This window comes from Snodgrassella sp. B3882, assembly GCF_026535915.1.
In the GTDB taxonomy this organism is placed as follows: domain Bacteria; phylum Pseudomonadota; class Gammaproteobacteria; order Burkholderiales; family Neisseriaceae; genus Snodgrassella.
Genome location: NZ_JAFNPF010000001.1, coordinates 1,004,656 through 1,062,326, shown reverse-complemented (window position 1 = coordinate 1,062,326; position 57,671 = coordinate 1,004,656). Strand labels below are relative to the sequence as shown.

Sequence of the window (57,671 nt, the reverse complement as noted above, 5' to 3'; positions counted from 1 at the left end):
TATGCAAATGGGAACGAACAACAGGCTCTGCTTCCAAATTAAACAAATTAATGACGGGTACACAAAATAACCTAAGGTAATCCCGATTGAAAATTAATTCTAAAGGAAAGTCACGCTTTAAATGAAAATTCACTAAACAACTCTGCTGTTCATTGTCGAATTGATCATGACTCAAACCAGTTAATTCAAAAAACAAAAATTTTTCTTTAAATAGGAAATACTCCATCATCAAATCATGTTCATTTGCCTGCCTTTGCTGTAACCAGGTAACTGATTCGTGATCATAATGCGATCGCTTTAAAGTTAATTTTTCATTTATACTGAAAAAATTTTCATCAGTAGTAATGTGAGCTAGATAATTAGTTAAATAATGATAAATACTTAATTTGGTCTCCATCTCACCAACTAGATGAAATTTAAGTGAAAATTTATTTGGTAAACGAATATTTTGACCAGCCTCAGATTGTCGCAATTGTAAACGCAATTGCATGATAGATTGTCCTAGATCATTATGAACCAAGCAAAATTCCGCTATTTCAATAGGGTAAATATCAACAGATTGCGTCGTCCTATATTCGCAAGAAATTCCTGTCTCTGGGTCGCTAGCTGTCTGCAAAATCAACCCCGCTGGAATATGCTGGTCGTTAGTATAAATTTGCTTATTCAGCATCAGTTGCACAATAGACATAGAGGCAATAGGCTGAAGATGATGCGGCCATAATAATGCTAATGCGCTTTCCGTCAACTCAGGAAGATCATCATCAATTTTTTGATATAATTTTGCAGTTAAGAAGGCAAAACCTTCAAATAACCGCTCTACCATTGGATCCCTTTCAAGAGATTCCTGCATTTGTAGATATTTTGCGGACTCAGGGTGAACTTCAGCAAAATCTTGTCCCGCCTCTTTTAAATATCGCATTTCCGCTTCATAATAACGCAAAATATTGTCATTTTTTTCCATATTACTCTTTACCTGTAAAATAACTGATGAGCCTGAAACGGATTAAGCAATATCAATTCTTTTCTTAATTCTTCAATTTGAGCTGCAATATTCTCTTTATTAATTTTGCTCACCATATATTTCTGCTGTAAAAGCCTCAACAACTCCTGCTTAATCTGAAAAGTTAACTTTTTATTCCACTCAAATAACGGATGTTGTGAAAATGGCAAATTGAGCTTTTCCAATATGGGTAAAGCAAAATCAGCTTTTCCACCTTTAATCGCCAAACGAGCAAGTAAAAATTGTTTGTAATATTGTTGCTCAAGACATTCATCAAACGGAATTTGAGAAAGCCAATCCAGCGTTTTATCAAAGCCCTGCTCCGCCAATATTAAAAATGCCTGTTCGTCTATATCTTCTGCTGAAGTCAACACATCACTGGAAGAGAACTGGATTTCTTCTACATTCTGCTGCTGAAAGCGAGCATGAACAGAGATCCAATCTAATGTTTCACTTGATGCAAAAGGTAGATTGTTATTAAACGTCAATGTTTCTAGACCAGATAAACGAGACAACATATAGGCCAAATCACTACACAGCATATCAGCCCATACATGAACTTGTGGCATCATTTGCCGCATGGCTGTCCAACTTAGATATTGTAGATCCAGATAAAAATGATTCGATGCTTCCATAAATCCGGCATGACATTGTGCCAACAATCCATTCCAATCTTTTCGCTGATATAAACCCTGCAAACGATTAACCATCTCTGGTCTGGGTGGTGCAATTTTAGTGACTCCATCCTGATTTAAGGGCAATTGCTCAAGTAAATCCCAGCGGAACTGGCGCAATAAACGATAAGCAGCAAATATTTTCTGTTCCTTATCGACAATAAACTGCCCTACTGATTTCATCGTCTGCATCAAATCTTGTGTAGAACGTAAAATTACTTCATCATTTTCAGCAGCAACTTTTAGATCGGCATTATTTTCTGCCACCAAAGAAGATAATTGACTTGCTGTCGGTGAACTATTTTCACCTATCGATGTCGACAATAACCCCAATAAACCTGACAGCTCATCAATAGGAACATGATATTGTTCAGATAAATTATCTTGGATTAAAGAACATAATATAGAAATCAAATCGAATTGTTTAGAAGATAAAGAATGCTGACATAATAAAAAAGCATCTTCCATCTTCGTGCTACCCAGCCAGCGCAGCATCGTTTTTATTTGTGCAATACGCTGTGGTTGCAAACTATCTGCATAGATTGCTTGCACCCCATAGAGTAATAACAATCCTTTAATCAGCCCTTGATACGCTTCTCGCCTAAATAATACATAAGTCAGATAGACGATTACACGAACATCTTTCCCCACATTCTGACAAAGATAATAAGCAGCATCTTCAATTTTGCTAAGTTGAATGTCACTGACTTTTTCAAGCTCTTGGCGGATATCGAGAAAAGAATCATGATGAGTAACATCGTCAGATTCTCCCTCGATCGGCGCCAATAAGAATTCAATTTCATCCCATAATGACTTAACATCATCATAAATTTTCCGCTTTTGAAGAACTTTCAATGCTGCACTAATTTGCATTTTGCTCAACCTTTAATACTCGTTGTGGTAACTGAGCTCCTTTTAATTTCAGCAAAGTAATCAGGTCATTAGTTTGTAAATTTTTAATATTCATTTCCACCACTCTGTTTTTTATTGTCCAAGCAAAATGATATGTGCCATCATTATTTCTACGTGCCTGTGCTTTATCTAATAATCGCAGAATACTTAAATCACCAACCACTTCTAACTGACCAGTTTGGTCCATCGTATCAACCCATACAATAGAGGCCTTTTTATCCAATTGATCGCTAACCGACCAATTGACTTTGCGCCAGAAAGATTGCTCATTAAAATAGTGAATATTATTTTTATTGAAATTTAAAGTAATTTGCTTCACTTCTGGTGATGGTAATAACATAATTTCAAACGAAGCCGTATTTGATCCATCCACCACAAACTCCAGCATTTGATTTAAATTATTTAAACCATTTAAAAACTCTTCATCAACTTGCACCAGTTCAATAACAGCTGGATTAACCACCCATTGATTACCCACCAAATTAATCATTTTACTTAAATATTGCTGATTAAACTGCGCTACCACCCCTTTTTGTGGATCAATAAACTTTTGTAATTCAGTTAAAGAGACATCTACTTTTCCCGCTGGATTTAAGGGGTAACGGTTTGCAAAGCGATTATTCCATTGCGATACCACCATCTGTTGCCATAATGAATTAATGTTTTTTAAAGCAGGGATCATCACCGCTTTTTTAGCATCATTAAAGGGATAATTAAGCAAAATATGTCCAATATCCTGCCATTGCTCGCCTAGATTGGCCACTTGCAAATTAATCATTTCCTCTGCTCTTGCCAGACCAGTATTAGGATCATCATTCAAGATAAGATTAAATGAAAGCTGAGAGGAAGCAGCTTGATTACTGGCTCCTTGTACCTTTTGAATTTCCAAATACATCGTCAGTAAATATTCTTGATAAAGATCTAATTGACGACTGGCTTGCTTATTATTGTTTTCAACTGTCTTGATTAAATCAACAATCGGCTCAAAGCTATGCAATACACCCTTGCCATCATCAGTGCGATCTTCAGGGTAACCAATACTGGCATTAACTTGTATTGCCTTGAGCAATTTTACCAATACCGAATTTTTCTTATCAGCGTATTTTTTCAAACGATCCATTTGTTGGTTTAAACTTGAAACCGGTACCCATTGAATGCCTGATAAAAAATCTTTCCAGGCATTGAAATAATCCTGCTTATATAAATTCATGATCTGTTTGCGAATATCGGAATGTTCACTATTTTTATCAGATTCATTCAAAACCCAGGAACCATTTTTAAAATGTTCTGGATTTAACTTGTCAATTTCAGGTTTAAACCATTCATTCCATGCTTTTGCCGTAAAAGCACCGGATAATTTCTGTTTATTTGTCCAAAATTGAGCACTGTCCTTGTCCGTCAATTGCACCAAATCTATATTAGGATATTTTGCTCGTGCACCCTCAAGCAAATTTTGATAAATGACCGAATCTTCCTGTTGTTGGATAACAATATTGTTTAATATGCCACGACTTTGCTTGATCAATTCAGCATCTTCAGACAACAGCCACTCAGGATGCTGGCTCATGTGGCGCGTATAAAATTTAAAAATTTGTTGTGCAGCATCTGCACTTTGCAAACCCTGCGCCCGATATAAGCGTGATAAATAATCACTAAGAAAAATTTGATCTATCCGCTTAGGTCGCCTAAGCATTAAATAGGCTTTAAGCGCATCAAATCCTTCATCCAGTGCTAGAGTATTAATGGAAGGCTCCAACCTTTCTTCACCTGTGATCATTTTATTGGTTGATGCAACCGAAGACGGCAAATACTGTAAAGAGTTTAATACCACAACTATTTGCTGATCAGATGGAATAATCAACCATTTTTTCGCAGCTAAACCGTAAGCCAAATAAGCTTTTTGCAATAGTGATTTATCATGATGAAAACCCAAGCGGCGATAAAAAGGCTTCGGAACTTTACTCACTACAGCGATATGTTTTTGCAAGGCAAGAAGAGCCTTAATTTGATTATCAGAATTAGATAATTTGCCTAATTGCGCGATTTGATTACGAAAAGATAAAGCTTCACGATAATTATCTGCGAATGCATTTAAAATCATAATCAAAACAATTGTGCAGAAAATTAAACCAGCCTTAGCCACCTTAAATTCAGCAGGCTGAACGGAAAATTTGCCTGAACGTTCAGCCAAATGCTCGGCGACCATCGACCAACTTTCCCACCAATTGCTATGTTTCGCTTGGATTGCCACGCCTGCAAACCATTGCAGCTGTTGTTCAGAATAAAGCTCTGCCGGATTAAGTTTATTGATTACTACTGCATCAATCAAAGATAAAAACTGACTGTCTCGGCTTTTCAAAAAAGCGCGAATAAATAAATCCTCAGATTCATTTTTAAGTTCAAACTCTATATTTTCAGCTTTTGAAGACCAGACAAATGCTTGATTTAAAGGATATTGCTTAAGCTCAATTTCACTTTGAAAAACGTGTATAAAAGGAATTTTCCAGTTTAGCAACTGATAAAATTTTTCCAGCCAGGCTTCGGATGAATCATGCGTAACTGGACTTTTATTTCTTTTTAAATCTCGTAGCATGATTAATCCATCAAACGGACTATGATAATGACCACGAAAAGAAGGAATAAATTCAATTTCATCAAGCGCATTAATCAACACCAGATAAACATTGTCTACCTGTACCCAACCACTACGTTGTAACTGTTCACCTATATCACTGAAAGCATCAGGTTCGCCGTGTATAGCCACAATATAACAGCGATTTAAAACTGAAAATGGATATTTTTGCTTTAAATATTGATCAAACGCGATTAAATTTTGCTGAGCAGAACTTTCACGGGTATATTTTGAACGTTCGATAAACCGAATTGTCCGTTCTTGACCATCAATAACCACAAATATACGCCAAAATATTGGCAAAACAATACAAAGTACTAAACCGGCCAAAGCCAATAAAATTAAGTATAACCGATGATTTACCAACCAATTTTTATCATAATACCAATACAAAAATGCAGTTATCCCACACACCAACACTAGCCAAAGACAGCTGCATAGTAACCATAATTTCAGAATTTTAGGTTTCTGGGAAACAGTTTGATTTGCTTGCGCGAGCCCAGACAATTTACTGTTCACCCGAGAACGAAATTGCCGCAATGGATTCCACCTAAACATAAACCCGCCTGTAAAGTTTATTTAACCTGCGAAACAGGTATGATTTTGTCGTGATACTGAAAAAGTACCATATAAGAATGTTTATTGACCTGATAAATCGCCAGCAATAATTGCATCCAATCACCTGTATGTTGCAATTTATGCAAAAATTCAGGTTGTTCTAATTGATAAGATTGGATTTCATAATCTCGATTAAATAGCATGTCAGTCATCTCCTTCAATTCAGTTACTGACTGCAGCTTATTATTTTCAACCTGAAAACCAGAAACCTGTTCACTTATGGCAGCAAAAAAATAATCCTCATCCATGCGCCACTTATGCATATCAAAAGCACGTTGAATTTTGGCCATTTTTCCTTTATTAGCAAAAATCATACCCAGATATAACTCGAATTCTGGCTGACATTCAAATCCAAGCAAAAGAATTTTATGATAAATTTCTTCCTGACAACGATCGATCACCCAGTTCAAATCTTCAAATTTCACATAATAATCCGGTACAACTGGACAATTTCCCCCCTCTGCGATGACCAGTTCGCGGAAAATCAACCAACTTTCTTTATCAGCACTCCATAGCCAAAGATAATGACTATATTGTTCGGTGAAAAATTTTCGGGAGGATAAAGTTTGTACCAACTGGGAGAGCACAAAATGCAAACGATCAGTATAGACAGAAGCATTAGTCAACGTAGTTAATTCCATACTCATGGATTCAAAAACAGATTTTTTTCTGTCTTCCACTACCTGATCCAAATAATCATAAAAATCTGACACATGATTCAACTGTCCGCAGCGAAATATCACCTCTTCCAGAAACATATATTCTGACCAATATTTCTGATTATTTAATACCTTTTCATGATAAACATACTCATTATTTCGTTGATAAATCAGCCACAATTGATACCAAATACAGCGAATTAAAAGCAGTATTGTGACCACAACCACAGCGGGTAAAATTGAGATCAGCCAATGTTGCCAGTGGGTACTTACCTCTAAACCAAGCCAGATAATAATAAAATCAGCATATTTTCTATTCAGTGTTATGGCCAAGGTATACACAGCCAGCCAGGTAAACCAACGAACAGGCCGAGGCGCTAGCCAAGTTGTCTGGCGTTGCATATTATTTGCTATCATGCCAGCCTAAATAGTCCAACATAATATCCATACGTGGCTTTTTCGAGTTGGCCTGATACATTGCTTTATAAACCACTTTACCTTGAGCAAACTCAGCTTTTGTCATGGTTGATTGCACCAACGCCAGATTACGTGGTGCATCTTTGTCCTTATATTTCGCGGCACCAGCAAATAAGGCCCAAGCAACCGATATATTCTGAGGTAAAATTTCTCCGTTCAGCACCATCACCCCCAGATTATTCATGCACTTACCATCACCTTTATTCAGACCTATGAAGTAATAGCCCATCGCTTTACCCCAGTCCTGCTTCACCCCCAGCCCGCGTTCATATAAAACAGCCAAATTACCATTGGCCTTTACATTGCCTCTGTCAGCTGCCTGTTGATAATACTTGACCGCAGTAACATAATTCTGTTTAACCCCCAATCCCAACTCATACAACGTACCCAGACTGTTATAGGCTCTGGCATCATCATTCTCATCAATAGATTTTAAAAACAGCGTTTTAGCTTTACCATACTGTCTACTTTGCGCGGCAGCAGCTGCTTCATCATAAGTACCAGACCAAGCCAGCTGCACCAAGCCTATACATAAACACAATACAAACAAAATACGCCGTATCATCACTTAGCCTTTCCTATATCAATTTCTGCAAATTGTCCTTAAAAAACTGAATTCGTTGTTCCTGACTTAGAATCAATTGAGCATCTGCTTGTGATGCCAGCACATACAGCTGGTTAATCAACATTCGTTCACCACCATACTCATCAGCATCTAGCGCAACACCATAGTGACGCCTAAAGTTATAGGCATCGGCCCACAATAATAATGTCTCGTACTGTTCTTCAGTAAAAACAAAACCATTTACATCCAATTCAGTTTGCTCATACGACGGATAATTCGCCTGATAAATACCCCAATTTCCAGCATCATCTACATAAAACCAGCGTTGCATATATTGATGCAACCAGTTTTTTTGTACGTTAGTCAAAACCATATTCACTGGATCAAACATATCTGGGGTATAAAATCGCAATATTCCTTCCTTTTTTCCCCATCTGACCTGCATAGCACGACGTAAATGAACTTCCAATGTCCCATATGGATAGCGACTGTTAAATGCCAACAGGCGGTTATTCATAAAATTAACTTCGCAGATTTTTTCCAATATTTCCAGATGATTTGCATTCTTAATATCAATGGCGAGTAAAAGAGGTCCTTCTTCCTTAATATATTCCTCAGGGGTCTTTTCAAAAAGCAGCGTATAAGTCAATGCCGGCTGCCAGTTTTGGATTGCTGCCAACAACGGATATTCACTTTGGCACAAATCAATTATTAAAAAGAGCATTTTTTCATTGGTTTCATGACTGAAACGGACAAACTGCGTCAGCACATCGCGATAACTAATCATCTTTTATCTTTCCACGATGCCAACACCTTGCGCACGAGCCTTGCGCAAACACTCCAGACAAACCGAAGCGGGCAATGGCGGTAAAGGGAAATTTCCGCCCTGAGGACCCTGAAATTGATGATTGCCTTTATATTCTATTGGTCCTGGGCTATACAGGCTTATTTTGCCTCCCTTGATTTCAATATAGGCTCCTCCACTGGCCAGTTTAATACCACTTTTGGCATTGATCAGTATTTCATCACCCACTGATTGCACCGCTATTTTTTTCGCAGCGGTAATCTCCACCACATCTCCGTGTGAAGCCAGTCGTGCAGCTTTTTTACCAGCAATCAAATTTAGATCTTCAGTTTGTGCTACTACCTGAACTGACTTCACCGCGGTTTGCGTTATACTTTCTCCCGCTCCGGTAAAAATATCCTTTCCTGCTTGCTGGTGAATATCTTCACCCACACTATTTAAAATCGATTTAGGCGAAACTTGTGCCAAACCCGCCACCGCACTGGTCAATATCACTGGTTGTTCCAGATCCACACAACGTTCACCTAAATCAGTGAGCGTATCCAGATTGGGTTTTAAAGTGGTATGCTTTGCAGTCACATCAGCCAAATGAGCAGCCTGATCTACGGCGCCGTTTATTTCTTTAATCGCTACGTTACGATCCAATTGCATGCCACCGGCTGCCATTTGATCCTCCGTAGTCAGATACAGAGCACGTGCTGAGCGTAAAGCTCCCCAACCATCAGTTCGCAGTTCAAACCCTTCACCGCGCATGTCCCGCCCACTGTCAACCAAATGTCCCAAATTCAACTGAGTTTTGTGATACTCCGTAGCCATCTTAATATGCTCTTGGCCACTCAAGTCTTCCATCCGTATTTTATTATTGGCCCAAGTTCGAATAACATTTCGCGTACGCCATGTATTTGGAATGTGATCCGGAGCCGTGCTACTATGTAAAACCCCAACAATATAGGGTCTATCAGGGTCTCCATTTTGAAACGCCAGTTGCACCTCTGTGCCAACATGCAAAGGAAAATGCTGACCATACTGACCACCTGCATAGGGCTTAGCCAAACGGATCGGCCGACTTTCTCCCCCAGGCTGCCAACTATCCATATCCAGATTGAATTTAACAATATAGCGTCCCATTTCATCCACCCATGCATAGGGACCCTGCCCAGCATCACAGATGGTGCCGGGTAAAGTTCCATCAATGATCGGGTGTTTAATCGGTTCTGGCCGCCACTGACTGTTAGCAGGGATCGCGCTAAAATTATTCATGTAATCTTTATCGCGCCCGCCGGAATGCACAACACTTACTAGCAACCATTGGCGAATATTGCCAATTCTGGCCTCAGAACTAAAACCCAAAGTACAGCCAGGTGAAAAACCATGAACATTGCTTTTTCCCGTCGCTAAAATATGACGAGAGGACGAATGTTCATGCAAAATTCGGGCATATTCCTGTGCTTGAATAGCATCCTTATGATGAAAAAAACCATAAATATAGGGTTGACCAAATGTTGCCGGTTCTTGCTCATTAAATCCTGATTTGCCGACCAAACTATTATTGGCATCGCGGTAGTTATAATCTTTAACCCGTACGCTTTCATACTGAGATTGATAACGTACATGAAATTCAGAAACCGAAAACTTGCTAGACAGCCCTTGCCATAACTGTTCCTGAAGATCTTGTTTTTTCCCTAGTGCGGTCGCGTTAATATCATAAGCCAGTTGCGCTTCCAGATTGCTTTGCACATCCTCCTGCCCACTTTCCAATCCACCATGAGGTTTAAATGGTAAAGATTGCTGCTTAAGCTGAATATACTGACTTACATCATCCGCAACCGAAAAAATTTCATTCACACTAGTCTGAATAAAACTAAACCATAAACCTTCGCGCGCCAACACCCGTTTAATAAATGCATAATCAGTTTCACGATATTGCATTCGATGCTCATAGCGTGGCAGCGTGCGGACCGTGTTAAGACGAAAATCTTCACTGCCAAAGCCATGGTGACGCAGTATTTTTTCTACAATACTTAAAGCTGTTTCGTGCTGAAACAGGCGTGTGGTGGTGATGCGATCAAGCAATGCCAGTCTCGGTACCACAGTAAAACGGTAACAAGTTTCATCTGCACTGCTCGCCAATTGTTCCACACTCTGAATCAGACCATGCCAACGTTTATTATCCGAATCATCCAATTCCTGAAGCGATATGGGTATTGATTCACTCCAATCAATATCCGCTATCATTTCAAATGTGACCCGTTGATTAATGAAATATTCTAAAGGCAAATCGGCAGCAATATGGGTTGCATCAAGCTGGAGAACATAATAATCATCCAGCTTCTCTTCTAAATTAAATGAGCGTACTGAAAACTGGTCATAATCAGCCAGTATGGGATTTAGTTTCAGATAATAGCGCTGCTGCATAACTACCCCTTATTAACAAACTCTTTAGGATTTGCATAACCATCAGGCAATAATATTATTAGCCAAGCAAAATCACTCTCTAAATCTGCCTAGCCCTTTTTTCCAATTTCTAACCATCAGATTAAATAAGCCACTGGATCTCAATTCGTTTCTCCAGATAATATTAGCCTTATTAACTTGCGCTAATTAAACCAATTAATCCAAGGTTGTTAAACACCCTGTCCGCATAGCCAGATTCAAGCCCGCGTACACAATAATGAACTTCAGCGAACTTAATAAATCAATACATATGTAAATAATACCAAATAATATAACTAATTTGGTTAATTTTATAACAAAATATCACAAATATTTAACATTAATCTAACTTTAAGATGAAATTCGCTATAAATTCGTACATATATTCATTCTATGAATCAGTTTTCATGATAAATATGGCATAAATTAATTTTTACCCCACTCTATACAGATCTCTGCAAAGCAAAATCTATCCTATCCAGCATTCCAATACCTTAGCCATTAGTTGTAAACGATGTGAGGGTAAAGAGCGCAATTCAGTCGGAATATCTCCACTGCGCAATTGTTCAATTAGTTGCGCAATTTCCGTCTGACTACGATTAGCAATATTTTCTGGTAGAAACTCATCCAATTCCAGTTGCGACAAGCCCAAGGTATCCAAAGTGGATCTACTAATATTATTCACTGCCTGATCCGCAATATCTCCCTGAGCATTGCGATAAAAAGCCTGAGCCAGCGATTGTGGGTCATCCACCCCATTGTGTAACATCGTCAGCGTATTGGCCGTTTGCTGATGCAATTGATGCTGATATTGGCTAATTTGTGCCTGTAAATACTCAGCCATAGATTGCGGATTGATATCTGCAAATGGCTGCTGTGTCGGCAATAAATGCACTTGATTATTCGCTATCGCCCCAAGCTGAGAACTGCCATTCGCCACTGCTTTACCCCCTTGCGCCAACCCATCCATCGGCACACTCTCTCCCAGCCCAATATTGCCAGCCAATGGTAACCGTTCTGTAGCAGCCAAATTCTGCAGAGATTGTTGGGCATTGTCAGCTGGAGCCATATCCAACTGCCGTAACAAATTTTGCACCTGCGCAGGCGTAGCAGCTGCTCCATTTTGCTTCACTGGCAGCATAGCTTGTTGTAATTGCTGTATTTCTTCATCCACTTTTTTCAGCAAACTATCCAGCTCATCCTCCGCATTCGCCGCCGTTTCAGCACCGCCTGCTTCTGCGGTAGCAGCATTGGCTTCATCTGCTGCTGCCGCACTTTCCATCTCGGCTTTGGAAGCGGCATGGGCTAAAATCGCTTCTTTAAGCTTGGCCAATTCCTCTTTTTGTTGTTGTAATAATTCTCTGATTTGTTCCAGATTTTTAATGGTTTCATCGCCGTTCTGAACAATTTCGTTTTTTATCGTCTCGATAAAATCGTCTTTCTTCCATTCCTGTGCTTGGTTAAGTGATTCTTGCAGCTGCTCAATGGTTTTCTGCGCTTTTTTGTATAAATCAACTAAATTTTTGACATTCTTGCCACTCATTATCACCTTGCCGGTATCCGGATCAATGACAACAGCATCGATACCATCCGTCAGCTCTGCCAAAATCTTGCGATCAGCATCGGTAATAAAAAATTCAGGATTATTCAAACCGAGTAAAATATACGCTGGATTACCATACCGTATTGACATATAGGCACTACGAGTAATACCTACTAGTCCAACAAGATTATTCTGCAACATCAGCGGCGTGAGCGGCTTATTGGAAAACGAACCACTAAATATCAACCGATGGGCAAAATAGCTGGTAAATGGTTCACGATCACCAAGCAAAGTATGCATATATTTAGCGCGTGAATCATGTATTTGCTCATCAAACAATTGCGTCACCGCCGGAAAATCAGGTTTATATCCTTCCGGGCTTTTTTTAATCCGTGTCAGCAATTTCTGTATTTCACTGGTATCTTTCGTTTTAAGCCGCTTCCAAATATCCTGCCCCAACGCAATCGCATCTTTGAGTTTTGGTTTTTTCAGTTTTTTACCCTCTATTGCTGCTTGCTGAGCAGCCTTGATGCGCTCCATTTTGTGGTTAAGTACATCAATACCGATCCCGGTAATCAAACTGCCCAGATCGGCGTCCTTAATCATCTCTTTTAACGATGAATCACTCTCTGTTGATTTCGGTGCGAATGGCGGCGTAGTTGGCACTGGTGCATTGGACACTTGCGCTGTTGGTGTAGTTTGTCCCTTTTGCGCAGTTTGTATTTCCACACTAGGATCATCTTTAAAGCCATCATCCTGACTAGGCGGCAAGGGTATCGCTGGTGTTGGCTCGTCTTTCTTTTTACCAAAATATAATGCCGTCCCTTTATCGTGAATATCCTTAAATTCGGCGGCTTCATCCTCATTATTTAGCATATACACACTGCCGGCAAAGGCTTTTAACCAAAAGCCCAACGATAAAAAGGATTCAAACCGGAAAAAATGCAAATAATCAGCGTTGAATTCCTTGGCACTTTCCAGCATATCCCAACCATCATTGCGCGGATCATAATTTTTATTGATCATACCTTTTAAAAATTCACCGCGCTTTTCCGGCGGAATATTGCCTAAGCCCGCCTGCTGCCATAGTTGATCATCTTTAGTCAGATCCGGCTGCTCTGTAGGCGGCAAACTGCCACCACCATTCTTCGCTCGCGCTTCTTCATTTGCCTGACTACGCCCCTGCCGAATAATCTTTTCGCGCGCTGATACCTGTTCATATTTCTCTTTCTCGCCCGCTGTGCCCGTAGCTCTAAAAATTTCCAAACCCAGAAAGTCGGCATAGCCTTTCACTCCTTTCCTTACCCAGCGCAAAATCCGCCAGGCGGTAATATGATGCACTTGCTGACGCAAATTCTGATCCAAATTATCCGTAACCGAGATATCGCGCCAGGCATTAAAGCGCGTAACCATCTCAGTTTGAGTTTCAAATTCTTCTAAAGAGTCATTATCCATTTTTTCATAATTTTTAAGCTGAAACTTTGGCTTTCTCTCCATTTCTTCTAATAAATCCGGCTGCTTGGCCCAAATCTGCATGGGCATACCATGCTCCCAGCAGCGTGCATACATATCATGCAATGCCACCTGTGATACCACATGTCCCATACCAAAATTACTTTTAAACTGTTCCCCAGGCGGATAGCCACCGCCAATATCCGCATGCACCCCCGGATAAGTATATTCGCGAAACTCACTGCCACCACCATACGGATAGCCACCATCAATACAAATACTTTCCACCGAAAAACTTTTCCGCTGTTCATGACCGGCAACAAAATGATAGCAACTTTTGACAAATCGCGCCGCCGCCGCACGCTCCAGCGACATGGTGCCATGCGCCCAGCTAAAATGCCCGCTGATCATGGAAACTAGCGGCGACATCCCCACATTGGCAACAGTATCAAATAAACCCGCCATCTCTACCGTAATCGGAATACCTCTGAGCTTAAGATAAATAAACTCCGGCTTGACCGCATTTCCTTCTTTTTCCTGTTTTGCATCAGCACCTTGCTGTGCATTGGCACCTTGCTGTGCATTGGCATTTTGCTGGGTATGATCATCTTGCTGCGAACTATCATCCTCGGATGAATCCTCCGTTTTTGCCTTTTTTTGGGTTGGGCCGCCATTTGCCTCTTCTTCTTGTTTTTTAGCTTGTTCTATCGCTTCGATTTCTTTGCTTGGATAGTCGCGATAATACTTCCGCAGCTTGGCGCGCTGTTCGGCGCGCTGCTGCATTAATTGTTCCAGTTGCTCCTTGGCTTGAGCGTTTTCTGGCCGCTCCAGCAGATAATCCAGCAACCAGTTGATAAAAGTCCGTCCTTCGGCCGCCCCGCGCGAAAAGCCGACCACATATAGCTTAATCGCTTGTGGCTGCGGCTGATTACCTGGTGCCTCTACCAAGGCATCAATAAATTGATCCAGCTGCTCTTTCCGCCCAATCGGCGAATCCATGCTTTTGATCATTTGTTGTGCCTCAGCCAATTCTAGGCTTTTTTCATTATAAACCTTGCATATGCCTAATGAATGACATAAACGCGTCAGTGCCCAACAAATTCTTGCCTGCCCATAACGGGCAAATGCCTCGCCGGCAAAACCGGGATTCAAATCGCCAATTTCTTCAAACCGCGTTCCCACTCCTTGTATATAATGCCGAAACCAGCCATTTTCGATCATCACCCGGTCACGATTATTATCACCTGGTGCACCACCTGCACCCATACAAGCATGATACAGCCGCGCCACATTGCTGGTGCGCGGATAGGTAAACGCTGTGATCATTTTGGCCTGTGGCGCTGGCTCCTGTTTTGCTTTCAATTCAGCTTCACTCGGCGGTTTTGCCCCACTCACCACCTTATCCGCTTTTTCATGATTATTGGTGCCATCAAAGAAAAAGCTGATTTTTAAAATTTTCTGGCAGGGTTTTGCCTTGTTGCGATCTTGATAAAAACAATCGCCACGATTTTTCTGTATCTCCTCAATGGATGCCGGCAACCGCCCACCCGGTTCGGTTGGAAAGATTTTTGGCTTATGCGTTACCGGCCATTTAAATTCGATATTTTTACCCGGCAGTATTTCTCCCAGCGCATCCTGTACCTTATCTTTGATTTTCTCACCAAGCGCACCCAGCTCCCGCCCTGTCTGTTCCATTTCCCTACCGACATCTTTTACTCCCTTGGCGGCTTTTCTCAGCTCCCGAGCAACTGTACTCGCTGCCTTTTCCAACGCGTTTTTTTCATCCCAGCTTTTGCGCCGTCTGTTTCTGCGATTCCTGCGTTTCCTGTCTTTGTGTTTCTTGTCTTTGTCTGGGTCGGGCATATTCACCGCATTGGTTTGCGACCACCAATCAAATAAAGAATATTTATTTCCCCCAACCTGATTGCTGCTATCCCGGGTTAAAGAATTAGCAGATTCTTCTTTATTGATCTCATTCTCATCAGCCATTTTCTTCTCCCTCCATTATTTTTTACTGCTGCTTACTGGTAATTTACCCTCTGCCTCTAACTGCTTAATATAGCGCGGCAGGATAATTTGCGGCAGCTGTTTTCGCTCCGCTTTAACCGCATCCATTTTGGCTTTATGCTTACGGTAATCTGCCATTGATTTAACACTCGGTCGTGGCGTACATAGCTTTAGACTTTCATCAAACAGCTTCCAGTACACCGCATTTTTACCTTCTTCCACGGTGCCATAGGTAATAAATATCTGGTTACACGCCAAAAAATGCACCGTAATATTCGCTACCTTACCAAAATCATCCCCGGCTGACGGTGGCGGCGGCGGTAACGGTATTTCGGTGGAATAATATTCATAATATTCTTTCATGATATTTAATTGGTCATGATCAAGTACCATACCTGGCACTTTTAAACCTCTGGGCTGCCAACCCGGATAAGGTAAGAGTTTCCACGATATTCGCATGCTCATTCCTGGTGTCCATTTTGCCCGCAAAGCTGCTGCGCCACAGGTTGAGCCACCGCCATAGCGTTTTTTGCCCACATCATAATCATCTATTCCCGGCGTATTGGGTATACAGCCTCCGCCAATGCTGCCCCCAGATACATTTTCATAATTGTATTCTATTGCTTCAACCGGCGCGGCATAGGCGCGGTTTTTACCAGAGGTGATACCCACAAATGGCTCAAACCGTGGTGTACAACTGCTTAGTGCCACCAGTGCCAATATTGCTAACCCAATTTTTGTTTTACTCATTGCTCTATCCTTTGGGATATGGATGATGTTTGGTTTTTTCCTCTTCTACATCACTATATTTTAATTATTTTTTTATCATATAAAAATAACAAAAGAATCAACCTTATTATCTTGTTTTGATCAGCCATTTTCTTCTCCCTCCCTTATTTTTTACTGCTGCTTAGCGGCAATTTACCCTCTGCCTCTAACTGCTTGATATAGCGCGGCAGGATAATTTGCGGCAGCTGTTTTCGTTCTGCCTTAACCGCATCCATTTTGGCTTTATGTTTGCGGTAATCTGCCATCGATTTAACACTCGGTCGTGGCGTACATAGCTTTTGACTTTCATCAAACAGTTTCCAGTACACCCCATTTTTACCTTCTTCCACGGTGCCATAGGTAATAAATATCTGGTTACACGCTAAAAAATGCACCGTAATATTTGCTACCTTGCCAAAATCATCCCCTGCTGATGGCGGCGGCGGTGGCAAAGGGATTTCTGTGGAATAATATTCATCATATTGATTCATAATTTTCAACTGGTCGTGATCCAGTACTAGACCCGGCACCTTCAATACTCTGGGTCGCCAACCTGGATAAGGTAGAAGGTCCCAGGAAATGCGCATAGTCATTCCCGGCGTCCATTTTGCCCGTAGAGCCGCTGCGCCACAGGTTGAGCCCCCGCCATAGCGTTTTTTGCCCACATCATAATCATCCACTCCCGACGTATTGGGTATACAGCCTCCACCAATACTGCCACCAACTATATCTTCATGATTGTATTCTATTGCTTCCACCGGCGCGGCATAGGTGCGGTTTTTACCCGAGGTGATGCCCACAAAGGGCTCAAACCGTGGTGTACAACTGCTTAATACCACCAGTGCCAATATTGCTAACCCAATTTTTGTTTTACTCATTGCTCTATCCTTTGGGATATGGATGATGTTTGGTTTTTCCGCTTCTACATCATTAGTTTTTTTATTCTGTTATTTTTAGACTTTAAATTAGCATTTTTTACCCTAATTAGGCAATGTAAACATATTGATTAATCATTAAGATATATTTACTGATTATCGTTATTTTATCATTGAGTTAGTTATATGCCAATATACTATTTTGCTATATTAAGCGATCATTTAAATTTGATATTTTTACCCGGCAGTATCTCTCCCAGCGCATCCTGTACCTTATCTTTGATTTTCTCTCCAAGCGCTTCCAGCTCCCGCCCTGTTTGTTGCATTTCCCTGCCGACATCTTTTACTCCCTTGGCGGCTTTTCTCAGCTCCCGAGCAACTGTACTCGCTGCCTTTTCCAACGCGTTTTTTTCATCCCAGCTTTTGCGCGGTTTGTTTTTGCGATTCCTTCGTTTTCTGTCTTTGTGTTTCTTGTCTTCGTCTGGGTCGGGCATATTCACCGCATTGGTTTGCGACCTCCGATTAAATAAAGAATATTTATTTCCCCCTACCTGATTGCTGCTATCCCGGGTTAAAGAAGTAGCAGATTCTTCTTTGTTAATCTCATTTTCATCAGCCATTTTCTTCTCCCTCCCTTATTTTTTACTGCTGCTTACCGGCAATTTACCCTCTGCCTCTAACTGCTTAATATAGCGTGGCAAAATAATCTGTGGCAGCTGTTTTCGCTCCGCCTTGACCGCATCCATTTTGGCTTTATGTTTGTGGTAATCTGCCATTGATTTAACACTGGGGCGTGGCGTACACAGCTTCTGGCTTTCATCAAACATTTGTCTGAGCACTGAATTGCGTGCTTCTTCTATGGTCCCGTAGGTAATAAAAATCTGGTTGCATGGTAAAAAATGCACTGTGATATTCGCTACCTTACCAAAATCATCACCGGCAGAGGGTGGCGGTGGTGGCAATGGTATTTCAGTGGAATAATATTCATCATATTGGTCAATAATTTTTAATTGCTCGTGATCAAGTACTAAACCCGGTACCTTCAATACTCTGGGTCGCCAACCAGGATAAGGGAAGAGTTCCCAATAAATACGCATAGTCATTCCTGGTGTCCATTTTGCCCGCAGAGCTGCTGCGCCACAGGTTGAGCCCCCGCCATAGCGTTTTTTGCCCACATCATAATCATCTATTCCTGGCGTATTGGGTATACAGCCCCCGCCAATACTGCCACCGGACAAATTTTCATAATTGTATTCTATGGCATACACCGGCGCAGCATAGGCACGGTTTTTGCCCGAAGTGATGCCCACAAATGGCTCAAACCGTGGTGTACAACTGCTTAGGACTAACAGTGCCAAAATGGACAACCCAATTTTTGTTTTACTCATTGCTCTATCCTTTGGGATATGGATGATTTTTGGTTTTTTCCTCTTCTACATCACTATATTTTAATTATTTTTTTATCATATAAAAATGACCAAAGAATCAACCTTATTATCTTGTTTTGATCAGTCATTTTCTTCTCCCTACCTTATTTTTTACTGCTGCTTACTGGTAATTTACCCTCTGCCTCTAACTGCTTAATATAGCGCGGCAGGATAATTTGCGGCAGCTGTTTTCGCTCCGCTTTAACCGCATCCATTTTGGCTTTATGCTTACGGTAATCTGCCATTGATTTAACACTCGGTCTTGGCGTACATAGCTTCTGGCTTTCATCAAACATTTGTCTGAGCACTGAATTGCGTCCCTCCTCTACGGTGCCATAGGTAATGAATATCTGGTTACATGGTAAAAAATGCAGGGTGATATTTGCTACCTTACCAAAATCATCCCCGGCTGACGGCGGTGGCGGTGGCAATGGTATTTCGGTGGAATAATATTCATCATATTGTTTAATAATCTCTAATTGCTCACGATCAACTACCATACCCGGCATTTTTAAACCTCTGGGTCGCCACCCCGGATAAGGTATAAGTTCCCAATAAATACGCATACTCATTCCTGGTGTCCATTTTGCCCGTAGAGCCGCAGCGCCACAGGTTGAGCCGCCGCCATAGCGTTTTTTGCCCACATCGTAATCATCCACTCCCGGCGTTTTCGGTATACAGCCCCCACCAATACTGCCACCGGACAAATTTTCATAATTGTATTCTATTGCTTCCACCGGCGCGGCATAGGCACGGTTTTTGCCTGAGGTGATGCCCACAAATGGCTCAAATCGTGGTGTACAACTGCTTAGTGCCACTAGTGCCAATATTGCTAAACCAATTTTTGTTTTACTCATTGCTTTATCCTTTGGGATATTTCATAATCCACGGCTTAGTCGATTTATGCCAATATATTAATTAACTTATTTGAAGAATTTAATATTATGGTCATTGATATGTCATGGTTGCTAAGGTATTGATGAGTTATTTTATGCTGCGGGCAATTCTGTTTCAGTTTGAATATCGCGGTTAATTTCTGCCGTCTCTTCAATGATCGGTTTATCACTTAGGGTGATAGTAAGTCCTTGCTCGCCCAAGCTAAGATGAATGTAGGCACTATTTTGCCCCTGCTGTTTCTCCAGTAGTAGTTGTTTAGCCAATTCGGGCATAATTTGCTGTTGCAGCATTTGCTCAAAATATCGTACTCCCAGATCATGCCCTGTTGTTGTTTGTGCCAATGCGGTTACTAAATCTTCACTGTATTGGCAGGTTACGCCAAACTGAAGATCTATTTTATTCACGATATGGTCCAATTGTTGGCGGATGATTATTTGCATATTGCCCATTGATAAGGGTCGAAACGCCAGAACATTCATGCGTCCTAATAATGCAGGAGCAAGTACGGTTCGTAAGGATTGATCGACAAGTTCCAACCGGGTAGACAAATCCGCTTCAGGCGCATGCTGCAGTTCTTCGCTGCCTAAATTGGACGTCATCATCAATATGGTATTTTTGAAGTTGATGATGCGCCCTTCTCCGTCGCGCATCATTCCTTGGTCAAATACTTGATAAAATATATTGAGGACGTCGGGGTGTGCTTTTTCAATTTCATCCAGTAGCACCACTGAATAAGGACGTTTACGCACTGCTTCGGTGAGCACTCCCCCCTTACCATAACCAACATACCCCGGAGGTGCACCTTTAAGTTGTGCAACGGTATGTGCTTCTTGATATTCTGACATGTTGATGGTGATCATGGTGTCTTCGCTACCAAATAATGCCTTTGCTAATGCTTTGGCTGTTTTGGTTTTTCCCACTCCAGAAGTACCGGTAAGCAGAAAAATACCCAGTGGTTTATTGGCTTCACCTAATCCCGCTTTTTGAGTCCGGATGTGATCAACAATGCGATTAACGCTGTCCTCCTGACCAATGATTTCGCTATTCAGCTGTTCGGCCAAGGTCATAAGGCGCTTAATTTCATCGTCAAGCATTCGTCCTGCTGGTATTCCTGTCCATTCGCTGATCACGCTGGCAATAACTTGCTGGTCAACATCCAATCTGATGTTTTGCTGAAGTTTATTAAATGCTTGGTTATGTTGGTGTATGTTGTTATGGTCTGCGCTATCTTGGCGTGCAGATAGTACTGCTTGCGCAGCATTTTGTTCTGCTTCAAAGTTCTGTTTCTCTGTTTCGATTTGCTGTTGTAGTTGATGCAGTTGTTGGCGACAAGATTCTAATCGATCGGTATCGATTTGATGACCAAGTAAATTGTCTTGTTGTAGGCGTTCAATTTCTTCTTGCAAAGCGTTATGGAAGGAAATTTTTTTGATAAGATTTAAAGGTAAGGTTTGTAAACCCAGTCGCACTTTGGCTGCTGCGGTATCAAGTAAATCAATGGCTTTATCCGGTAACTGTCGGTCTGGTAAATAGCGTCGTGATAAGGTAACAGCTGCTTTGATGGCATCATCTTTGATATGAACTTGATGATGCTCGGCATATAATCGAGCTATACCACGTAACATTTGACAAGCTTTTTCATCGTCCGGTTCATCTACTTTTACGGGTTGAAAACGACGCTCTAGGGCTGCATCAGTTTCAAAATACTGTTTATATTCGGACCAAGTTGTGGCTGCGATGGTGCGTAGTTGACCCCGTGCAAGAGCAGGCTTGAGCAGATTGGCTGCGTCGGAACCTCCAGCTTGATTACCTGCCCCGATAATTGTGTGTGCTTCGTCTATAAACAGGATGGTGGGTACGGGGGCATGTTGGATGGCTTCAATAACCGTTTTTAAGCGCTGTTCAAATTCTCCTTTCATGCCTGATCCTGCCTGCAACAGTCCCATATCTAGAGCCAGAATATGGGTATTTTTTAGGTGTGCACCTACTTCATCTTGAGCAATTTTTAGCGCCAATCCTTCTACCAGAGCGGTTTTACCCACGCCAGGCTCGCCTACTAAAATAGGATTATTTTTACGCCGGCGACTGAGAATGTCTTCAATTTGGCTAATTTCATCATCACGCCCGAAAATGGCATCTATATGGCCATCTTTGGCACGTTGGGTCAGATTGATGGTAAAACGTGATAATGCCTCAAGCTCAGCAGGTGACTGTTGAGGCTGCAAGTCTTTGATTATATTTTGGGCAGCTTCTGCATCGGCTTCTTTGCTGTGTAATGGTTGATATTCTGAATTAGGGGTGATTTGATTATCTTTTTGTATTTGGGCTTCAACTGAATATTGATCAAGCCAACGTCCAGCTTCGGCGAGCTGCCCTGCACGGAATATGAGTAACTGCCACAGATCGGTAAGGGTAAAAATGCTGGGAATTTTTTGTATTGCCTGTAGCAAATGTAATGATCGAACTTCTTCCTGGTTATGCTCTATTGAAGAAAGCATCCACGCTTGTTCTATCCATTTTAGAAGAGCGCGTGATAATTCTGGTTTCTGTGGCACCCGCTGCCAGGGTAATTTGTCTAGTCCGGTTAATAAATCATCCCAAAGGCGATTTATGTTGATTTCGTTCTGTCGCAATATGAGATTCAGGTCATTATTATCTGTTTCAAGCAGTTTAACGAGAAAATGTTCAGGCAATATTTCCTGATGTCCTCGGCTAAGGCAAAAGTTGGCGGCCTCGTTAAGTGCTCTGGCACTGTTTTCATTGAGTTTTCTTAATAATTGCATTGAATCTTTCATTGCGACTCCAGCAGATATCGAAAAAGGCGCCTGTCTATTTGCGCCTTCGTTTAGTTGAAATTAGCGGTTTTCTACCCAGCTGTCTGAATGAACAATATTGCCATCTTTATATGACCAGGTGATTTTTTCATAACGTAACTCCACTTCCTCAAGGTGGTTATAACGTTCTTTGCTAATTTCTTTGATGTTATGCATTTTTGGACGCACGGCCACTACTTTCACATTTTCAAGCAATGTGTTGAAATATTCTTTTTCCTGACCCGCATCGTCTATGCGATACCATTTAAACTCTAATGTTTTGAGGTTTTGACCACTAGTCACTGCTTTGTATAGATATGGTGATGATGCATCATATTCTTTAACAAAAGAAATGGGCTTGTGAACTCGTGTTCCTGTCAATTTTCCGGTATTGCCGTCAGTAGGAATATATACATCATGGTCAAAAGCCAATACTTCTACTGAGCCTTCACGATCCTGTACTGTAACAGACCCTTTAATGTCTGAACCCCCATCATCTTTGATCCATAAATATGCTGGAATAGCCATATGAATTTCCTTTTATAAGTTAATAAATATTACATTAGTCGTTATGGTTCATATCGACCAAGGTAATTTCGACACGACGGTTTTTACTACGCCCTTGTGGGTCGTCGTTGCTTGCTATGGGTTTACTGTCCCCATATCCTTGTACGGTAAAATGATCCTCCGGAAAAATCGAAGCATTTACCAACCAGTTACGCACTGCTTCGGCACGGTTGAGTGACAAAATTTTATTACTGGCGGTATTGCCGGTATTGTCGGTATGACCATCTATTAGTACTCGTTTATTAGGGTTTGCCTGTACCCAGGTCAACACGCCTTGTAAAACCAGTTTGGCATCCGGTTTGAGCTCGCTTTGTCCCACATCAAATAGCGCTGTGGTATCAAGACGGATGATTTGTTCTTTTTGTTTCTTTATTTGAAAATTGTTAATGTCATTATTAATAATTGGTAGTAATTTTGTGGCTCGATATAGGCCAAAGCCCATCTTTCTCGGTTCTCCGTATGACTGGTAATCTTGTAATGTTTGCTGAATAAGCTTTAAGTTTTTGATACTGTCAAGACGTTCGTTTTCCAAATGGGGTGGAATGGTTATGTAATGCTGATGTGCAGCTATGACTTGGTGTAACCAATTTTTGTTTTCTATATAAGAATAAGTTGTCCCGATCAAACAAAATAACCAAAACCAATTTATTGCGTAGCACAGATATTTTGTATTTTCACTTAAATAATGTTGACGAACGAAATTACTTTCGATGTTAGGAAAGTTTTTAAGCCCATTGACATTAACGCTATGGCTGGGGGTAACAAAACCGGTCTTTTTAATTTCGAATTTTCGCCAATCTGCATCTTGATTGTTATTAAAGCTGTTGATCCAGACACTTGCTACTAAATACAGTGAGTTATGGTATGGTTTTTCAGGTAATAAATTTTTGATGACATATTGAAGAAGCCATTGAGTGCTCATATAAAGTGTGGCAACTGTGGTGTAACTTAGTTGTGCTTTTTGTGTCGCGCTTGAAGCAGCATAGTTATCGAGTTGTTTTTGCAGGCAGGCATAGTAATGATGAACTTCATTGCGCTGTCGACACAAGTGATTGGTGATATTTTGCGGCCAATATTCTAAATTTTCATCCAACAAATTAGTATGGATTGCTAAAGTTAATGGTATCTTGCGTTTGTATAAACCCTGAATGGTTTCGATTTCTTGCCGCCACTGCGAAAGTCGCTGCTCAAGCGCAGCAACGTGGGGATATTTATCAGGATTGAGTATCAATAAAATACCATTGACGATTTTATTTTGTTCATCTAGAGTCTGATAGATATTAATTAGCTCTGTGCAATCTTCAACTCTAACCCACATTGCATCACGCAATAAGCGCCATCGCTCAGAGGATTGGATCCAGTCTGATAAATCATCTCCCGCAACCAGGATGATGCGTTGTGACTTAGGAATATTGTGCATATTGGTGGAAGTTTGTTTTCGAGACCAAAACTGGTTTTGGTACCACAAAAAAACACAAACCAATATGATTAATATACTTAGACAGGTTTTCACCACCCAGTATATATCCCATATCTGCCAGATAAAATATAAGGAAAGGCAATCAATCCATATCAATAATAATGTGTAATATGTACGTTTACTCATTTGCTACCTCATCCAATACTTGCTACTAGATTACTGAGGTATTTGTTAAGTACCAGATACACCACCACGGTAAATAACATTAAAACCACACTCCAGCTAACGGCAGAAAAAGAACGAAAGCTGATTGGACGCAGCCTACGGTTGGAATGGAATGTAGGTATGATGATTTCTGGAAGTAATATATCTATTTTTGCTATTAATTCATTACGTCTATGGGTGTCTTCAAATAAGTATTTTCCATTAAATCCTAATGCGAATATCAGTTGCCATACAGTAAGGAGCCAAAAAGAAGGATCTGGCTTATGTAATTCATTTTGAATATCTTCAAAAAGTTGTATACCAGCATCATACTCACCAAACTGGGAAACTTGTAGTGGACTACTTTCCCAGACTAATTTGCTTTTACTATCTAGAAAGCGCAATGCCAGTTCATCAATGAGAGCATAGAGTGCATAACTAATCTGTTTGCGTTGCTGATCAGTTAAGTGGTTTTCACTGAGTTTTTGATCAAACTCTGTCACAAAATGTATGGCAAGTAATTGCACTTCTTCCATATTTTGTATGGCATGCCCCATGCTTAATCGGGTTACAAATAATATGTAATGACGCAAATTTTCGCGTACATAATTAGGTATCTCGTTATTTTTCATTTGGCACCGCATATAATTCGATATTTAATCCATCAAATGAATTAGGAGAATAAATACAACAAGATCTTGCATCTATCATGGTTTTAAAACCAGGATAAGATTTATCCAATGCAAAATAGGTTGCTTCTGTGCGCATGGGTAAGGCGCTGGGCAGACGCTGCATCATTCGTAATGGAATACCATTAGAAGCAGATGGCAAAATACGCTCTACATCATCCGGTGCACCAATTTTGCATAATTTTGGAAAGCGTTCTTGCAGTTCATACAAAGGAACATTGGCTCGCACTGAAATGTAATAATCTGTATCTTCATCCAGACGCGAATCTTGTAAGTGTCCAATCCAACGAGTATTTCCGACTTTTTCCAGATCAATGACAACCAAAACAGTTGGTATGACGGTATCCAGTAAATCGATGAGCATTTCATTGAGTCGAATGAAAGTGATTCCTAGATTTAATGGATCGTAGGATGGAATATCTTTAATACTTGCCTCAGTTGAAAATGAAAGCAAACTGCCTACGATTCGTGCTAAAAGTATGTAATAGTGTTCGGGTGCAATGCTTTTATGTGTTTGCATTAGCACCATCTCTGGAATGGATTGGTTTAGTATATTTAAAAGCCAGAATAATGAAATATCGGATACCAAAAAATCAGCTGATTGCTGGTTTCGTTCTTTCCTTAAAAAACTTAAGCGCTGGCTTTTGTTTAGCAATATTTGTATTTGCCTTGATAGCATATCTACCAAAAATGAATTGCTACCTATACTGAATAATGGCGGCACATATTCTATATCTGGTTGCCACAGATTATTTTGATTTTTTATCAGACGAAGTATGGGTATGGCCAAAAAATTCTGCCGGTTTTCATAGTCAAATTTTAGGCTGAAATTTAAGCGTTTTTCTGCGATTTCTGTTTGTTGGCTACCATATAAATCTGTTACTGCAGTAAATTGCTTGGAATATCTTAATGGAGCATTATCGTTATTTTCCAACAGATTACTGCCCACCGTATTGAGTTCGGGCAGAGTCAAATATACGGTTGTTTCAAAAATATCTTCTGGCATCTGTAACAAATCACGCGATGGAGGTAAAAACTGCATCTGATGGGAATCAAACCAGGTACCATCTTGAAAGGATACCGCACAATCTGCCAATTTGAGCTTATTTAATGACAAACTATTGTTATCAATATCCATACGAATTACGCCCCAAGGCAATACACGTGTATGTTTTAATATACTAAACGCATTTGCCTGCTGCATTAATTCCTGCTGTTGAAAGATTTGTGGTAACAGTAAGGTACCTTCGTACCAAATTGGATTAATGATCTTCAAATTACAACCTGTTCTATCTGTATGGATTATTTACATTTACCGATTGATTGCCGGGATAATAAACGGGCTCCGCAGCTGGTTTTCATGTTTTCCAATACCATAGGCCGCCCCTGCACGGTTAATTGAGGGCTGCCTTCAACGATGTATTGAATACCTGAACATTTGGGACACTTGACTTTATCTCCTTTACGCGCCACAGACCTTCCCTCAATTTTCACCATCGGATCACCTTCAAGCACCACCCCGCCGTGCGTAGTTGTATCTCCTTTACAAATAATGGCACGCGACATTTTGTTATTCTCTCCTGTAGCTGTTTTCTACCGATAGATAACCATCGGTAGATTTTGCTTTGCTTTAAAAAGATCTACTTTTTCGCTTTTGGCATTTGGGATACCAGTGAAAGGTTTATATCCATGCCTTCAATTTGGAAATGCGGAATAACAAACAGTTTGATTTTGAAGAAGCCAGGATTATCTTCAATATCTTCTACCATTACCTTAGCTTGGCGTAAGGGATGTGATGCCTGCAATTCATCACTAGGATCGGTCATTTCAGTAACCAAATTTTGAATCCAGTTATTCATTTCCACTTCTAAAACACGACGATCTTTAGTCATACCTATGTTTTCTCGCTGAATCAATTTGAGATAATGCGCTAAGCGAGACAACAAAAATATGTAAGGTAAACGAGAGTTGATGCGACTATTGGCTGTCGCTTCTTTCGTATCGTATAGTGCTGGTTTCTGTGTTGAATTTGCTGAAAAAAAGCAGGCAAAGTCATGATTTTTGTAGAAAGATAGTGGAACAAAACCTAAATTGGCAAATTCAAATTCTCGTGTTTCTGGTATTAATACCTCGGTTGGAATTTTCATCTGAGCACCAGAACCCAAGTCATATAGGTGGATTGGTAGATTTTCAATCATTCCGCCTGCCTGTGGTCCACGAATTTGTACACACCAACCGTTTTTAATAAAACTTCTTACCATATTGGCTGCAAAGGCAAATGTGGCATTTGACCATAAATAGCGGTTGTGATCAGGACCCTTAACTTCTTCAGTATAATTAAAACTGCGAACTGGAACGGTATCGCTACCATATGGCAAACGTGCTAGGAACCGTGGTAAGGTAAGACCAATATAACGAGCATCATCAGTGTTACGGAAGCTATTCCATTTGATGTATTCAGCACGGTCAAAATAATTACCAATATCTTTGATGGAAGCGACTTCTTCCATTGATTCTTTGCCGAAAAATTCAGCACCAACGGAACCGATGAAAGGCATATGTGCAGCAGCAGAAACTTTAGATATGTTCCTCAGCAATTCGATATCTTGTGGTGAACGATTAAATTCATAGGCAGAAATAATTGAAGCAAATGGCTGCCCACCTGGAGTATCGTATTCATTGATATAGGTATGGCTATATAGACCACTTTGGATGACTTCTGGAGAATCTTCAAAATCGCGTATAAGTGCATCTTTGGAAATATCAAGTACATCAATTTTGACATTCTGCCGAAAATCGGTCCGATCGACTAAAAATTTTAATCCACGCCAAGTACCTTCAATTGCCTGGAATTCAGGATGGTGCAGGATGTTATCTAACTGGTTACTGATTAATTTATCCAGTTTTGCGATATGAAAATCTAATAATGTTTTATCCAATCTATCAACAGTTTGTGAACTATCTTGAATCATTTTCAAAAATACATTGATCGCAACTGAAATACGCTCATTAGTAGCAGACTCTGACAAGGCCGTGTTATTAGTAAAATGATCAAAGGTTGGTGCTGTTGAAACGGTGTTCAGATTTATTTTGTCAAATAATGATTCATAAACAGATTGTTTTACGGCGTCTTTTGCCTGAGCTGAGGCGTTTTTCTGCATATTTTTCTGCATGTTTTAATCCCCTAATTTTTTATTCTTTAGAAATAATCGGTGAGATGGCTTCTAATTCTTTTCGCAACTCATCTGATAAATTTTTGTCTTGTAGGATTTTCTCCAGTTCTTTGCGTAATACTGCATTGTCAAGAATATTTGATTTCAAATCTCTTAACAGGTTACGCATTGCCAGTAATGATTTCAGTTCAGGTACTTGCTGGACTATGTGTTCTGGATGAAAATCTTTCATGGATTTGAAATCAAGATTAACCGGAATTTCTGAATCATCATCAGCCAGTGCATTGGGTACAGAGAGTTTGACACTTGGATTCATTTCTGTAAGAACTGCATCGAAGTTGTTCTTATTAATGGAGATTTTTTCTCGTTCTGCCAAAGGAGTATCACTATCTTTAAAACTGAAATCTCCTGCAACTAATAATCTTAATGGCAATTCAACCTGTTTTTTCGCTCCACCAGTATGTAAATCTAGTTTGATATTGACACGTGCTGGTGGTACTTCGTTTTGAAAACTTTCTGACATGATTACTCCTTATAATATTATCCAAGAAATGACTGCTGCAATTAATCATTACGTCTATGCAAATGTTATTTTTTAATAGTTTGAAGTGATCAATAAGTTGCGTATTGACATTTCAAATATTATTTATTTTTATTTTTTAATGTTAAGCATTGGTTAAATTAAGTCATCTACACCATGTATTATACTACATATCTTAACTAATTTTCACTTAATAGTGCATGGTATGCTTTGATTTTATTTATCTATAAACATTAGTACTTGAGTTATTTGAGTATTTTTTTAATTTATTGCTTTTTATAATTGTGAATTGTCATAACGAAAAATAGCTAATATGATTTGATTTAAAATCATATTTGGTTTTTATTTATTGATATTTCGAAATATTATATTTTTAGCTTAACTATCAAATTTAAGTTTGAGTATCGATTATATTGTAATTTTTTTGCAAAAATTAAATTCAAGTTAAATATATAGTAAATGTTATATTGGATCATTTATTTAACAGTTTAACCCAATATTTTGTCTCAAGATTGTTTTACAGATCATTAATAATAATCAACATTATTAAATCTTTAATTTATCATTGCTTAATTTAATCGGAGTCTACAATTTATTATCTTAATTTCTCCATAACTATTTGCCATATTATTCATCACCAATAATAATAAAAGAATAACTGTAAAGTTTAATGCGAAATGATGAGAATTTAAGTTTTTTACACGTGAATTTATGCCATCAATGTGTTCATTTACAGCGACAAAAAACCTAAATTTCTAAGATTAAAAAGTAGGAAATTAAGTCTGCTTTAAGTCCTGAATGGTATCGGTACGTTGAACGATATATTTGATATAAAAAATGTTGATGTATTATTATTAGAAGTATAACTCCATATTATTTTTGGATGTTTTCAACCCAACTGGGCAAAATCGGCAGTTATCAATGACAGAATAATTTCGCTGTGTTGGTCAGTTGAAACAGCAGGTACTGAGTTTTAAAAGAAAAAAATGAATCTACTAAATCATATATTAAAACTTTTTAGTTTAAATCCTCTTATCCTATAAAGTATTCTAGTTTTAAAAAAGGGCTTGAATTGGTGTTAAGTTATGCGTTTGGCACATTTATCTTAGAATTTATGACTAAAATAAGTTATATTGTCCACATTGAGCTTTCATGTTTTATGTTTTGATAAATTTTCTATCATCAAATTTATACTATTTATAGAAAAATCATCTTTAAGGGCTGCTCCTGCATCAACTACACTTTCTCCTAAATGATAGCCGGCCGTTTCTTAGAACCAAAACTTTGGGCAGAAGTTTTGGCAACCTGTCCGGCATCAAATCCTTGGTATCGGACATGCAATACACATTAGCTCCTCGATAAACAGCAAACACAGACCTTCCCACAAATCCATTTACAGAAAGAATTCTTATAATAATCAGTTCTATTGGTAGAAATAATAAACTTATTGAATTCTTTGTTAAATAGGTGATAACTCTTCTATAATTGCTTCCCAATAATAATCTAAACTTTCATAATTATGATTTAATATATTCATTTTTTTTTCAAAATCATTAAAGTAATGTGCTCTATTTGTTTTATCATTTTTCCAATTATTTAAAAATAATTCATAATAATATATAGAGAATAGAAACTGAAATAATCCATCATTTAATATCATTTTTTTCTTATCTGAAGGAAAAAATAAATATACTTGCTTATTTGTAATATTGTATATTATCTTTCCATTTTCACTATCATCTAAAATTAATTCATTATTATTTAGATATTTAATTTCTTTTGTAAATTTAAAATCTAATTCTGTCGAATTTGGTAACCCTATATTGAATAGTATATTTGCATCTTCAATATTTAAACTATCTCTTAAATCATTGTTATAGTTTTTTATAATTAAATTATCTCTAAAAAATAATTTGATTTGCTCTAGTTTATTTTTCATTCTTCTCCTTTATTAGCAGGATAAACTGGTTTTATTGATCTTGTTGAAAAATCAGTTTTCTTTCAGCCTTTGCAGCTTCTCTAGCTGTTCTAGTTTCTTTTGTTGAATCTGGATAATCAAAACTATGAGTAATTTCGGCATTAAGGAATTGATTATTTAAAGCTGCTTTACATCCCCCTCCTTTACCTGATTTATCTATACCTCTTGGTAATGCATAAGGTTCTCACTCACGATATATTTTTGTAACACTTCATTAGCAATACCTTTATTTTCTAAAGATTACCAACCATTTCTATCTACATGTTTTCCAGAGCCTTCTTATGTTTTGAATACTTCTTGAACTAAAGTGTCAGCAATAGCTTCTAATATTTGCCTGTTAATGTTGCCTTTACATTAGCAATCATATCATGAATGAGCTTGCCAACTAAATTTTTTAATTCATTTAATGATGTTTAAAACTTGCGTTAATTTTATCATTTAGCTAATATAAATTAGTTTTTTAGTACTATTACTTAATATTTGTTAGAAGATTATAATTTTGAAGTTGTTATTAATTGATGTTGGGATTATTTAATGAAAGAATATAAAGTCATCATTTATCAAGAAGCTATGCTATCATCGTTGATATTAGGCTCAGCTAAAGTAGATCCGATTAAATTTACTGCATTCATCAATAAACATGCTAAGCAAGGATGGCGGGTTGTGACTATGGAAAGAGAGATACGTCGTATGATGCTATTCTGGGATCGCGAAGCATACTTAGTTATTTTGGAAAAGGATCATTAAAAAATGATTTGCCAAGCATTTAGGCGTTTTGTGATATGTTAAGTATTACCTGTATTAAAGAAGTAAATTTAATGGAACAACATTATTTTGTTGGGGCCAGGAAATAAATTCTTGAAGGAGTGTGATAATGTGTGCCGTTCTAATACTTTTAATGTTAGTAATATTCATGCCTATTATAGGGATGGTATGTTATTTACTATACAAAGATTATATGAATGATCAGGAATTAAAAAAGAAAGGTTTTTTAGATTAAGCTGAGTTGAGCTGCCTTTATCCTGATGAATATTTGCGTATTCCATTCTGACATTAGTGCTGATGGAGGGGATAGTTATTGCATATATAAATTATCAGATCGAAGAGAAAAATTAAAAGTAGAAGCGAAAGCTTGAGAAAGAAGCTGCCAGTTAAAAAAATAGAAAAGATAAGACAGCTCAAAAATCATAAACATGATCAAGAAATATTTTTCACAAACAACTAAAAAAATATTAGACCAAGAAGGTTGGTATGAGAATAGGCATATAGATATAGAAAAAGAGATAGATATGCTTAAAGACAGAGGATATATTGTTTTAGCTAGTTTTAAAAAATTTTATTCTGAATTGGGTAAAATAGAGATTTATCATCCCCAAAATATATTAAATGACAGATATATCTCTTTTATATTAGAAAAATCTTTTATTGGATATGATGTGTTAATAATCAATATATCCAAAAATTATTGGATGTGAAGCATTAAATATAATTGGATCTATAAGGGTGAAGTAGCTTTAGTTATAGATGAAACTGCTAAAATTTATGCATTATATGATAGATGTGTAAATATCATTGGTGAAAATATCTATAATGCTACAGAAAATTTATGTACAAAAGAATGGAGATGGTTTGATCAATTTACAATCGATACAGAACAAAAATGGAATGATCCAATAATTGACTGGAAATATGTCAGGACTAAGGAAATCGAAAATCATCAAGAATTTATAAAAAAATACTCTGATTACAATTTTTTTATTAATAAAATCATATCTTTAAAAAATGAGCGTAATGGTTGTTGTATATCACCTCTTCTATAAGTCTCAACACAAATTAAAAAAATTTTTTGTATTTAAAGTTTAATTTATTTATATCTTTTTTAGTGTTAAAGATAAGTATAGTTTGATGTCATTCAGTTTTATTTATTAATTTCTTGGATTAGAGTAATTTTGGTTATAAACTGCTGAGATATGAATAATGCTCATTGATGTTTTAGTTTATTTTTTTTAAATATTGCTCTATTTGACCCATATAGTTTATTTTTGCTGCTAAATATTAGTTAAATAATTTCCTGTAGATGATTCTCGCTATTCATCTCATTCACGGATCGATTATTGAATATGATTACCCATGATTAAGATTTTCGCATTTATGAATTATAGTAATTTATTTTGCATATTTTATTTTTGCTAAATGAACATCTTTAATTTAAGTACTTTAGCCTTTCTATTAACTGATGAAATGATGGCAAAGCTCAATAAAATCTCTTCCTTTAATTTAAATTTATTAAATTAGCTACTTGAATGACAGTTGCTGTAGTTGTCTTAGCACGCGACGGCTTAAAATACCCTCTGGCAAGCGAAAATCGAGCATCATTCTGGTCAGGCGGATGGCTTCTGCTTGCCACTCGGGGGTATCGGAAAGTGTTTTGCTGTTGAGGGCGAGTAATGTGTGACCAGATACCACGACACCTTGCTCATGGGATGGGTGATTTGCTTTAGCCAATAATACGGGAGGATGTTCTGGTCCTAGCCAATAACGTTGCTCCGGTATGATTTTCTGTCCTTGTTCATCCTGGCTGATGTCAGGTGCTATACCCAATACGCGCAGTAATGTCCATTCAAAATAGCGTAATACGACAAGGTTAGTATTTTGCGCCAATGATTGATGCACACTTAACATTGCATCGTAGATTTCTGGCATTTTATCTTCTCGAGAAGTCAATTTTTGCACCAGCTCGTTCACATAAAGGGCGCTGAACAGGGCTTGATCATGCGGTTGACGCCACCCTCCTATCCACTCAGCCCGATGTAATGTTTTAAGTTCCTGACTACCATACCAGGATAAGCTTAGTGGGATGAAGGGAACCAGAACTCCACGTAGTTCGCTTTGTCGTCTACGCGCACTGCGTGCTAGCATCGCCACTCTGCCATAATCACGAGAAAAAATTTCAATCTGTAAACTGCTTTCACTCCAAGGTCTGGAAGACAATAAAAAGGCTGGCTGGTGATTGATTCGATGATTGGACATGTTGGATATAATCTGATTCAGTTAGTTTTGAACGGTTATTATAGCGGTAAATGTCATTTTAATTGACCCTCTGAAGGAAAAAGCGGATAATTTTAAGTTATATTATTTATCTATTTAGGCAGCCGATTTATGTTCAATCGGCTGCCTAAAAATATTGAATTATTTAAGAAAGTTTGCAGTTTCATGAAAGCACCTGAATTATTATTGCCTGCGGGCGGACTTGAACGCATGCGGACTGCCTTTGATTATGGCGCAGATGCTGTTTATGCGGGTACACCCCGCTACTCTCTTCGCGCTCGTAATAATGAATTTGCTCATTTGCCTGTTTTGCAACAAGGCATTAGTGAAGCGCATGCTCGAGGAAAAAAATTTTTTCTTGCCAGTAATATTTTACCGCACAATGCTAAATTAAAAACTTATTTGGCTGATATGGAACCGATTATTGCCATGGGTCCAGATGCTTTAATTATGGCTGATCCTGGTTTGATTATGAAGGTGCGGGAAAAATGGCCAGACATTCCCATTCATTTATCTGTTCAGGCCAATACAACCAATGCATGGGGAGTGCAATTTTGGCAAAGTATCGGAATTGAGCGAATTATTTTGTCACGTGAACTGAGTATTAATGAAATAGCTGAAATTCGGCAGCAATGTCCAGACATTGAACTGGAAGTATTTGTGCATGGTGCGTTATGTATCGCTTATTCCGGTCGCTGTCTTTTGTCTGGCTATTTTAATCATCGTGACCCAAATCAAGGTACCTGCACCAATGCTTGTCGTTGGGATTATAAAGTACACGACACTTCTCATACTGATAGCGGCGATGTAGGAGTATTAGCTGACTTTAATTTTAATCAAGCTAAGATAAATTCTGAACAAGAAGCACTAACTGGATTGAATGAGCAGCAACGCCACCCATTAGCCAACAAGGTTTATCTGATTGAGGAAGCAAATCGTCCTGGCGATATGATGCCGATTATGGAAGATGAGCATGGCACGTATATTATGAACTCGAAGGATTTACGTGCGGTGGAACAGGTAGCCAAACTAGCCCAAATCGGTGTGGATTCTCTTAAGGTTGAGGGGCGGACAAAGTCGGTTTATTACGTCGCCCGTGCTGCTCAAGTTTATCGACGTGCTATAGATGACGCTGTAGCCGGTAAGCCTTTTGATTATTCTTTGCTGGCTGAATTAGAAGGTTTAGCCAATCGTGGTTATACCACTGGCTTTTTGGAACGACACCAGACACAGGAGTATCAAAACTATTTATCGGGTCATTCATTATCCAAGCAAAGCCAATATGTAGGGAAAGTGACTTCGGTTGATGAAGCAGGCTGGGCAACGATCGAGGTAAAAAATAAATTCTCTATTGGGGATCAATTGGAAATTATTCACCCGAGCGGTAACCAGATAATTATTTTGCAAGAGATGACTCGTAAGGGTTATCCGGTCAATGTTGCTTCCGGAAATGGGATTGAAGTTCAGATTCCGCATATGCACGGTAAAGATCGAGCTTTAATTGCCAGAATTATTCCTCAACACGAAAGAAGTTAAATTTTTAAACCAGCCACTCTATACATGTGATTATAGTGTGGCATTTTGCTTAACAAATATTGTGATCGTCATATCACCACTGTTTTTTTAACACTGAGAAAAGAACTTCAACCCATTCTTTAGTGGCATCCATGCATGGAATATAGTTAAATAATTCGCCCCCATGCGCCAAAAAATCAGCTCGCCCACGAATGTTGATTTCCTCTAAGGTTTCGAGGCAATCAGTGACAAATCCCGGACAAATGACATCTACTTTAGTCACGCCGGCTTGCGGTAACTGAACGAATAAATCCTGTGTGTTCGGCCCCACCCAAGGTGCATAGCCGAATCGACTTTGGAAAGCCAATTGATATTCATTTTTTGTCAAGTTTAACTCTTCCGCCAGTAATTGCACCGTTGCTTGACATTGGCGCACGTAATCATCCCCTGCTGTATGATGTGCCAGAGGAATACCATGAAAGCTAAATAATAAACGCTGACCTCGTTCGTGCTCCTGCCAAAAATGACGTATATGCCGAGCCATTAGTTTTATATATGCTGGGTCGGCAAAAAAACTAGGAATACTTTGCACAGCCATTTGTGTTCTTTGTTGCAGCAAAACGCGCCATACTTGATCTAATGCCGCGCCACTACTGGAGGCAGCATATTGGGGATATAACGGGAGGACCACTAATTTGCTCACTCCCGCTTCTTTCATTTGCTGTATTACGCTGCTTACGCTGGGTTCGCCATATGTCATGGCAAATTTGGTGACGATGTCATGGGGCAATTGTTGTGCTAAAGCAGTTGTTAGAGCCTGTGTTTCAGTCAGCAAAGGGGAACCATTTTCCTGCCATATGCTGCGATATGCTTGAGCACTTTTACCACTTCGAATAGGCAGAATGACCCCCCTGAGAATCAACTGCCATAACCAACGCGGGAGTTCTATGACTCTTTGATCCGACAAAAATTCGCGCAAAAATGGTCTAACAGCTGCTGCTGTTGGCGCTGCAGGTGTTCCAAGATTAATTAATAACACACCGGTCAAAGTAGGTGATGTTTGAGGTTCTGGATAAAACCATTTAGACATTTTTTATCTCTTAAATTGTGTTTTATACATGCAGTTACATTTGTTCAGTCTAATCTATAACTGATCGCTTTGCTCATATTTTGAATCAACTGAATATAATTTTTAAGCAGATTTTTTCCAATTGGCATCAGGCGATGACGATCAATTGCTAAATTTTCGATGCAGATATTGGCTGCAACTTTTTCACAAAAAAATGATTGCAGCGATTTTAACGGGTTGGAACAAGCATTTAAGCCTCTTTTTAGCAGGTACATATATGGATGAAACAGGTTAAGATTCAGGCTATAAACAACTAATTTAAAACCGAAGTTGTTTATGTATTGCCTATTTTTAAATGGGTTTGCTGGCATATTTGACTACATGATTTGCGGGTAGATAAAATTTTAAACTAAATATGGTGTAGGAGATGACCCACATTGATAATGCTTAAGATTGAGCTTAAATGCATTTAAATTCAAATCTTTGCGTGGTTTTAAATTTGAATTGTGTCTTATTTGAAGTTTAAGCTCACGCTTTTAAGCTGATTTTTCCAGTTGTGAAATTCCGACTTAATCTCTTTTAACCCGTCTGTAAACTCTTTAATCCCCATTCAGAATCAGTGGCATAATTTTAAGGACAAATTTGAAACAGTCTCAGGTCAATGCTGCACTAAAACTATTTTCATGGTATAAACTAAACTGATTGGGTGTTTGATGTTTGTTAGTTCGACTTTTTCACTGCTCATGGCTGGGGAATATAAATAATTTGACAAAAACATTTCGAATTTTAAATATTTTCTTACCGTTAAGAGTAGATTTATTAACACAATTTACTCCCGATCATATAAAAATCTTTATAATGTCGAAAATTTCGCAGCACTGTGGTCAGCGTGTATTGTCTACATGTGCTTTATCATCTTTTTCCATTTGTTAAAACATTATGGCATCTGAGACATCTTCTTTGCGTTCTCCTCTGCTCATGCGGGTGAATTACGCCTTTGCAGCCTTATTAATTGGCACGATTGCTTACTTTATTTATTGGGGACTGGGTTATACCAATCATCACTCCCCTTTGGTGTTTATTATTGCAACGCTTTTTGGTGCATTTATGGCGTTCAATATTGGTGGCAATGATGTAGCCAATTCTTTTGGTACCAGTGTAGGTGCCGGAACTTTAACGATTCCCCAAGCTTTGGGAATTGCGGCCGTATTTGAAGTTTCTGGTGCTGTCATCGCGGGTGGAGAGGTGACGAAAACCATTCGGCATGGGATTATCGATCTTGGCGTAATGAATCTATCTCCTTCGCAATGTATCAATGTAATGCTGGCAGCCTTATTGGCGGCAGCCATCTGGTTGTTAATTGCTTCTAAAAAAGGTTTACCAGTTTCGACTACTCATTCACTCATTGGTGGATTAGTTGGCTCAGGTTTGTGCTTAGGCTTTATTGTCACCGGTAATAACAGCGCGTTTAATTTGGTTCAATGGGATAAGATGGGAGAAATTGGTTTGTCATGGATTGTGTCACCTTTACTGGGTGGGGCACTGTCGTTCATTATGTTTGGACAAATCAAAAAGCGGGTACTGGATTACAACGAGCGAATGAATATTGCGCTTAAAGAAATCAAACAGGAAAAAAAAGCTTATAAGGAAAGACATAAAGCTTGGTTTGAAAGCTTGAATGAAGCAGACAAAATCAGTGTCTCTTCTGCGATTGCTCGGGATGCCGAAATTTATAATGATCCTGACTATAGTGTCGAAGATTTAGAGTCTGAATTTTATCGTGGCCTAGTCGATATTGAAAAACGCAAAAGCAGTATAGATACTTTTAAAGCACTGCATAATTGGGTTCCTCTGATTTCAGCATGTGGCAGTATGATGATTGTTGCTATGCTGCTATTTAAAGGATTGACCAATTTACATCTGGGATTTTCAGCAGTGACTAATTTTATGTTGATTATCATGATCGGCGCTTTGGTGTGGATGGCTACTTTTATTTATGCCAAAACTTTGAAACGCAAGGATCTGAGCAAATCTACATTTCTTATGTTTAGCTGGATGCAGGTATTTACTGCTGCCGGATTTGCTTTCAGTCATGGAGCCAATGATATCTCAAATGCAGTTGGTCCTTTTGCTGCCATAATGGATATTATTCGTAGCGGCAGTATTGGAATTGATTCTAATGCACAAATTCCTGCTCCGGTCATGGTCACATTTGGTGTTGCCCTAATTGTAGGATTGTGGTTTATTGGTAAAGAAGTGATTCAGACGGTGGGAACGAATTTAGCTAAAATGCACCCTGCTTCTGGATTTACCGCTGAGCTTTCTTCTGCAACGATTGTGATGTTTGCTACTTTAATGGGCTTACCCGTATCTAGCACACATATTTTGGTGGGTGCAGTATTAGGTATCGGATTAGTTAATCGGAATGCCAACTGGAAATTAATGAAGCCAATTGTATTGGCCTGGGTGATTACTTTACCTTCTGCCGCTATTTTATCGACGCTGACTTTCCTGGGATTAAATTGTATATTTAGGTAGAAATTAAGCGGCGAAAGATTTTTCTTTAGCCGCTTGTTTTTTATGGTTATACACTCGCAGCTATCTAAGTTAGAAGGTCAATTTTCACGGCAGTATTGTCTTTTGGGCAATCACTGCTCTCTAACTGGGAGATGAAGCAGATATCAATGACCGTTGCACCATTGATCTGATGTTCCGTTTAATTTTTAGGTTGCTTGAACAGTAAAAACTTTGGCTATGTTGTTGGGTTTAAACCTTGACCTGCCCTTTTTTCATAGCCAGAAACTGTTAATTATCATGACTATTTCAAATTTACTAAAAAAATTTTATATCGATCCATTTTTATTGGCTATGTTAGCGGTTGTCGGCACCGCAACGATTTTACCTTGTCAGGGTAATGCCAAGACCTTTTTTAGCTATCTGACTACGGGTGCCATCGCTTTGCTATTTTTTATGCATGGAGCTAAGTTATCACGTAAGGCCATTGGAGAAGGAATCAAACACTGGCGATTGCATTTGCTGGTATTTTGCAGCACATTCATTTTGTTTCCACTAATTGGATTAAGTTTGCAGTTTTTCACGCCAACATGGATTCGTCCGGAGCTCTATGTTGGTTTTTTATATTTGTGCACTTTACCTGCAACAGTTCAATCAGCCATAGCTTTCACCTCGGTTGCCGGCGGTAATGTAGCTGCTGCTGTTTGCAGCGCCTCCGCCTCCAGCATACTTGGGGTATTTTTATCACCAGTATTAGTGGGTTTACTGATGCCAACCAATGGTCAACATGTCGATACCACTGGTGCTATTGTATCAATTCTGCTGCAACTGATGCTACCGTTTGTATTGGGACACTTATCTCGTCCTCTTTTAGCTGGATGGATCTATAAGCATAAAGTATGGATCAATCGTACTGACCGCTCCTCTATTTTATTGGTCGTTTATGTCGCCTTTAGTGACGCTATTGTGGAAGGTTTATGGCATAAAATGAACTTAGGCTCGATTGGGGTAATTGTTATCGTGAGCCTGATTATTCTGTTTGTGGTGATTGCCATTAATACTTTTGCCGCGCGTGCACTTGGTTTTAATAAAGCGGATGAAATCACGATTGTATTCTGTGGATCCAAAAAAAGTCTTGCTAATGGTGTTCCTATGGCCAATGTACTTTTTCCGGCTAATACTGTTGGAATACTGATCCTGCCGTTGATGATTTTCCATCAATTGCAAATTATGGTTTGTGCTGTTCTGGCTCAAAGATATGCTCGGCAAGGGAAAGCCTCTGAACAATTATCATAAATTAAGGTGCATAAATTCTGCTGTTGAAGTTCAGATATATTTTATGAGACACATTAAAGGGCAATGCTTGTACATCAATATCTGCTCAGCAAATAACTTTTCGGCTAATTATTTAGGTGCATCTGAACTTAATAGTTAGTCGATTTTCAGAATTTTCTGAATTGCATTTAATCAAAATAGTGTTGAATTTAAAAATGGCATATTATTTAAATATATCAATAAATTATATTTAGATTTTGTTCATTGCTATACTTGCATGATGCATTTTTCATTTTAATAATGAGATAGTTAGATTTACTTTAGAACAGATCTAGGTATTGGTTGGTATATCGCTCTATACCCAATCTTAGTTTTAAATATCATGAACTGTATTCTACTATTTCAACCAATATTAAACGGGCTAATTGAATATTAGCTATAGTTTGAATAGGCAAAAAACCAGATGGTGCCAGTAATAGGAATCGAACCTACGACCTTCGCGTTACGAGTGCGCTGCTCTACCTACTGAGCTATACTGGCACAAACTACAAATATTACTGCAATATAATACAAAATTTTTTCCACTCACACCATTTATACAAAAAAGTTTAATTGGCAAAATAGGTTGATTGCCGATTAGCTAATTAAAGCTGATGTGAACATCAATACCCCCGAATATCGTTTAATTCAAAGCGCATTCGATTAGGTGGTCATCTATATTGATGTTACACATCAACCATTTAATCTTATCGCTGATTCTTTTTAATTTTATTCATAACTTGAGTTAGGTTGTGTTTTAACACTTCTTCTACAGCCGTGGGCACTTCTGCCAATAATTCACGCTGTAAGGTTGTCACCAAACCCGCGGTATGTCGTTGTACAGCCACCCGAACCATTCCTGCTAACACATCGGCCAGATGCGGGCGCAGTTTTTCACTCAGCTGCTGTAACAGTTCTTGCTCAGATATGCATGCAACACCACGATTAGCGATTCCTCTTGGTTCAATGACATGCATATGAACGTGTATTGCTGGTTGGTTTATTGTATCTTGCACTGCATTAACTTCATCAGCTTGATTCACATCTGCCGTTACATGGTTTTCTTCTACAATGCTGGATTGATTCCCTTGCAAACTGATGGTGCAGCATGTTGGTGTATTGATATCTACGGCACTTTGTAAACAATTTTGCGCTGCCAGCCAATCTTCTTGGATAAGTAGAGCTGTATCATTCAAAACAGACTCTTGTTCTTTCACTTCCAATGTGTGTTTTTGCTGCCATTGTTGTAGATAGGTGCGATAGGCGCGTTCTCGCTGTACTGGATCCAGCAAAACTTCATTCGTCTGTTGAGACTGAAGTGAAAAGGATTGCTGTGTTGTCTGAGTAGTCTTCGCGGATGAACGAGCAGTTCTAGTTTTATGTGCTTCAGCTGGAATGGCTCGTTTACTCTGTTCTTGCTCGAATGGTTTGTTCATACGAGTAGAAACAGCTGGCTGACTTTGGCGGACTGTCTGATTGGGAGCATGCACTTGCGCGGTGGTTTCCACCCTTTTTTTTAGCTGGCGCATTTGTTCCAATGTTCGCTCCCATGCAGGGGTTGCTTCCTGATGTTGTGCAGGCGATGCGAGACGTTCAGCCTTTTTTGATGAATATGGTGGTTTGGTATTACTCTCTTCATCTAAAGTAAAAACAAATTGATTGCGATTTTCGTGTCGGTTTTTCACCATGCTCTCACTTTTAGTTAAATCAAAACTAAATGAAAAGGCTGCACTGAATTTCTGTGCTCCTGTTTGCATTTATTATAGCAACATTTAAACAATAAAATGCTAAACTCACATTTAATTTATTCGTGTAAAAGGAATGTAGATATGACTTCATCTGATCAGCGTATAGAATTTCTAGAGGAGCAACAGGAAGCTTTATTGATGCAAAATAAGGTTTTGGCAACTGCCCTAAAAGGCTTGTTACGCGCGCTTCCTGCTGATATTGCTGAATTGGCAACTGAATCAATTCGCTTAGCATTTGATCATGAAGTTGCCCAAATGGAATATGAAGAGAATCCTCAAGTGGAACTTTTTCACGACGCCACTTACGCTTTTTTTCACGAAAGAGAACATTAATTAACGCTTATTTAATGATATTTAGGGTTAATTAATGATTGGTAATTGCATGACCCGTTACATTTCGGCGTAATTGGGTCCGCTGCCACCTTCAGAACATGTCCAAGTAATGTTTTGGGTGGGATCTTTAATATCACAGGTTTTACATTGAACACAATTCTGCGCATTGATTTGTAAATGTGGTTTTCCGCCCTCTTCTACAATTTCGTATACCCCCGCCGGACAATACCGTGTTTCCGGACTAGCATACTCATGATAATTGATATCTATGGCTACTTCAGGCTTGTTGAGTTTTAAATGTACCGGCTGATTTTCATCGTAGCTGATCGCAGCTAAATATACAGATGACATTCGGTCAAAAGTTAATTTGCCATCAGGTTTTGGATAAACAATAGGTTTGCATTGCTGAGCTTTTTTTAAAGAACCGTGATCGGTGCCATGATGGTGTAAAGTCCATGGTGCTTTACCACGAAAAAGATATTCTTCTAATGCTCCATATCCTAATCCACCCAATAGCCCCCATTTGAAAGCAGGACGCAGATTTCGAACCTTATGTAGTTCTGCATGCAGCCAACTTTGTCTAAACAAGCTGGAATAATTCACTGCTTCGCTGTTGGTGGCTTCGTTTATTTGTGAACCAATGACCTCCATTACCGCCTCGGCAGCCAGCATGCCTGATTTCATGGAGGTATGAATGCCTTTAATTCGAGGAACATTCAGAAAGCCGGCGCTATCTCCTACCAACACACCTCCTGGGAAAGAAAGTTTCGGCAAGCTTTGTAACCCGCCCTCACTCAAGGCGCGAGCGCCATAGGCAATGCACTGCCCCCCTTCTAAGGTGCGACGAATTGCAGGGTGTGTTTTAAAACGTTGTAATTCTTCGTATGGAGATAAATACGGATTCTGATAATCCAACCCAATTACCATTCCCACGGCCACTTTATTATCATTGAGGTGATACATAAAAGAACCACCGTAGGTTTTCTGATCTAATGGCCAACCAATCGAGTGCATTACCCTACCTGGTTTAGATTTTGCTGGATCAATGGACCATAACTCTTTGATACCAATTCCGTAGGTCTGCGGCTGACAATTATGGGTTAAGTCAAATTTCTGCAATAATGTTTTGGTTAACGAGCCACGGCATCCTTCTGCGAAAATGGTTTGCCGAGCCAATAACTCCATTCCTTGCTGATAATTGGCACCGTGCTGTCCATTTTTTTCAACACCCATATCACCAGTAGCAATACCACGTACCGAGCCATCCGCATGATATAACACTTCTGTAGCGGCAAATCCTGGATAAATTTCAACACCTAGATCTTCAGCCTGTTGTGCCAACCAGCGGCAAAACACACCAAGACTAATAATATAATTTCCTTTATTGCGAAATGTTGATGGCGTGGGAAGACGAAAAGCTTGTTTTTTAGTTAGAAAAAGTAATTTATCTTCCTCTACCGGACAATGTAACGGTGCATTTTTATTCGCCCAATCGCTAATAAGTTCGGTCAATGTACAAGGATCAAGGACTGCTCCAGATAAGATATGGGCTCCAACTTCTGAAGCCTTCTCAATGATACAGACACTTAGATCACGCTGTTGAGTAATGGCTAGTTGTTTTAAACGAATGGCCGCACTTAGTCCAGAAGGTCCTGCACCGACAATTACTACATCATAGTGCATACTCTCACGTTCAGAGTTTTGAGTCATGGTCTGTATCCAAAAATATTATTCTGTGAAATCTGTAATGAACGATCTTTTTTTCTGCCGATAGATCTGACGCAATTGTAAGAAAGACTCGTTTTAATTCAGTAATTATACTACGCTTCAATCTTCACATAGACCGCAAAATAGAGCTGAATGTTTCTCAAGCTAATATTTAATATTTTTTTATTCAATCGATCAATCAAATTAACAAATAGGGTTGTATCAATGAAGTCTTGGGAAACATTTTTCTTAATCACAGAGAGATCACACCGTTATCTGCGCTGAATTTCAAATCTTTTAACATGGCACAAAAATATAACTCAAGATGATCTCTTTAAAAAAATGGCTGCTTTGTTTTATTTGAAGAGGAATATAGAATTTGAGCTAAATAACAGCGATGATTTTGCTATTCGGCAATAAAGTCGCTTATATAATCAACTAAACCATTTGAGGATATATATTTTTATAAAACAAATAATTATATTTTATTATCTTCGCCATCATGTTTGAATCTAGGTGAAATATCATGATTTCATGATCCAAATTTGATACAGCAATAACCAATTTGTTGCAAAAAAACAACTTTTACAACTTTTGGTGTGAAATTTTGCAACAGTGTTTTTTCTCTTTCAATAATTGGCACATTTTATCTTTTAATAATCTATTTCAATCATTTATACATACTTTTATAAGAATTATGTATATTATTGATGACGTTGCGACACCCTAATGTCAGTTTAAGCTAGATGTAAAAAATGATTTATCCGGGTCTTTGATAAGTAAAAATACAACATTGCCTCATTGCAATACTTTGCAACCCAAGGCATAATTCGATTTGCACAAGTTTTGCACACTCCCTGTACGTTTTTTTACGCGCAGCATGGAGAACAAAACTGGACTTCCGTCATTAAAGTAATACTTTTTGATACAGATTAAGGTACATAATCATGAAAAAATCTTTATTAGCTGCTGCTGCCCTGATGTCTTTGTTCTTGGCTGCTTGTAATAATGAGAAACCATCTGCACCAGCTGCTTCTGCAGCAGCTTCTGAAGCTTCTGCACCAGCTGCTTCTGCTACAACTACTCCAGTTGAAGCTTCTACTCCAGCAGCTTCTACTCCAGTTGAAGCTTCTGCAACTACTACTACTGTTACAGCTTCTGAAACTACCATCACTACTGAAACAGCTCCAGCATCTGCTGCTTCACACTAAGCATAAGCTAATTAAAAAAGCCGAACGAATGTTCGGCTTTTTTTGTTTTGGGATATCTGGCGATAATTTAATATAGTTATATGTCCTAAATCAATAAATCTGTGCTAGACACTTTCCTGGTTAAAAAATCTTTTAACTTAAATCTACTCTTAGTATGCAAATCATACTTTACCTAATAAACTTAAATAGACAAAGAAAAACTGCCAAAGCATTGTCAGTAAAACTAACTCCTGTGAAGTAAGCGGACGTTTTATTGTTTGCTGATTTTGATGTAATACCCACATTAAAATCCATTGACTACCAATCCAGAATATAGGTTGCCATAAAATTATTTTTATCAGATAAAAAATAATAGATGAATAATTAGGCATCCATTGTCCTAAACAGGAAATCAATACCATCCAAATAATCAATGACAAATACTGTAATCGCCCACTGTCTATAAGATTTGACAAATAGGATGACTGCGCATTTAATATTTTCTTATTACCATAGAATAATGCAGCTAAAAAAATATAAACAGGGATCAGATAAAGATTGGTGGGTTTAAATAGGCCAGATAATCCTGGTAAAAACATATTGCCCAGCACTGAAATGATCAGCCAACACAGGCTACTTAGCCATAACCAGCCCGCAAGATGATATTTCAAGCACTGGCTGATAAATACAAATGCATATAGAACAATAATACTATGAGTTAACAAATTTGCCATCAATCCGCCAATTTCAACAAGCGAGCCAGAATTATGGCTAAACTTTCACCCATTATCGTTATCCACTCAGTGGACTGTTCCGGTTGAAAATGTGCGTCATTTTCATGCCCAATAATGAGAACCGCAATGGTTTTATCATGCCACCGTATTGGCAATTGTAAAAAGCTTTCAAGCCGAGGTTGATCAGCAAATTGACGCATCAATGCAACTACAGGCAATGCCCCGCATAATGGTTTGGTCAATTTAGCCGCCGCAGCTTTAACTTCTGCATCAGCTATTATCTCGGCAGGAACAGAGCAGTTTTCCGGTATGTTCGTCACAATACGCACGACATGATGGGGCAAGGAAAAATCATCTCTCAGCCCATTTGTGATCGCATCCAACCATTGAGATATATCTTCAACAGCCAGTAAGCGCTGATGAAAACGCATAAATTTCATCATTAAATCTCGGTTGGTTTCAGCATCCGCCAATATTTGCACTAGCTGATCGGCCATTTTTTCTGTTTTGCGCTTGAGTGCCAGCATACTTCCTTTTTGAAAGGATAAAATTTTGCTTTCTGAAGGACGCAAACCAAATTCCGCCGCATGTTGGCATAACCAATCAGGTTGTGCTTGTAAAAAAGCCAACACATCTTGTTCAGTCATTTTCATTAGTAATTGATCTCCCCATCAAATACGGTTTGTACCGGACCTGTCATCATTACGTGGGCATCAGGACGCTGTTGCCACGAGATGGATAGCTGACCACCCGGTAAGTCAACTTTCACAGGTTTATCATCAGCCAGTAAACCTAAACTGATTCCGGCAACTACTGCGGCACAGGCACCGGTACCACAGGCCTGCGTTTCACCTACTCCACGCTCAAAAACGCGCAAGTAAATGTGACTAGGCGGTAACACCTGCATAAACCCAACGTTAACGCGCTGGGGAAATTGGGCATGTGTTTCGATCAGGGCACCTAAACGATGCACCGGTGCCTGATTGATATCTTGCACCAACATGACAGCATGTGGGTTGCCCATATTCACGCAAGTAACACTAACTGATTCAACCCCCACCACAAGTTGGTGAGTGATACGCTCTGCATCTTTAGCATCAATCGCTGCATAAGGAATTTGCTCGGAGGCAAATAGTGGTATGCCCATATCAACAGTAACAGAACCATCATTATTCAGGCATGGAACAATCAATCCCCCTGCGGTCTCTACGACAATCTGATGCTTTTTAGTTAAACCTTTATCATAGACAAATCGCGCAAAACATCGGGCACCATTTCCGCATTGTTCCACTTCAGAACCATCTGCATTGAAGATACGATAACGAAAATCCGCCTTTGGAGTTTGAGCAGATTCAATTAACAATAATTGATCAAATCCAATGCCAGTATGACGCTGTGACCAAGCACAGATGGGTGCTTCATGTGGATTAAAGTTCTGATTAATCCCATCTATAACCATGAAATCATTACCCAAGCCATGCATTTTGGTAAATTTCAGTCTATTCATGCGAAATCGTTCCTTAACAAAGCGGCAGGCAGATATGATACCGGTTAAATGTAATAACGTTAAGTATATTAGACGTGATGGTAGCCATTTTTATTCATCTAAAACTTTATTTTGAACATTTGGTGCCATATTTGAAGCTAAATTGGGTAACTATTTAAAAAATGTTGCGAGTTTTAGAGTAAATCGAGTTATTTTATATTGTGTTGATTAGCTCAATGATGAGCAAATGTTTTTCAATGTTTGCCTTCTCTTTAAAGAATGCTGCAACGGTATGATTAGTTGAAATTTTAAGTTGAAAGCTTTTAATCAAATTGATCTTTATGCTTATCTATTACTTTGATAATTTAATATGAATTTTGCAACAAAATTAGAGCGATGGTTGAATAGCATTTTGTCATAATAACAATAAATAATTTTATTTGAGTTAGCAAAGTTAACCAGCCTGTGATCAAAGCTTGAGCTCTTTTTCCTCAGTTTAGGGTATGTAAGACGCTGTTGGATAATCATTATTGAAATAATGAATGGTTATTATCTATAAGCAAGTTAATGATTTGCACTGCAAATGGCGTGCATGAATTCAATATCAATGTAAAAATTGCTGCCAAAGAGCCATTACCCATAAAATAATGATTAATACGATGGCAACAAGCTGTGCAGATGAACCTGTATCTTTAGCTCGTTTTGCAAGCGGATGTCGTTCTAATGAAGTATGATCAACCGCCGCTTCAATTGCAGTATTAAATAATTCTACGATCAGACTAATAAAACTTGCCATCACTAATATCATGCGCACGCTAGTGCTAAAAGGCAAAACAAAGATTAATACCATTAAAATGGTATGAAAGATGAGTAATTGCCGAATTGAGCACTCTGAATAAGCGGCTTTTAATCCATCTATAGAATATTTTAAAGATTGGAAGATATGAGCTAAGCCCTTTGTCGCTGGCTTATTCGGTTGCTGTGAAAGATTTTCTTTTGGTTGCATCTGTTTCTACCCAAGGTCAATAACAATCATTTAAAGATGATGAGAGCACATTTTGATCAAGCATTAGCGATGGCATCTACAAAAAGAGCGGCAACATCACAATCAGTTTGCTGGGTGATTTCCTGAAAACCGGTTGGACTAGTCACATTTATTTCAGTCAAATAATCGCCAATAACGTCCAGACCTGCCAGCATAATGCCTCGCTTAATCAATTCTGGAGCAATGGTTTGGGCAATTAGACGATCACGTTCAGTTAAAGCTTGAGCTACTCCTTTGCCTCCAGCGGCTAGATTTCCTCTGGTTTCACCACTTTGAGGTATTCTGGCCAGTGCATAAGGCACCACTTCACCATTAATCACCAAAATTCGTTTATCACCCTGGGTAATTTCGGGTATGTAGCGTTGTGCCATAATAGTGCGGTTATCCATCTGCATCAACATTTCCAGAATACTGCCTATATTGGGATCCTGCTTTGTTAAGCGAAAAATGCCCATCCCCCCCATGCCGTCAAGCGGTTTAATGATAATATCCTGATGCTGATTCAGAAAGGTGCGGATATCTGCTGCACGGGTAGTCACCATAGTAGGACTGATCAGATCAGCGAAGTTCAAAATAGCCAATTTTTCATTGAAATCGCGCATTGCCTGACCGCTGTTATACACGCGTGCACCCTGTTTTTCCGCCAGAGTGAGCAAATGAGTAGCATATAAATACTGCATGTTAAACGGTGGATCAGTCCGCATAATGACTGCATCAAAAGTATTGAGACACAATTGCTGTGCTGAGGATAACTGAAACCATTGATGATCATGAGCATCTTTAGCACCTGTAAAGGTAAATGGACATATATCGGCCATCACGTTGCCTGCTTCTACACGTAACTGTCCAGCCAAAGTGTGATGCAATTTCCAGCCGCGATGAGCCATTTCCCGCATCATGGCATATGTGGTGTCTTTATATGTTTTAAACTCAGATAAGGGATCTGCAATAAATAATATATTCATAATGGTTATCCTCGCATCCAGCACATGTTTGTTTTGCTGCCGGCTGTTTAACCGGCAGGTTTTTATTTCAACGGACGTATACCCACCGCTTCGCGCACTTGAGCCAACAGCGGTTGCGCCTGACTGCGTGCTTTTTCTGCCCCAGCCTGCAATATGTCTTCGATAATGGCTGGCTGTGCGGTTAATTCGGCAAAACGCTCACGTTTGTCTGCCAACTCAAGATTAATTTTTGCTGCCAGCATTTTTTTAGCTTCACCCCACGCCAGCCCTTCCGCCAACATTTGCGTAAATTCGGCAGTCTCTTCTTGACTAGCAAAAGCCTTATAAATGTCAAACAATGGGCTTTCGTTGGGTTGTTTTGGCTCGCCAGGTTCTTTTAGGTTGGTCACTATTTTGTTGACAGCCTTTTGCAATTTTTTTTCGGTCTCAAAGAGCGGAATGGTATTTCCATAACTCTTGCTCATTTTGCGGCCATCTAAACCTAGTAAGGTTTCTACCTGTTCATCAACTTGGGCCTCAGGCAAGGTAAATAGAGGTTTATATCGATGATTAAATCTTCCGGCAATGTCGCGAGCCATTTCTAAGTGCTGGATTTGATCTCGCCCAACGGGCACTTTATCTGCATTGAACAAAAGAATATCTGCCGTCATCAACATGGGATAGCAAAATAATCCCATTTCTACACCATGATCAGGATCTTCTTGCCCTTTTTCAGCATTATCCTGCACTGCTGCTTTATAAGCATGAGCACGATTCATCAATCCTTTTGCAGTATTACATGTCAAAATCCAGTTTAATTCCATCACTTCTGGCACATCTGACTGACGATAGAAGGTTGTTCTTTCAGGATCTAGTCCACACGCCAGCCATGTAGCGGCAACGGCTTGCGTGGAAGCATGAACTTTGTCTGGCTCATGACATTTTATTAAAGCATGATAATCGGATAGAAACAGAAACGATTCTACCTCTGGATTCAAACTGGCCTGGATGGCTGGACGAATGGCACCTACATAATTACCTAAATGAGGCACACCACTCGGTGTGACACCGGTTAAAACACGTAATTTTTTCATTGCTAGTATATTTTTTCGTATTAATTTGAAATCGAGTGAGCTAAAGCTCGCTTAACATTTGAATGGTTGATACAAAATGAAATTAATTAATCTGGCATATTTTCCAGCTCAATCGCAGCCGCTAACAGTGATAATCTAGCCAATACACCATAAACATATAAACGAATATTTTCACAGTCATTTGCCTGATTGGCATTATCTGCAACGGTAATGCCCAGATTTTCCCACTGTTCAAAGACACGTTTACTCTTAACCTCTTCACCGACAATATCACTATTAACAGAAGCGATATTCTGTTGTAAAGGAATAAAATGCATTCCGACGGCATTTAGGTTTTCATCGGGACCTCTGTCCTCATGAACTCGATAAAATCCACCAATAACAAAACGGTCCATCATGTATACAACTGGCTCAGCCACCGCATTATGCAATGTTTCATAGGTATAAATACCTTCTTGAACAATCACTTCTGTCACCGCTAGCCCTTCTTTAATCTTGGCCATTTTGTTGCGTTTTTTGCGGTTTAAACCTCGTACATCATCTGCGGAATGGACCGTCATGACCCCCATACCATAGGTACCGGCATCCGCTTTCACAATTACAAATGGACGATCTGTTATGCCCATTTGATCATATTTTTGCTGTATGCGCTGCAATACTCTTTCTACCGCCTCAGCCAGATGGTTTTCTCCTTCATGGGTACTGAAATCCATTCCGCTACACACTTCATAAAACGGATTGATGGTCCATTCATCAATATCGATTAAATGGGCAAATTCTGCAGCCACTTGATTATAGGCGTGAAAATGGGTACTTTTACGCCGTGTCGTCCAGCCAGCTTTTAACGGGGGTAACAATGCCTGCTCTAGGTTGTGTAATATGTCCGGCACACCTCCAGATAAATCATTATTTAATAAAATCAAACAGGGATTAAAACCATCGGCCAAATAAAGGCGATTACCCTGACGCTGAACCGGTTCAAGGGTGATATGATCGCCATTTGCGGTGGTAAAAACTGTTGATTCAGTGATATCTGGATTAATGGTTCCGATGCGCACTTGCATACCTGCGTGGCGCAAAATACAGAATAAAGCATAGACATTCTGTAAATAAAAAGTATTGCGGGTGTGATTTTCGGGAATAAGTAAAACGGAGTGAGCCTCAGGGCAAGCACGTTCAACTGCGTCTATTGCTGCAATAGATGCCAATGGCAAAAAATTCGGGTTCAGATTGTTAAATCCCCCCGGAAAAAGATTCATATCTATACTGGCAAGCTTGTAACCACTATTACGAATATCGACCGATCCGTAAAAAGGAGCACGATGTTTTCGCCATTGCGCACGAAACCAAGCTTCAATCTGAGCTTGCTTAGCTAAAATCGTACGTTCAAAATTGAGCAGCTGCGAATGATGTGCTGCGTCTATCACTGATAAACTCATATTTCGATCCTCTCTACATGCAGTGTGAACATTTTCTAGCACACCGTTTGGTTATTATAACAATAAATAAAATACTCGCAGCGAGCTAAACCATTTACGCCAACTAAGTTGAATTTTAGACATTTAGTCTAAAATTGCACCAAAAAATACACCATAACGGATATTTTGATAAATTTTTAGACAAAATTCTTGTCAAGTTTTATTAAGCGTATTAAGATGCAACCCATATAATTACCAAAAAAAAGCCATAACTACAATGAAAACACAAACTCTTTACGATAAACTGTGGAATAGCCATATTGTCCAAGAACAGGCAGATGGAACAGTTCTTCTTTACATTGATCGTCATTTGGTGCATGAAGTAACCAGTCCACAGGCGTTTGAAGGTCTGAAGCTCGCACACAGACCGCTGTGGCGGCAGCAAAGTATTGTTGCCACTGCTGATCATAACACCCCAACAGACCATTGGGAAAAAGGTATTACTGAACCCATTTCCAAGCTGCAGGTGGATACGCTAGATCAAAATATACATGATTTCGGCGTGCAGACTTATTACCCCTTTAAAAACATCAATCAGGGTATTGTTCATGTTGTCGGTCCTGAACAGGGAGCGACCCTACCCGGCATGACGGTGGTCTGTGGCGATTCACACACTTCCACACACGGAGCTTTTGGTGCATTGGCTCACGGCATTGGTACATCTGAAGTGGAACATGTCATGGCTACTCAGTGTATTACTGCAAAAAAATCCAAAACCATGCTGATCGAAATTGACGGAACACTCAAGAGTGGCATCAGTGCTAAAGACATGGCATTGTATATCATTGGCAAAATTGGTACCGCAGGTGGCACAGGTTATGCTATTGAATTTGCAGGCTCTGCCGTCAGAGATTTGTCAATGGAAGGACGTATGACCTTGTGTAATATGGCGATTGAAGCAGGCGCTCGTTCTGGATTAGTGGCTGTAGATAACAAAACCATCGACTATATAAAAGAACGTCACTTAGCTCCCAAAGGAGAAGCATGGGATCAAGCTGTTGCTTACTGGCGGACATTGGTTTCTGATGACGGTGCCCATTTTGATCAGTTCATTCATTTGCTTGCTGATGATATCGCGCCACAAGTAACTTGGGGGACGTCTCCGGAAATGGTTTCCGCTATAACCAATACCGTACCTGATCCGGCAGATGAGAAAGATCCGGTGAAACGTGAAGGAATGGAGCGGGCATTGAAATATATGGGCTTAACCGCTGGTATTCCTTTAACCGATATTCCTGTTGATGTGGTTTTCATCGGCTCCTGCACTAACGGTCGAATTGAAGATTTACGCAATGCAGCCGAAGTCGCTAAGGGACAGCACAAAGCCAGCAATGTTAAACGAGTTTTGGTAGTACCCGGTTCTGGTCTGGTAAAAAAACAGGCCGAAGAAGAAGGATTGGATAAAATATTTATTGATGCAGGATTTGAATGGCGCGAACCTGGCTGTTCGATGTGTTTGGCGATGAACGCGGATAGATTGCAACCACATGAACGGTGTGCTTCAACTTCAAACCGTAATTTTGAAGGTCGTCAGGGAAATAATGGACGCACTCATTTGGTTAGTCCAGCGATGGCAGCCGCTGCGGCAATTAATGGACATTTTGCTGATATACGACAGTTAAAAGGTTAACAACTTGCAGAATTAGACCAGCACGTGCATGATAAGGATGTAGTTCTGATTGATTTAATTAAACTTTTATCTTTATAAAGGAGTTTCGCATGAAAAAAATGTTGTTGGTCACTGCAATAATTATGACTGTATTAACTGGTTGCCACACTATTCATGGTGTTGGGCAAGATGTTAAGGCTGGTGGCGAACATCTTTCAAACGCAGCACATTAATCAAACGAGGAAAACATCATGAAAAAATTAATTTTATTAAGTCTTGCTATTGTTGGCTTTCTGGCCGGTTGTCACACTGTTTCTGGTGTAGGCCGTGATATTTCTGCTGGAGGACAAGCAATCAGTAATTCTTCAGACGCCGTACGCTCCGACATGTAATATTACGCAAGCCCTTCTGGGGCTTGCACTTGAATCAATCTTAACTACAAAATTATAAATATGAAATCTTTTACTACTTTAACTGCTTTGGTGGCTCCTTTAGACCGTGCCAATGTTGATACTGATGCCATCATTCCTAAACAGTTTTTGAAATCAATTAAACGAAGTGGCTTCGGCCCTAATGCATTTGATGAGTGGCGCTATTTGGATCATGGTGAACCGGGTATGGACAACAGTAAGCGCCCGTTGAACCCTGACTTTGTGCTCAATCAAGCGCGCTATCAGGGCGCCAATATCTTGTTGACACGCAAAAATTTTGGTTGCGGCTCCAGTCGTGAACATGCTCCATGGGCACTCGAAGATTATGGATTTAGGGTGATTCTGGCTCCTTCTTTTGCGGATATCTTTTTTAATAACTGTTTTAAAAATGGATTACTACCGTTTGTTTTACCTGAAAATACCATTGATCAATTATTTCAGGAAGTGTTTGCCAATGAGGGTTACCAGCTTAGCATTGATTTAGCCCAACAAAGCGTGACAACCCCTGACGGCACAACTTATCACTTTGATATCACTGAACATCGCAAACATTGTTTGTTGAATGGTTTAGATGAAATTGGTTTGACTCTACAACATGCGGATGCGATCAAAGCTTATGAGGTCAAACATCGTCAGCAACAGCCATGGCTATATCAGAGTTGAGCTATTGAGTCAGGATTAATCTGCGCGCTGCTGTTTACCTTTATATAGTTAGTTAGAATTGACAACTGGTTTGGCAATTAATTCACAAAGTGATTCAACCGGTAGACAGCAGAAAAATAAAACAACGCAAAAATAAGTTAAGTATGTAAAACCAATACCGCATCTATTTCATAAAATTGCTGCCCATTGTGGAAAATTAGACATAGATGACTCATGGATCGTGTTTTTGATCCATAGAATGATCTAATTCATTCACAAGGTGTAGACATATTTGAAATAAAAATTTGCTGTTTGATTACATCGGAACTTTGTAGAGGTTAATGCCTGACGCTTGGCTCTTAGCCATGACCGCCCCTTTTAGGGTTCGTAACATGGCAGATGTATCAAAGTTTTGAAGATCATTCTGAAGGGATGCGCGGTTATAAACCTAACGAGGCAATCAGAGTATGTAGATAGCTGGATGTGATTACGGCAGTTGCTCCATATTCACTATCGAGAAACTTGTTATAGATTGATCTACTGCTTCAAGCTTTGCAGGACTAAAGCTGTTAGCAGGCAAACCGATAAAAAAATGGACAAATTTATATATAAAGGTTGTCATTAATAAGTGATGACAGCTAGTTTTGGTAAATGTAAAGTATGGAGATTTGACGAGATCTATTCATTGAAGAATTCATACTTGTTGATGATAGCGAACATTAAACAAAAGTCATGCATAAAGGGATGTTTAAATATTTAATTCTGAAAAACTACAACTATAGTTGAAGTTAAAAATTTATCTAGAAATACAAATAAATGAATACGCTTGCAAATGATTTAGCGATAAAACCAGCAGAATAAATAAATTTTGTTGCTATGGTAAATGATTTTATTGAAAAATATCAGTTTAAAAACACTTAACCCATAATCGGGTAAAAAATCTGAAATGACTGTCTTTAGATGGTGTAGTTAGAAAATTATTTATTTGTATTGTGAGATAATTAGAATTGCATATAGAATCTTGAATTCAATTATTCACTTCACCTCCAGCAATCTGCTGGCAATAACTCAACCAGATGGAAACAAACATGAGCAAACACATAGCTATTTTACCGGGAGACGGAATCGGACCAGAAATTGTGGCTCAGGCTGTCCGCATACTTGATCAACTCATCACTGATGGTTTAGACATTGAATATCAGTATGCACCATTAGGTGGGGCGGCTTATGATGAATATCATCACCCATATCCCCCTTATACGCAGAAAATCTGTCAAAACGCAGATGCCATCTTACTTGGTGCAGTAGGAGGACCACAATACGATAAATTAGAACGCTCATTACGACCTGAACGTGGTTTGCTCGCCATTCGTAAAGATCTTAATTTGTTTGGCAATTTACGCCCTGCAATTCTTTATCCAGAACTAGCCAATGCCTCAACCCTAAAACCTGAAATTGTTTCCGGTCTGGATATTCTCATTGTGCGGGAACTCACTGGCGACATCTATTTTGGTGAGCCACGCGGTATCCACACCTTGCCTGATGGTGAACGGGAAGGTTTCAATACCATGCGTTACAAAGAAAGTGAAATTAGACGCATTGGTAAAATCGCGTTTGAAGCAGCACAAAAACGCAATAAAAAACTGTGTTCAGTGGATAAAGCCAACGTTCTGGAAACCACTGAATTATGGCGTGAAATCATGACTGAAATGAATCAGGATTATCCAGATGTGACCTTAACCCACATGTATGTAGACAATGCAGCCATGCAATTAGTCAAAGCACCCAAACAGTTTGATGTCATCGTTACCGGTAATATTTTCGGGGATATTCTTTCTGATCAAGCCTCTATGCTGACCGGTTCAATAGGCATGCTTCCATCAGCCTCTTTAAATGAAACCGGCAAAGGCATGTATGAACCATCGCATGGATCTGCTCCCGATATTGCTGGTCAAAATATAGCCAATCCTCTGGCAACCATTCTTTCTCTCGCCATGATGTTAAGATATAGCTTAAATAATGAACAAGCGGCTCAGCGTATAGAGCAGGCTGTTGGTAAAGTATTGGCTCAAGGCTTACGCACCCAAGATATCTATGAAGAAGGCTGCCAGCGAGTTAGTTGTAGCCAAATGGGTGATGCAGTATTAGCAGCGTTATAAGTGCATTGCCATAAAGCATTATTTTACGTATATTCATAACTTAACAGCTAATCGCTGTTAAGTTATTTTTTACAGAATGGCTAAATATTGCGGATTTCACCACCTTGAACCATCAAACAAGCATAGCAGCACAACCAGCATTGGAAAACATACCGACAGGCAGCATCCCGCAACATCATGTAGGCTGTCCTAGATGTGGCTTGTCTTTATCGATCCCGACTATTGTTCCTGGGGATCAGGCTCAATGTCCTCGCTGCCATCAGCATTTAGTGCGAGTGGAAAAATACCCACTTGATACACCCATGGCCTATGCCAGTGCTTCCTTGATGATTATGATTATCGTGTATAGTCAGTTATACATGATTGTAGATATGTTTACCTTACATGTAGATCTAACACTACCCTACATGTTAAGTTCACTGGCACAGCAGGACTATTCATTTCTGGCCGAAGTGATGTTTTTATTGACATTCGGCTCCCCG

Annotated in this window: 47 protein-coding genes and 1 tRNA gene (2 of these 48 only partly in view); 13 read left to right on the top strand and 35 right to left on the bottom strand. The window is 39.3% G+C overall.

Going from position 1 to position 57,671, the window contains the following annotated elements; translation table 11 throughout:
• From tssF to J3U68_RS04445, 22 genes are all read right to left on the bottom strand, one after another.
• On the bottom strand, positions 1 to 961 hold the 5' portion of the coding sequence (tssF, locus tag J3U68_RS04550; RefSeq protein WP_267375139.1) for a type VI secretion system baseplate subunit TssF. 797 nt of this gene lie to the left of the window's left edge; the window shows 961 of its 1,758 coding nt (coding positions 1–961); its start codon is at positions 959 to 961; its stop codon lies beyond the left edge, outside the window.
• 8 nt (positions 962 to 969) lie between these two features.
• Entirely contained in the window at positions 970 to 2,547 is a 1,578-nt protein-coding gene (locus J3U68_RS04545; RefSeq protein ID WP_267375138.1) for a TssA family type VI secretion system protein, read from the bottom strand.
• Positions 2,537 to 5,776, bottom strand: a complete 3,240-nt coding sequence (locus J3U68_RS04540; protein ID WP_267375137.1) for an ImcF-related family protein — start codon at positions 5,774 to 5,776, stop codon at positions 2,537 to 2,539. The genes J3U68_RS04545 and J3U68_RS04540 overlap by 11 nt, the downstream gene beginning before the upstream one ends.
• Before the next feature lie 17 nt (positions 5,777 to 5,793).
• A complete protein-coding gene (locus J3U68_RS04535) occupies positions 5,794 to 6,897 on the bottom strand; it encodes a hypothetical protein (RefSeq protein WP_267375136.1) in 1,104 nt (367 codons plus the stop codon).
• Between the two features lies 1 nt (position 6,898).
• Positions 6,899 to 7,537: a tetratricopeptide repeat protein gene (locus tag J3U68_RS04530; RefSeq protein WP_267375135.1), complete on the bottom strand. Its 639-nt coding sequence runs from the start codon at positions 7,535 to 7,537 to the stop codon at positions 6,899 to 6,901.
• Positions 7,538 to 7,550: 13 nt separating this feature from the next.
• Positions 7,551 to 8,324, bottom strand: a complete 774-nt coding sequence (locus J3U68_RS04525; RefSeq protein ID WP_267375133.1) for a DUF4123 domain-containing protein — start codon at positions 8,322 to 8,324, stop codon at positions 7,551 to 7,553.
• A gap of 3 nt (positions 8,325 to 8,327) precedes the next feature.
• Positions 8,328 to 10,757, bottom strand: coding sequence for a type VI secretion system Vgr family protein (locus J3U68_RS04520; protein WP_267375130.1), 2,430 nt, complete (start codon positions 10,755 to 10,757; stop codon positions 8,328 to 8,330).
• Positions 10,758 to 11,244: 487 nt separating this feature from the next.
• Positions 11,245 to 15,759 carry a phospholipase effector Tle1 domain-containing protein gene (locus J3U68_RS04515; RefSeq protein ID WP_267375128.1) on the bottom strand — a complete coding sequence of 1,505 codons (4,515 nt, stop codon included), beginning with the start codon at positions 15,757 to 15,759 and terminating at the stop codon, positions 11,245 to 11,247.
• Between the two features lie 15 nt (positions 15,760 to 15,774).
• Positions 15,775 to 16,527: a DUF3304 domain-containing protein gene (locus tag J3U68_RS04510; RefSeq protein WP_267375126.1), complete on the bottom strand. Its 753-nt coding sequence runs from the start codon at positions 16,525 to 16,527 to the stop codon at positions 15,775 to 15,777.
• Positions 16,528 to 16,670: 143 nt separating this feature from the next.
• A complete protein-coding gene (locus J3U68_RS04505) occupies positions 16,671 to 17,423 on the bottom strand; it encodes a DUF3304 domain-containing protein (protein WP_267375124.1) in 753 nt (250 codons plus the stop codon).
• Positions 17,424 to 17,638: 215 nt separating this feature from the next.
• Positions 17,639 to 18,040, bottom strand: coding sequence for a hypothetical protein (locus tag J3U68_RS04500; protein WP_267375122.1), 402 nt, complete (start codon positions 18,038 to 18,040; stop codon positions 17,639 to 17,641).
• A 15-nt stretch (positions 18,041 to 18,055) separates the two neighbouring features.
• Positions 18,056 to 18,808 carry a DUF3304 domain-containing protein gene (locus J3U68_RS04495; protein WP_267375120.1) on the bottom strand — a complete coding sequence of 251 codons (753 nt, stop codon included), beginning with the start codon at positions 18,806 to 18,808 and terminating at the stop codon, positions 18,056 to 18,058.
• 143 nt (positions 18,809 to 18,951) lie between these two features.
• Complete coding sequence (locus tag J3U68_RS04490; protein WP_267375118.1) at positions 18,952 to 19,704, bottom strand: DUF3304 domain-containing protein; 753 nt, start codon at positions 19,702 to 19,704, stop codon at positions 18,952 to 18,954.
• A 132-nt stretch (positions 19,705 to 19,836) separates the two neighbouring features.
• The gene (gene tssH / locus J3U68_RS04485) at positions 19,837 to 22,539 is read right to left on the bottom strand and encodes a type VI secretion system ATPase TssH (protein ID WP_267375115.1); all 2,703 of its coding nucleotides are present in this window, start codon (positions 22,537 to 22,539) and stop codon (positions 19,837 to 19,839) included.
• A gap of 60 nt (positions 22,540 to 22,599) precedes the next feature.
• Entirely contained in the window at positions 22,600 to 23,085 is a 486-nt protein-coding gene (locus tag J3U68_RS04480; protein WP_267375113.1) for an Hcp family type VI secretion system effector, read from the bottom strand.
• Positions 23,086 to 23,119: 34 nt separating this feature from the next.
• Positions 23,120 to 24,730, bottom strand: a complete 1,611-nt coding sequence (locus J3U68_RS04475) for an OmpA family protein (RefSeq protein ID WP_267375111.1) — start codon at positions 24,728 to 24,730, stop codon at positions 23,120 to 23,122.
• A gap of 8 nt (positions 24,731 to 24,738) precedes the next feature.
• Entirely contained in the window at positions 24,739 to 25,380 is a 642-nt protein-coding gene (locus J3U68_RS04470) for a DotU family type IV/VI secretion system protein (RefSeq protein ID WP_267375109.1), read from the bottom strand.
• Positions 25,370 to 26,713 carry a type VI secretion system baseplate subunit TssK gene (gene tssK, locus J3U68_RS04465; protein ID WP_267375106.1) on the bottom strand — a complete coding sequence of 448 codons (1,344 nt, stop codon included), beginning with the start codon at positions 26,711 to 26,713 and terminating at the stop codon, positions 25,370 to 25,372. Before tssK ends, J3U68_RS04470 begins: the two co-directional genes overlap by 11 nt.
• A gap of 26 nt (positions 26,714 to 26,739) precedes the next feature.
• Positions 26,740 to 27,003 carry a PAAR domain-containing protein gene (locus tag J3U68_RS04460; protein ID WP_267375104.1) on the bottom strand — a complete coding sequence of 88 codons (264 nt, stop codon included), beginning with the start codon at positions 27,001 to 27,003 and terminating at the stop codon, positions 26,740 to 26,742.
• Between the two features lie 74 nt (positions 27,004 to 27,077).
• A complete protein-coding gene (gene tssC, locus J3U68_RS04455) occupies positions 27,078 to 28,610 on the bottom strand; it encodes a type VI secretion system contractile sheath large subunit (RefSeq protein WP_267375102.1) in 1,533 nt (510 codons plus the stop codon).
• Between the two features lie 19 nt (positions 28,611 to 28,629).
• Positions 28,630 to 29,133, bottom strand: coding sequence for a type VI secretion system contractile sheath small subunit (tssB, locus tag J3U68_RS04450; protein WP_267375100.1), 504 nt, complete (start codon positions 29,131 to 29,133; stop codon positions 28,630 to 28,632).
• Positions 29,134 to 30,610: 1,477 nt separating this feature from the next.
• Complete coding sequence (locus J3U68_RS04445) at positions 30,611 to 31,090, bottom strand: hypothetical protein (protein WP_267375098.1); 480 nt, start codon at positions 31,088 to 31,090, stop codon at positions 30,611 to 30,613.
• Positions 31,091 to 31,663: 573 nt separating this feature from the next.
• Between J3U68_RS04445 and J3U68_RS04440 the strand changes: the two genes are divergently transcribed.
• Together J3U68_RS04440 and J3U68_RS04435 are read left to right on the top strand one after the other, a co-directional pair.
• Positions 31,664 to 31,876 (top strand): DUF4177 domain-containing protein, encoded by a 213-nt coding sequence (locus J3U68_RS04440; protein ID WP_267375096.1) that lies wholly within the window; start codon positions 31,664 to 31,666, stop codon positions 31,874 to 31,876.
• A 446-nt stretch (positions 31,877 to 32,322) separates the two neighbouring features.
• On the top strand, positions 32,323 to 32,604 hold the full coding sequence (locus tag J3U68_RS04435) for an SUKH-3 domain-containing protein (RefSeq protein WP_267375094.1): 282 nt from the start codon (positions 32,323 to 32,325) through the stop codon (positions 32,602 to 32,604).
• An 820-nt stretch (positions 32,605 to 33,424) separates the two neighbouring features.
• Here J3U68_RS04435 and recO read toward each other — a convergent pair.
• Positions 33,425 to 34,159, bottom strand: coding sequence for a DNA repair protein RecO (gene recO, locus J3U68_RS04430; protein WP_267375091.1), 735 nt, complete (start codon positions 34,157 to 34,159; stop codon positions 33,425 to 33,427).
• A 183-nt stretch (positions 34,160 to 34,342) separates the two neighbouring features.
• On the opposite strand from recO, the gene yegQ reads away from it, so the two are divergent.
• Positions 34,343 to 35,713 carry a tRNA 5-hydroxyuridine modification protein YegQ gene (gene yegQ / locus J3U68_RS04425; RefSeq protein ID WP_267375089.1) on the top strand — a complete coding sequence of 457 codons (1,371 nt, stop codon included), beginning with the start codon at positions 34,343 to 34,345 and terminating at the stop codon, positions 35,711 to 35,713.
• 73 nt (positions 35,714 to 35,786) lie between these two features.
• Here yegQ and hemH read toward each other — a convergent pair whose 3' ends face one another.
• Both hemH and J3U68_RS04415 read right to left on the bottom strand, forming a co-directional pair.
• A complete protein-coding gene (hemH, locus tag J3U68_RS04420; RefSeq protein ID WP_267375087.1) occupies positions 35,787 to 36,782 on the bottom strand; it encodes a ferrochelatase in 996 nt (331 codons plus the stop codon).
• A 44-nt stretch (positions 36,783 to 36,826) separates the two neighbouring features.
• Complete coding sequence (locus J3U68_RS04415) at positions 36,827 to 37,132, bottom strand: hypothetical protein (RefSeq protein WP_267375085.1); 306 nt, start codon at positions 37,130 to 37,132, stop codon at positions 36,827 to 36,829.
• A 568-nt stretch (positions 37,133 to 37,700) separates the two neighbouring features.
• On the opposite strand from J3U68_RS04415, the gene J3U68_RS04410 reads away from it, so the two are divergent.
• Both J3U68_RS04410 and J3U68_RS04405 read left to right on the top strand, forming a co-directional pair.
• Positions 37,701 to 39,299, top strand: coding sequence for an inorganic phosphate transporter (locus J3U68_RS04410; protein ID WP_416384628.1), 1,599 nt, complete (start codon positions 37,701 to 37,703; stop codon positions 39,297 to 39,299).
• A gap of 276 nt (positions 39,300 to 39,575) precedes the next feature.
• Positions 39,576 to 40,571: a bile acid:sodium symporter family protein gene (locus tag J3U68_RS04405; RefSeq protein WP_267375083.1), complete on the top strand. Its 996-nt coding sequence runs from the start codon at positions 39,576 to 39,578 to the stop codon at positions 40,569 to 40,571.
• 443 nt (positions 40,572 to 41,014) lie between these two features.
• On the opposite strand, the gene J3U68_RS04400 is transcribed toward J3U68_RS04405, so the two are convergent.
• Together J3U68_RS04400 and J3U68_RS04395 are read right to left on the bottom strand one after the other, a co-directional pair.
• Positions 41,015 to 41,090, bottom strand: a tRNA-Thr gene (locus J3U68_RS04400).
• 206 nt (positions 41,091 to 41,296) lie between these two features.
• Positions 41,297 to 42,346, bottom strand: coding sequence for a hypothetical protein (locus J3U68_RS04395; RefSeq protein ID WP_267375081.1), 1,050 nt, complete (start codon positions 42,344 to 42,346; stop codon positions 41,297 to 41,299).
• Positions 42,347 to 42,418: 72 nt separating this feature from the next.
• Between J3U68_RS04395 and J3U68_RS04390 the strand changes: the two genes are divergently transcribed.
• On the top strand, positions 42,419 to 42,670 hold the full coding sequence (locus J3U68_RS04390; RefSeq protein WP_267375079.1) for an NGO1151 family protein: 252 nt from the start codon (positions 42,419 to 42,421) through the stop codon (positions 42,668 to 42,670).
• Between the two features lie 57 nt (positions 42,671 to 42,727).
• Here the strand turns inward: J3U68_RS04390 and J3U68_RS04385 are convergent, their stop codons facing one another.
• Entirely contained in the window at positions 42,728 to 44,380 is a 1,653-nt protein-coding gene (locus J3U68_RS04385) for an electron transfer flavoprotein-ubiquinone oxidoreductase (RefSeq protein ID WP_267375077.1), read from the bottom strand.
• A 944-nt stretch (positions 44,381 to 45,324) separates the two neighbouring features.
• On the opposite strand from J3U68_RS04385, the gene J3U68_RS04380 reads away from it, so the two are divergent.
• Positions 45,325 to 45,588, top strand: coding sequence for a hypothetical protein (locus J3U68_RS04380; protein WP_267375075.1), 264 nt, complete (start codon positions 45,325 to 45,327; stop codon positions 45,586 to 45,588).
• A gap of 161 nt (positions 45,589 to 45,749) precedes the next feature.
• Here J3U68_RS04380 and J3U68_RS04375 read toward each other — a convergent pair whose 3' ends face one another.
• The 7 genes from J3U68_RS04375 to gshA all read right to left on the bottom strand — a co-directional run bounded on the left by J3U68_RS04375 (position 45,750) and on the right by gshA (position 52,309).
• Positions 45,750 to 46,301 carry a hypothetical protein gene (locus J3U68_RS04375; protein ID WP_267375073.1) on the bottom strand — a complete coding sequence of 184 codons (552 nt, stop codon included), beginning with the start codon at positions 46,299 to 46,301 and terminating at the stop codon, positions 45,750 to 45,752.
• Positions 46,301 to 46,954, bottom strand: coding sequence for a DUF484 family protein (locus J3U68_RS04370; RefSeq protein ID WP_267375071.1), 654 nt, complete (start codon positions 46,952 to 46,954; stop codon positions 46,301 to 46,303). Before J3U68_RS04370 ends, J3U68_RS04375 begins: the two co-directional genes overlap by 1 nt.
• Positions 46,954 to 47,808 carry a diaminopimelate epimerase gene (gene dapF / locus J3U68_RS04365; RefSeq protein WP_267375069.1) on the bottom strand — a complete coding sequence of 285 codons (855 nt, stop codon included), beginning with the start codon at positions 47,806 to 47,808 and terminating at the stop codon, positions 46,954 to 46,956. The genes J3U68_RS04370 and dapF overlap by 1 nt, the downstream gene beginning before the upstream one ends.
• A gap of 583 nt (positions 47,809 to 48,391) precedes the next feature.
• Positions 48,392 to 48,793 (bottom strand): diacylglycerol kinase, encoded by a 402-nt coding sequence (locus J3U68_RS04360; protein ID WP_267375067.1) that lies wholly within the window; start codon positions 48,791 to 48,793, stop codon positions 48,392 to 48,394.
• 56 nt (positions 48,794 to 48,849) lie between these two features.
• Positions 48,850 to 49,797 carry a glutathione synthase gene (gshB, locus tag J3U68_RS04355; RefSeq protein WP_267375065.1) on the bottom strand — a complete coding sequence of 316 codons (948 nt, stop codon included), beginning with the start codon at positions 49,795 to 49,797 and terminating at the stop codon, positions 48,850 to 48,852.
• Between the two features lie 62 nt (positions 49,798 to 49,859).
• Entirely contained in the window at positions 49,860 to 50,870 is a 1,011-nt protein-coding gene (gene trpS, locus J3U68_RS04350; RefSeq protein ID WP_267375063.1) for a tryptophan--tRNA ligase, read from the bottom strand.
• A gap of 86 nt (positions 50,871 to 50,956) precedes the next feature.
• Positions 50,957 to 52,309, bottom strand: coding sequence for a glutamate--cysteine ligase (gene gshA, locus J3U68_RS04345; protein WP_267375061.1), 1,353 nt, complete (start codon positions 52,307 to 52,309; stop codon positions 50,957 to 50,959).
• A 256-nt stretch (positions 52,310 to 52,565) separates the two neighbouring features.
• On the opposite strand from gshA, the gene leuC reads away from it, so the two are divergent.
• The 6 genes from leuC to J3U68_RS04315 all read left to right on the top strand — a co-directional run.
• Positions 52,566 to 53,978, top strand: a complete 1,413-nt coding sequence (leuC, locus tag J3U68_RS04340) for a 3-isopropylmalate dehydratase large subunit (RefSeq protein ID WP_267375059.1) — start codon at positions 52,566 to 52,568, stop codon at positions 53,976 to 53,978.
• A gap of 89 nt (positions 53,979 to 54,067) precedes the next feature.
• Positions 54,068 to 54,190 (top strand): entericidin A/B family lipoprotein, encoded by a 123-nt coding sequence (locus J3U68_RS04335; RefSeq protein ID WP_267375057.1) that lies wholly within the window; start codon positions 54,068 to 54,070, stop codon positions 54,188 to 54,190.
• Between the two features lie 18 nt (positions 54,191 to 54,208).
• Positions 54,209 to 54,349 carry an entericidin A/B family lipoprotein gene (locus J3U68_RS04330; protein WP_267375055.1) on the top strand — a complete coding sequence of 47 codons (141 nt, stop codon included), beginning with the start codon at positions 54,209 to 54,211 and terminating at the stop codon, positions 54,347 to 54,349.
• A gap of 60 nt (positions 54,350 to 54,409) precedes the next feature.
• Positions 54,410 to 55,051 (top strand): 3-isopropylmalate dehydratase small subunit, encoded by a 642-nt coding sequence (gene leuD, locus J3U68_RS04325; RefSeq protein ID WP_267375053.1) that lies wholly within the window; start codon positions 54,410 to 54,412, stop codon positions 55,049 to 55,051.
• Positions 55,052 to 56,118: 1,067 nt separating this feature from the next.
• On the top strand, positions 56,119 to 57,189 hold the full coding sequence (leuB, locus tag J3U68_RS04320) for a 3-isopropylmalate dehydrogenase (protein ID WP_267375051.1): 1,071 nt from the start codon (positions 56,119 to 56,121) through the stop codon (positions 57,187 to 57,189).
• 104 nt (positions 57,190 to 57,293) lie between these two features.
• Positions 57,294 to 57,671, top strand: partial view of a paraquat-inducible protein A gene (locus J3U68_RS04315; RefSeq protein ID WP_267375049.1) — the beginning only. 933 nt of this gene lie beyond the right edge of the window; only the first 378 of its 1,311 coding nucleotides appear in the window; it begins with the start codon at positions 57,294 to 57,296; its stop codon lies off the right edge, out of view.

Excerpts from the sequence above, each read along its gene's own strand:
- J3U68_RS04545 (WP_267375138.1), bottom strand. The coding sequence starts at position 2,547 with ATGCAAATTAGTGCAGCATTGAAAGTTCTTCAAAAGCGGAAAATTTAT.
- J3U68_RS04540 (WP_267375137.1), bottom strand. The coding sequence starts at position 5,776 with ATGTTTAGGTGGAATCCATTGCGGCAATTTCGTTCTCGGGTGAACAGT.
- J3U68_RS04535 (WP_267375136.1), bottom strand. The coding sequence starts at position 6,897 with ATGCAACGCCAGACAACTTGGCTAGCGCCTCGGCCTGTTCGTTGGTTT.
- J3U68_RS04530 (WP_267375135.1), bottom strand. The coding sequence starts at position 7,537 with ATGATACGGCGTATTTTGTTTGTATTGTGTTTATGTATAGGCTTGGTG.
- J3U68_RS04525 (WP_267375133.1), bottom strand. The coding sequence starts at position 8,324 with ATGATTAGTTATCGCGATGTGCTGACGCAGTTTGTCCGTTTCAGTCAT.
- J3U68_RS04520 (WP_267375130.1), bottom strand. The coding sequence starts at position 10,757 with ATGCAGCAGCGCTATTATCTGAAACTAAATCCCATACTGGCTGATTAT.
- J3U68_RS04515 (WP_267375128.1), bottom strand. The coding sequence starts at position 15,759 with ATGGCTGATGAGAATGAGATCAATAAAGAAGAATCTGCTAATTCTTTA.
- J3U68_RS04510 (WP_267375126.1), bottom strand. The coding sequence starts at position 16,527 with ATGAGTAAAACAAAAATTGGGTTAGCAATATTGGCACTGGTGGCACTA.
- J3U68_RS04505 (WP_267375124.1), bottom strand. The coding sequence starts at position 17,423 with ATGAGTAAAACAAAAATTGGGTTAGCAATATTGGCACTGGTGGTATTA.
- J3U68_RS04500 (WP_267375122.1), bottom strand. The coding sequence starts at position 18,040 with ATGGCTGATGAAAATGAGATTAACAAAGAAGAATCTGCTACTTCTTTA.
- J3U68_RS04495 (WP_267375120.1), bottom strand. The coding sequence starts at position 18,808 with ATGAGTAAAACAAAAATTGGGTTGTCCATTTTGGCACTGTTAGTCCTA.
- J3U68_RS04490 (WP_267375118.1), bottom strand. The coding sequence starts at position 19,704 with ATGAGTAAAACAAAAATTGGTTTAGCAATATTGGCACTAGTGGCACTA.
- tssH (WP_267375115.1), bottom strand. The coding sequence starts at position 22,539 with ATGAAAGATTCAATGCAATTATTAAGAAAACTCAATGAAAACAGTGCC.
- J3U68_RS04480 (WP_267375113.1), bottom strand. The coding sequence starts at position 23,085 with ATGGCTATTCCAGCATATTTATGGATCAAAGATGATGGGGGTTCAGAC.
- J3U68_RS04475 (WP_267375111.1), bottom strand. The coding sequence starts at position 24,730 with ATGAGTAAACGTACATATTACACATTATTATTGATATGGATTGATTGC.
- J3U68_RS04470 (WP_267375109.1), bottom strand. The coding sequence starts at position 25,380 with ATGAAAAATAACGAGATACCTAATTATGTACGCGAAAATTTGCGTCAT.
- J3U68_RS04460 (WP_267375104.1), bottom strand. The coding sequence starts at position 27,003 with ATGTCGCGTGCCATTATTTGTAAAGGAGATACAACTACGCACGGCGGG.
- tssC (WP_267375102.1), bottom strand. The coding sequence starts at position 28,610 with ATGCAGAAAAATATGCAGAAAAACGCCTCAGCTCAGGCAAAAGACGCC.
- tssB (WP_267375100.1), bottom strand. The coding sequence starts at position 29,133 with ATGTCAGAAAGTTTTCAAAACGAAGTACCACCAGCACGTGTCAATATC.
- J3U68_RS04445 (WP_267375098.1), bottom strand. The coding sequence starts at position 31,090 with ATGAAAAATAAACTAGAGCAAATCAAATTATTTTTTAGAGATAATTTA.
- J3U68_RS04440 (WP_267375096.1), top strand. The coding sequence starts at position 31,664 with ATGAAAGAATATAAAGTCATCATTTATCAAGAAGCTATGCTATCATCG.
- J3U68_RS04435 (WP_267375094.1), top strand. The coding sequence starts at position 32,323 with ATGATCAAGAAATATTTTTCACAAACAACTAAAAAAATATTAGACCAA.
- recO (WP_267375091.1), bottom strand. The coding sequence starts at position 34,159 with ATGTCCAATCATCGAATCAATCACCAGCCAGCCTTTTTATTGTCTTCC.
- yegQ (WP_267375089.1), top strand. The coding sequence starts at position 34,343 with ATGAAAGCACCTGAATTATTATTGCCTGCGGGCGGACTTGAACGCATG.
- hemH (WP_267375087.1), bottom strand. The coding sequence starts at position 36,782 with ATGTCTAAATGGTTTTATCCAGAACCTCAAACATCACCTACTTTGACC.
- J3U68_RS04415 (WP_267375085.1), bottom strand. The coding sequence starts at position 37,132 with ATGCCAGCAAACCCATTTAAAAATAGGCAATACATAAACAACTTCGGT.
- J3U68_RS04410 (WP_416384628.1), top strand. The coding sequence starts at position 37,701 with ATGGCATCTGAGACATCTTCTTTGCGTTCTCCTCTGCTCATGCGGGTG.
- J3U68_RS04405 (WP_267375083.1), top strand. The coding sequence starts at position 39,576 with ATGACTATTTCAAATTTACTAAAAAAATTTTATATCGATCCATTTTTA.
- J3U68_RS04395 (WP_267375081.1), bottom strand. The coding sequence starts at position 42,346 with ATGCAAACAGGAGCACAGAAATTCAGTGCAGCCTTTTCATTTAGTTTT.
- J3U68_RS04390 (WP_267375079.1), top strand. The coding sequence starts at position 42,419 with ATGACTTCATCTGATCAGCGTATAGAATTTCTAGAGGAGCAACAGGAA.
- J3U68_RS04385 (WP_267375077.1), bottom strand. The coding sequence starts at position 44,380 with ATGACTCAAAACTCTGAACGTGAGAGTATGCACTATGATGTAGTAATT.
- J3U68_RS04380 (WP_267375075.1), top strand. The coding sequence starts at position 45,325 with ATGAAAAAATCTTTATTAGCTGCTGCTGCCCTGATGTCTTTGTTCTTG.
- J3U68_RS04375 (WP_267375073.1), bottom strand. The coding sequence starts at position 46,301 with ATGGCAAATTTGTTAACTCATAGTATTATTGTTCTATATGCATTTGTA.
- J3U68_RS04370 (WP_267375071.1), bottom strand. The coding sequence starts at position 46,954 with ATGAAAATGACTGAACAAGATGTGTTGGCTTTTTTACAAGCACAACCT.
- dapF (WP_267375069.1), bottom strand. The coding sequence starts at position 47,808 with ATGAATAGACTGAAATTTACCAAAATGCATGGCTTGGGTAATGATTTC.
- J3U68_RS04360 (WP_267375067.1), bottom strand. The coding sequence starts at position 48,793 with ATGCAACCAAAAGAAAATCTTTCACAGCAACCGAATAAGCCAGCGACA.
- gshB (WP_267375065.1), bottom strand. The coding sequence starts at position 49,797 with ATGAATATATTATTTATTGCAGATCCCTTATCTGAGTTTAAAACATAT.
- trpS (WP_267375063.1), bottom strand. The coding sequence starts at position 50,870 with ATGAAAAAATTACGTGTTTTAACCGGTGTCACACCGAGTGGTGTGCCT.
- gshA (WP_267375061.1), bottom strand. The coding sequence starts at position 52,309 with ATGAGTTTATCAGTGATAGACGCAGCACATCATTCGCAGCTGCTCAAT.
- leuC (WP_267375059.1), top strand. The coding sequence starts at position 52,566 with ATGAAAACACAAACTCTTTACGATAAACTGTGGAATAGCCATATTGTC.
- J3U68_RS04335 (WP_267375057.1), top strand. The coding sequence starts at position 54,068 with ATGAAAAAAATGTTGTTGGTCACTGCAATAATTATGACTGTATTAACT.
- J3U68_RS04330 (WP_267375055.1), top strand. The coding sequence starts at position 54,209 with ATGAAAAAATTAATTTTATTAAGTCTTGCTATTGTTGGCTTTCTGGCC.
- leuD (WP_267375053.1), top strand. The coding sequence starts at position 54,410 with ATGAAATCTTTTACTACTTTAACTGCTTTGGTGGCTCCTTTAGACCGT.
- leuB (WP_267375051.1), top strand. The coding sequence starts at position 56,119 with ATGAGCAAACACATAGCTATTTTACCGGGAGACGGAATCGGACCAGAA.